The organism is Streptomyces sp. SAS_272, assembly GCF_052543235.1.
Genome location: NZ_JBMNDR010000012.1, coordinates 1 through 57,671 on the forward strand (window position 1 = coordinate 1; position 57,671 = coordinate 57,671).

The window sequence follows — 57,671 nt, forward strand, 5'->3', positions numbered from 1 at the left end:
AGTACGACGGCCTGTTCACCACCGACAAGCCGGTGATCTTCGCCTACCACGGCTACCCCTGGCTGATCCACCGCCTCGCCTACCGCCGCACCGGCCACCGGAATCTGCATGTGCGCGCCGCCACCGTACGCCAGCGGATGGCCGACGTCCGCACCCGCCACCAGGCCTGGATCCGTGAGCACGGCACCGACCTCCCCGAGGTCGCCGACTGGACCTGGAACAGCTGACCGCCCCTCACCTCGACCCTCACCGCCCGGAAGGAACTCACCGCCATGACCGTGCACGTCGGCATCAACGGCTTCGGCCGCACCTACCTGCGCGCCGCCCTCCACCGTGCCGAGGAAGGCACCCAGGAGTGTGCCGTCCGCTCTCGTGCTCGGGGTGCAGCAGCAGTCGGGTCAGCTGGTCGAGGGTGCCGCCGGCGCGGACCACGGGGCAGGCGATCGCCGCAGTGATCCGATGCCCGTGCTCGGCCGCGCCTGGCGGTCCTCGCGCAGGACCAGACTTCGACCGTCGCAGGCGAGTCGGCTGTAACTGCCGGTGGCGTAACGGCCGGTGAGGTCGCCGAGCAGGACCGGATCGGCCGCGGCCGGGGGCAGGTGGCAAAGGCCCAATGGGCCGGACGGGTGCGAGAGTTGTTGCGGGAGGTCTGCCTGACGGGTGTTGTCTGGCACGGTGGGGTCGTCTCGCAACGACATGGACGCCGCACAGGCCCGCTAAAACCACGGGTGGTGTCCGGAACCGACCTCCATCGGAACCAGTAAGGTCCCCACGGTGGCCATCCTGGAGGCCCACGTAGGCCTGGCCCCGAGCGGAGGCAGGCGTCCCCATCGCAGCTCGACCGAGGTCGAAGCAGAGCAGCGCCAGAGTCACCCAACCGTGATCCACACCGGCCAACTCGATTCCCTTAAACCAGTTTCAGAGGCTGCCGCCTCTCACTGCCCGTGAGCGACCCGGGTCGAACCGGGGTCGAATCAGAGCGATTTTCTCTGACTGCCTCCGATCGCCTCTGCGACCCGTCCTAGCAGGTCACAGCCTCGTCGCCCCACATAAGCGCAGGTCAGAAAGGTGCGCTAGATGTACCACTGGGCCTTTTCGACGTGGCCACCGATCGGGTGATGACCTTGGTGCCCGCAACGGACAGGGCTCCCGTGCCGTTGGGTGAGGTGTTCGAAGTCTCAACCTGCCGGTCCAGGCGCCCTGTTGGTTCCCCGTCCTGCCGCACTCGACCTGCCTCATGCGCTGGTCGAGTGGGTCACGATGCTTGTCGTCACCCGTGAGGGTGACCGCCGCTGCAAGCTCCCGCCGCGCCAGCGCGCCCTCGCCTACCTGCGCAAGCCCGACTCCCCAACGGACTTGGCGGCGTTGGCCGATGGTTCACTTACCGCTTCGCATGTTCCGCACTGGGCCCGGATCTTCAAGCGGGGTTCGTGGATTGGATGCGTTCAGATTGCCGGACGCGATGATCCGGCTGGTACAGCAGCAGAATTCGTAAATTTGCGAATCAAGGTGGTCGTTGCCGCGATGGGAGGAGTTCGAGGCGAAGCCGGGCCGAATTCGCCTTCCTTTCACCTCGTTGGACGGGTTGTTGCAGGCCGACAGCGTGATCAGATGTCGTGGCGCAGGGTGGCTGGGGCATCGTTCACATGGGAAGGAATCGCTGGCAGGCGGAGAGCCTGAACCAGAACGTCTTCGCACGAGACGCTGTTGCCGAGGGCATCGGTAACTGTGGTGACGTTGTCGTACGCGTGGGGGTCGACCTGGCCAGTGCGTCGGTCACCTTGACGGACGTTTCACAGCGTGGGCAAACCTTGTGTTCGGTTCCCTTGCGGGCTTGGAATCGGCGGCTTCTCTGACGGCGGCCACGACGACCGCTGCCAATCGGGCCGCTCTACGGGCCGAGGCCGCCTCCGAGCACGCGTCCGGTGATCATCTCGGACGTGATCCGTACGAACACCACTTCCCCCAGCGGCATCCAGGAGCGGGGACCGGCCTCCGACAGCCGTGCGTGCTCGGCGGGATCGGTGACCACAGCAGGCTGCCCGGTGACGACCGCGCTCCAGCCGGACCTGGTCTCGGCGTCGAGCTCGTCCGCTTCGAAGGCGATCACGGCTCCGTCGATGGCGTGTACGAGGTCCGAGTCGGGAGAGGTGCACAGCTCACGGAGGCGTTCGTGTCCAGTGGGAAGTCGATGGGGAGGACAGCGGGCGTTGTCTGTCGGGTGTAGACGACGCGGCCGACCGGCACCTTGGCCAGCAGGCGCACACACTCTTGGCGGTCGAGTGTGCGAAAACCGTCGCTCCGGATCATCCGCCCAGCGTCCCCCTGGAGCTCAGATCGGGGTAGGGCCGGCCGGCCCTACCCGCACGCGCGAGTCAGCTGGCCGTAGCCATGGCCTCACATGGGCACGCCTGCAAGCCGCTGCACTGCACGCTTTCGGGGACTGCCGGTTTTGAACCCGGGACCGTCTGTCCGGAGGCAGGGACTGATGGCCCATGCCACTGGTGAGTCCTGCTGCGGAGAGTGGTCACGGGGTGCCGTTCCGCTGGCAAGGGGCCTGTGGTGCGCATGGGATCCCTGTGGCGCAGTACCACTATGCAAAGGAAGGGCGGACGACATGGTCCAGCCGACAGAGTCGAAGAGCGGCAGCGCACCGTCGGATGTGCCGGTATCCCGGCGGGCCTGGCTGATGCTGGCCCTGGCCACCGTCGGGTTCGCGGTGAACTTCTGGGCGTGGGCGCTTCTCAGCCCGCTCGGCCCCCGGTTCAAGGACAGCCTCGATCTGTCGTCGTTCCAGCAGTCGCTGCTGGTGGCGGTGCCTGTCGTGGTCGGCTCGCTGGGCCGTATCCCGGTCGGCGCGCTGACGGACCGGTTCGGTGGCCGGGTCATGTTCCCGATCGTGTCCGCGGTCACCGTCGTGCCGGTCCTCTACCTCGGCCTGGCCGGGCACTCCTCGCTCACCGCACTGCTGGTCGGCGGCTTCTTCCTCGGTATCGGCGGCACCGCCTTCGCCGTCGGCGTGCCACTCGTCAACGCATGGTTCCCGCCCGAGCGACGCGGCCTTGCGATCGGAGTCTTCGGCGCCGGCATGGGCGGCACCGCGATCAGCGCCTTGTCCACGGTCAAGCTGGTGGACGCGAAGAGCATGTCGACCCCATTCCTGATCACCGCCGCGGTTCTTGCGGCGTACGCCCTGATCGCCGCGCTGCTGCTGCGCGACGCGCCCGGCCGTGTCGTCCCGACCGCGCCGCTGACCCGTCGGCTGGCTGCCACCGCGCGCCTCGGCATCACCTGGCAGGCATCCGCCCTGTACGCGGTGGCCTTCGGCGGCTATGTTGCGTTCTCCGTCTACCTGCCGACCTACCTCAAGACCGGTTACGGCCTCACACAGGCCGATGCCGCGAACCGGATGGCCGGGTTCGTACTTCTGGCGGTGGCGATGCGTCCGATCGGTGGCTGGCTGGCCGACCGGCTGGGGCCGGTCCGGGTCCTGGCCGGCGCGCTGGCCATGGTCGTGATCGGGGCCGTGACCCAGTCCTTCACCCCGGCGCTGGCACCGGCGGGCACCATCGCGTTCCTCGACATGGCTGCCGCGCTCGGCGCTGCGAGCGGGGCTACGTTCGCCCTGGTGGCGCTGCTGACCCCGGCCGACCAGGTCGGCTCCGTCACCGGCGTCGTCGGCGCCGCGGGCGGACTGGGAGGTTTCCTGCCGCCGCTCGTCATGGGCTCGCTGTACGGCGAGTACGGAACCTACGCAGCCGGCCTCGCCCTGCTCGCAGTGGTTGCCGCCGCGGCGCTGGTCTTCACCCTCACCCGTGTCCGCGCCGAAGTCGAGGGCGGTGAGCGCAAGCCGCGCACCGGCCCTCAGCGCGGGCACCACACCACCGCGGGCACCACCGCGTAACGGCTCGCCGACGAGACGGACAGGGACGAAAGACAGGGAGAAGAGCCGGTGTACGAGCGCTGCGGCTGCCAGTCACCAGCGACGATCGAGGAGCTGACCCGCGAGCACGATGTGGTCGCAACCCTCATCAGCCATGTGCGAGACGCTCGGCGCGACGGCTGCGTGTCCCGCATGGCCGAGCTCGCCCGCGAGATCGCCGCCGTGCTGGGCCCACAGACCCAGATGGAGGAACACGGGCTCTTCCCAGCGCCGGCCGATGACTTCCCCGAGAAGATCGCCGTCCTGGAGGCCGAGCACCGACAGGTCGAGGCGGTGCTGGCGGAGGCGAGCGGACCGTTCCTGGCCGACCCGGGGTGGCCCGACCGATTGCTCGACGTGCTCGACCTCCTGCGCGATCACATCCTCAAGGAACAGGACGGCGTCTTCCCCCCGGCTCCGGCGCTCCTGTCCACTGAGCAGTGGGAAGCCGCCGAGGCCGTACGCGTCACGGCAGGCGGCGTCTTGGCCCGACCCACCGTCTGACCGGACCGTGCGGATGCCCGTGCCCCCAAGCCCGGACCCACCGGTTCCCGAACGACGCGTCACGAGCATGTGTTGCTCGTGGCGCGGCTGTTGACCCCTGAGGGGCCAGCAGCCGTAAAGTCGGCCGTGGCCGGATTCGTTCACGACCTCGAACGGGCCCGCACGCCCGGGGGCGGAGTGCTGCGGTGACCACGGACAGCCCGGATCGGGCACGAGCAGGCATGGACGGCGAACTGGCCGAGGCGCTGGTACGCAGCCGCCGCTTCTTCACCAGGGCCGAGGTCTCCGAGGACCTGCGCACCCTGCACCGCCAGGCGGGCGGCAGGCGGACGAGTTCTATCGTGATCGCTGGTCGCACGACAAGGTGGTGCGCTCCGCCCACGGGGTGAAACTGCACCGGCTCGTGCTCGTGGAAGGTGTATGTCAGGGACGGCATCATCACCTGGGGGGCACAGCAGACCGACTACCCGTCGGTCGGCCCGGACCGTCTTGAGTACGAGCCGCAGGGCTGCCCGCGCGGGGCGGCCTTCTCCTGGTACACCTACTCGCCCACCCGGGTGCGCTACCCCTACGTGCGCGGTGTGCTGCTCCAGATGCATCGAGAGGCGAGGGCTTGCCTCGGGAAACCGGTGGCGGCTTGGGCGGACATCGTCTCCGACCCCGAGCGCGCCCGACGCTACAAGAAGGCACGCGGCAAGGGCGGCCTGCTCCGCGCGGGCTGGGACGAGGCGGTGGAGATGGTAGCCGCCGCCCATGTGCACACGATCAAGGGTACGTCTCCTTGGCACTGACCATCGTGCTGGGTCTGTCGGCCACCGTGGCCGCGAACGTCGTCGGAGGGGATACGACTACCGCGAGACCATCTCCCCCTGGTTCCGTTCCCTCTTCTACCTCCAGCCCGACCCGGACCTGATGACCGGTGCCCCGATCCTGTTCCGGCTGCAGGCGATCAGCGCCCTGCTGCAGCGCTGACCGCTCGGCCACGCCTGCTGCCGTCACGCCTGCCACCGGGGCTGTGAGCAGCACGACTACGACGGCTATGACGCCGATCGATGCTTCGAAGACGGCGGAGCGGCGCTCGAGCGGACTACGCCGGTAGCGCCACCCCCGTACCCTGCCGCCCTGTTTCGGGGTGTGGTCGATCCGTCCGCGTGCCTACTTTTTTGTCCATGCAGGTACAGCGCCTGACCGACGAAGGCAGCCGGCAGGGGTCATCAGGTTGTTGCGGCGGGGTCATCGGGCCCTGCGATGGTGGTGCTTTCGGCACGAGTGCGTGTCCGTGGGTCATGCGGCTCGTCGGGAGCCGGACGCAGGCCGGAGTCGTCCGGTGTTCGTCGCGGTGACAGCCGGTGTGGCCCGCTTGCGGTAGACCAGGTAGGGCCGGGCAAGGTAGCCGATCGGGGCGCTCCAGACGTGCACCAGCCGGGTGAACGGCCAGGCCGCGAAGAGCAGGCAGGCGGTCAGGGCGTGCAGTTGGAACAGCAGGGGTGCGTCGGCGATCGCCTCCGGTCGCGGCTGCAGGACGAAGAGGCCACGGAACCAGACGGAGACTGTTTCGCGGTAGTCGTAGCCGGGACCGAACACGTTGTGCATGGCGGTGGCGGTGATGCCCAGCAGGACGGTGGCGGACAGCAGGGGGAAGAGCAGTTTGTCGCTGCGGTCGGTGCCCAGGCGGATTCTGCGGGTCAGCAGGCGGCGGGCGCAGAGCATGCCGAGCCCTGTGACCATGGCGACGCCTGCCACCGAACCGGCCCAGACGGCCGTGGTGTGGTAAGCGTGTTCGGAGATGCCGGCCGCCTCGGTCCACGAGTCGGGGACGGCGAGTCCCACGACGTGCCCGGCGATCACCATGAAGGCGCCGAGGTGGAACAGCGGACTGCCCCAGCGCAGCCAGCGGTGTTCCAGGAGCTGGCTGGTGCGTGAGGTCCAGCCGAACTGGTCATGACGGTAGCGCCAGACGTGTCCGACCGCGAACACCGCGAGGCAGATGTAGGGGATCGCGACCCACAGGAGGAGGTCGGTGCCGCTCGTGGACCCGGCGGCCAGGGGGACGGGTGCGGCGTTCATCGGGGGCCTTCCGTACGGCTGGTCGGAGCGGGCGGCACGAGGGTCGGCGCGGCGGGCAGCGGCGGCGCGAAGGTGCCCGGCGGAGCGAACTCACCGTCTCCGTAGGTCCCGTAGGGGTCGAGGCCGACCTCCTCGTTCGGCGGACCCTCGGCGACGAGCTTCGCCACTGCCACGCGGTCCGCCTCGGTGGGCGGTGGCAGCAGGGTGAGCAGCGCGGCCAGGACGTGCCGGTAGGGGGAGTAGGCGTCGGTGAGGGCGCGGTGGATCAGTTCGAGTCCGCGCCGGTGCTGGCGCAGCGGTGCCTCGCCGCCGCCCGGCCCTGCCAGGGCAGCGAACTCCAGGACGACGGGGAGGTGGTCGGGCAGTTCACTGCCGTCGGTGTCCCAGCCGGCGGCCCGATAGCGCTGGTTCAAGGTGAGCAGAGCCATGCCCCGGCGACGGGTGTCGCCGTGCAGGTAGTAGGTGAGGTAGAGGCTGCTCTTGCGGCGCAGGTCGAACATCTCGACGTAGTGACGTTCGAGGGTGTCGGGTTCCTGGCCGGTGAGCCAGGTGGTGAAGGCCGTCAGATGCTCGGCGGGGGGCGAGGGCGGGAGCGCCTCGACGGCCGCTGCCAGTTCCGTTCGTGCGGCGGTGAGTTCGCCGTCCGGGTACTGCAGCAGGAGCGAGGACATCCGCAGCAGCAGGGTGCGGGCCTCGGTCTCCTCCGGGGTGAGCCGGGACGGACGCCGGACGGCTGCCCGGACACGGGTGCGCACAAGGGAGGGAAAGGTGGAGGGCAGTGGGCTCATGGACGGCCTCCGGCAGTGGTGTCGCGGCGCAGGGTGGGCAGGCCGAGCATCACCCGTCGGCCACCGGGCTCCGCCGGTTCGTCGGACGACTCGACCGGGCAGCGGTTCTCCATCGCTGTCAGCGCGGCCGCGTCTTCCCTGTGCGCGGCCGGAACGACGTACCGGTCCTGGTACTTGGCGACGGCGAGCAGGCGGTGCAGGTCCTCGGCCTCGCGCGGGGTGAGCCCGACGGCCTTGAGCACCGCCTCGTCACCGGCCTCGCCGAGGGTGAGTTCGCGCATGTACGAGCGCAGTGCCGTGAGTTTCATCAGCACCCCGGCGACGACCTCGCTGTCCCCCGCGGCGAACAGCTCCGCCAGATACTCCAGCGGGATGCGCAGCCGGGTGACGGCGGCGAAGACGTGGTCGGGGTCGTCCTGGTTGCCGCCCGCCGCGTCGACGGCGTCGAGGACGGGGGAGAGCGGAGGCACGTACCAGACCATCGGCACGGTCCGGTACTCCGGGTGCAGCGGCAGGGCCACCTTGTACCGCATGACCAGGTCGTACACCGGCGAGCGGCGAGCGGCGGCCAGCCAGTCCTCCGGGATGCCCGACTCCCTTGCGGCGGCGATGACCTCCGGGTCGTTCGGGTTGAGGAAGACGCCGCGCTGGGCCTCCAGCAGGTCGTGTTCGTCGGGGGTGGCGGCGGCTTCGCCGACGCGGTCGGCGTCGTAGAGGAGCAGCCCGAGGTAGCGCAGCCGGCCGACGCAGGTCTCGGAGCACACGGTCGGCTGGCCGGCCTCGACGCGCGGGAAGCAGAAGGTGCATTTCTCGGCCTTGCCGGTGGCGTGGTTGACGTACACCTTCTTGTACGGGCACGCCGTCACGCACATCCGCCAGCCGCGGCAGCGGTCCTGGTCGACGAGGACGATGCCGTCCTCGACCCGCTTGTACAGCGCGCCGGACGGACAGGCGGACACGCAGGCCGGGTTGAGGCAGTGTTCGCACAGTCGGGGCAGGTGGAAGAGAAAGGTCTGCTCGAACTCGAACTTCACCTTCTCCGCCCACTCGCCGGTCAGGTTGGGGTCGCCGCCCGCGTTCTCGGGGGCGCCGCCGAGCCCGTCCTCCCAGTTGGCGCCCCAGGTGATCGAGGTCGGTTTCCCGGTGAGGACCGAGCGGGGACGGGCGACGGGGATGTCCTGGCCGACGGGGGCGGACACGAGGTTGTCGTAGTCGTAGGTGACCGGCTCGTAGTAATCCTCGATGGCGGGCAGGTCGGGGTTGGAGAAGAGTGAGAGCAGGCGCCCCAGGCGGCCGCCGGAGCGCAGGACCAGGCGGCCCCGCTTGTCGAGCATCCAGCCGCCTTTCCAGTGCTCCTGGTCCTCGTAGCGGCGGGGGTAGCCGACACCCGGCTTGGTCTCGACGTTGTTGAACCAGGCGTACTCGACGCCGGTGCGGTTGGTCCACGTCTGCTTGCAGGTGACGGAACAGGTATGGCAGCCGATGCACTTGTCGAGGTTCATGACCATCGCGATCTGGGCCATGACGCGTCCGATGGTGGCTTCGCCACGGGGCATGTCAGTACTCCACTTCCTGGCTGCGGCGGCGGATGACGGTGACCTCGTCGCGCTGGTTGCCGGTCGGGCCGTAGTAGTTGAAGGCGTAGGTGAACTGTGCGTAGCCGCCCGCCAGATGGGTGGGTTTGACCAGCAGCCTGGTCAGGGAGTTGTGGATGCCGCCGCGCTTGCCGCTGACCTCGGTCTTGGGGACGTTCACCGTGCGGTCCTTGGCGTGGTACATGTACACCGTGCCCTCGGGCATGCGGTGGGTGACCACGGCACGGGCGGCGACGACGCCGTTGCGGTTGTAGGCCTCGATCCACTCGTTGTCCTTCACGCCGATCTTCTCGGCGTCGGCGGTCGACATCCAGATCACCGGCCCGCCGCGGGACAGGGCGAGCATGTACGCGTTGTCCTGGTACTCGGAGTGGATGGACCACTTCGAGTGCGGAGTGAGATAGCGGACGGTGACCTCGGCGCGACCGCGCTCGTGCAGCTGCTCGTCGCCGTAGTGCCGGCGCGTGTTCAACGGGGGCCGGTAGACGGGGAGCTGCTCGCCGAGCTCGGCGATCCAGTCGTGCTGCACGAAGAAGTGCTGGCGGCCGGTGAGCGTGTGCCACGGTTTCCTGTGCTCGACGTTGATGACGAACGGTGAGTAGCGGCGGCCGCCGGTCTCGCTGCCCGACCACTCGTACGACGTCATGACCGCGCGCGGCTGGGTGCGGGTGTCGGCGAAGGTGATCCGCTCCGCCTCGCGCTCGGAGGCGAGTTCCACCAGGCCCTCGCTGCCCGTCTGCTGCTCCAGTTCGCGGAAGCCTTCGGCGGCCAGCCGGCCGTTGGTGGTGCCGGACAGGGCGAGGATCGCCTCGCACATGTCGGTGGCGGTGGCCAGGGACGGCCGGCCGGCGGCCACGCCTTCACGGACCGTGCCGTTGCGGCGGCGCAGTTCGTCCAGCTCCTGGTTCGGGTGGACGGTGACGCCTTTCGTCGTGGTGCCCAGGGTGTCCAGGAGCGGGCCGACGGCGCGGATCTTCTCGGCGACGGCCGTGTAGTCCCGTTCGATCGTGACCAGCTTGGGCATGGTGCGGCCCGGGATCGGCTCGCATTCGCCGGCTTTCCAGTCCCGTACGACGCCGCCGGGCTGGGCGAGTTCGTCGGGGGTGTCGTGCAGCAGCGGCACGGCGAGAACGTCGGTACGGGTGCCGAGGTGCTCGGCGGCGAGTTCGCTGAACCTGTCGGCGATGGTGAGGAAGGCGTCGTAGTCGGTGCGGGCCTGCCAGGGCGGGGCGATGGCCGGGGTGAAGGCGTGTACGAAGGGGTGCATGTCCGTGCTGGACAGGTCGTCCTTCTCGTACCAGGTGGCGGCCGGGAGGACGACGTCGGCCAGCAGTCCGGTGGAGGTCATCCGGAAGTCCATGGTGACCAGCAGGTCGAGCTTGCCCTCGGGGGCCTCGTCCCGCCACACCACGTCCTTGGGGCGGCCCTCGGGCGGTGTCTCCTCGGAGCGGACCGCCGCGTCCGTGCCCAGCAGGTGGCGCAGGAAGTACTCGTTGCCCTTGCCGGAGGAGCCGAGCAGGTTGGCCCGCCAGACGGTCAGCACGCGAGGGAAGTTCGCCGGGTCGTCGGGGTCCTCGGCGGCGAACCGCAGCCGCCCGGACTTGAGTCCGTCCACGATGTGCTCGGCGACCGGGCGGCCCGCGGAAGCCGCCTCGTCCGTGAGGTCGAGCGGGTTGCGGTTGAAGCCGGGATGGCCCGGGGTCCAGCCGAGGCGGACCGCCTGCGCAAGACAGTCGGCGGTGGACCTGCCGGCGAAACGGCCCTCGCCCAGCGGGGACGCCAACTCGTCAGGCCCGAAAGCCTCGTAGCGCCACTGGTCGGTGTTCAGGTACCAGTAGGAGGTGCCGGCCATGTGCCGGGTGGGCCGCTGCCAGTCGAAGGCGAAGGCGAGGTGCTGCAGGCCCGTGAGCGGGCGGATCTTCTCCTGGCCGACGTAGTGGGCCCAGCCGCCGCCGTTGACGCCCTGGCAGCCGGTCATGGTGGTCAGGGCCAGGAAGGCCCGGTAGATGGTGTCGGAGTGGAACCAGTGGTTCGTGCCGGCACCCATCGCGATCATGGAACGGCCTTTGGTGCGTTCGGCGTTGCGGGCGAACTCACGGGCGATCCGGGCCGCCTGCTCGGCCGGAACGGACGTGATCGTCTCTTGCCAGGCCGGCGTGTACGGCTCTGATGCGTCGTCGTACGAGGTGGGCCAGACGCCCGGAAGCCCGGGTCGATGGATGCCGTACTGCGCCAGCATCAGGTCGAAGACCGTGGCGACCAGACGGCCGCCGATCCGGCGCACCGGCACCCCGCGCACCATGACCGAGCCGCCTTCGGTGGCGCCCTCGTCGAAGCGGGGGAGCGCGATCTCCGCCGTGTCCTCGGCCCGTTCGAGCAGGGTCAGCTCGGGCACCACATCACCCAGTTCGAGGTTCCAGCGGCCTCGCCCGGCCTCCCCCCACCGGAAGCCGAGCGAGCCGCCCGGGACCACCGGCTCGCCGGTGGCCCGGTCCAGGAGGACCGTCTTGAACTCGGCATGCTCCTCGCCATGGCCGAGATCAGCGGCGGTCAGGAACCCGTCGGGGACGAGTCCGCGATCGTGCTCGCGCAGCGTCACCAGGAACGGCGCGTCCGTGAACGTCCTCAAGTAGTCCTGGAAGTAAGGCACTTCGCGGTCGACGAGGAACTCGCGCAGGATCACGTGCCCCATGGCCATAGCCAGCGCACCGTCCGTGCCCGGGTGCGGGGCCAGCCATTCGTCGGCGTGCTTGACGTTGTCGGCGTAGTCGGGGCTGACGGCCACGATCTTGGTGCCGTTGTAGCGGGTCTCGGTGAGGAAGTGCGCGTCAGGCGTGCGGGTGACAGGGATGTTGGAGCCCCACATGATCAGGTAGCCGGCGTTCCACCAGTCCGCCGCCTCCGGTACGTCGGTCTGGTCGCCGAAGACCTGCGGGGAGGCGATCGGCAGATCGGCGTACCAGTCGTAGAACGACAGCAGGGTGCCGCCGATCAGCGACATGAAGCGGGCGCCGGCCGCGAAGGACGCCATCGACATCGCCGGGATCGGCGAGAAGCCCGCCACCCGGTCCGGGCCGTAGGTCTTCACAGTGTGCACATGGGCGGCGGCGATGAGCTCGCTGACCTCGTCCCAGTCGGCGCGCACCAGGCCGCCCTTGCCGCGCGCCCGCTTGTAGGCACGGGTCTTGGCCGGGTCGCCGGTGATCTCCGCCCAGGCCGCCACCGGGTCGCCCAGCCGCCGTCGGGCCTCACGCCACAGCTTGAGCAACGCGCCGCGCACGTAGGGGTAGCGGACCCGGCTGGGGGAATAGGTGTACCAGGAGAACGAGGCGCCCCGCGGGCAGCCGCGCGGCTCGTACTCGGGGCAGTCGGCACCGATCGACGGGTAGTCCGTGGCCTGATGCTCCCAAGTGATGATGCCGTCCTTGACGTACACCATCCACGAGCAGGAGCCCGTGCAGTTCACGCCGTGGGTGGAGCGCACGACCTTGTCGTGGGACCAGCGGTCCCGGTAGAAGCGCTCCCACCGGGGGTCGCCCTCGGCGAACACGGCGCGCCCATCGGCCGACACCTCGCGGCGGGTCAGCAACCGCCGGGCGGCCAACGGCCAGCCCTCACCGGTGTGCGACGTCCGGCGCCGTGCGTTCTGATCGTTCTCCATGGCCGGAACGGTAGGTGGCGAAGACCTCGGCCCACCCGGGGCCGAGGGGCCCTGACGGGGGGCCCTCCGGCCCCATCCGACCGGCGCCCGTAGGGCCCAATGGCCCCGGTGGTCCGAGCTGGCCGACGGCGCGGCCGGGTGCCCCGTACATGCTGGCCGCTGTTGTTCGCACCCCGCGCCCCGAATGCCTCTCCAGCCTTGGCGGGGCTCGTGAGGCGGACGCTCTCGGTCACGTCCACCTGCGGGTACTTCTCCAGCCAGGGACTGAGCGCATTGCCCGGCTCGCTCTGCGTGTCCCCTGTCATCGCTTCGGCGGTGGCGTGGTCCACGCCCCAGGGCACGCACGCGTGCAGCGGAACGCTACGGCCGTGCACGACCACCAGCGGAACCTCCCTGGCCGCGGCGGAGTGGAACGCGAATTCGAGCAGGTCGTCGCCTGAGGTGCGCAGTTTCAGAGCCACCACCACACGGCTCGCCGAGGCCGGTCCCGCCGCCTCCTCGCCGGTTCCTGCGCGGACCAGAGTCACCGGCCGCTCCGCCCGTGCCACGACCGGCAGGCTGACATCGCCCATGAAGTAGCTCTCGACGGACTCCGGTCCCCGGGAGCCGAGCACGATCATCTCGGATTCCGTCGCCGCCTGGAGCCGGGCCTTCTGGGCGTCATCGGCCACCAGGCTCCCGACGACGGACAGGGCGGGATGCCGGGCCTGGTGTTCCGCCTTTGCGGGTGGACGAGTCGCTTTGCCCAGTAGTTCTGGTCGACTTCGGTGGAGGCGTGCGCGGGTTCCGGCGCCGGCAGGGGCGACGCGTGGAGCAGTCGCAGCGTGAGCCATCGCTTCTCGGCCTCGCCTGCGGCCCAGCGGGGGGCGGCGAGACTCTCGGGTGAGCCGTCGAGGCCCACGGTGACGACTGGCTTCATGGCGACGTACTCCGCCTGGTACGAAGCTGGATGCGACGGGGAATGGCCGCCAACGAGTCCGATGGCTGGGGCGCTCCGGATGTTGCCGAGGAGCCGAGCGCGGTGCTTGCTCTCCTACGAGGAGTACCGCATTCCTTACTCCGGCGCATGTGGAGTGGAGGATCCTGGACCGCATACCGCTCCCATAGGGACCTTCGGCCCAAGGCGCGGAGCCTCTCGGCGTCGCACGGTGAGAACACGTTGTGCAGGCCCGGCCGACAAGTCACGGGAGGCCGACTCATGAGCGCACAGGGATCGCCGTACGCATCCGGTCCGCAGCCCGGGCGCGGCGGCGACACGTTCAAGGGCGCGAACTCCCTGAGACGCCCGTCCGACAGGATCGAGTGCTGGTTCCGCCGTCTCCTCATGGTCGTGCTCGTTGTCGGGATGCCGGTGGCCGCGCTCGGCGCGGGACTGACGTCCTACGAGGCGTCGATGCGCACCGGGCGAACCCAGGCGGCACAACGGCATCAGGTCACTGCTCGTCTGACGTCGGACGTGAAGGGCGGAGACTGGGCGAAGCGGGCGGCACCGGTCCGCTGGACCGACGGCGACGGCACCGTGCGGACGGGCACCGCTCTGGTGAAACCGGGCATGGCGGAAGGCGCCACCGTGCGGATATGGGTCACGCGGCAAGGAACCGTCACCACCGAACCGACGAGCGCGCTCAACGCGACGACCAGCGGATGGCTCATGGGTGCAATGGCGGCGTTCGGCGTGGCCGTCGGGTCCCACGCGGCCCGTGCCGGCATGAGCCTGGTCCTGGACCGGAGAAGGTACGCCAGATGGGCCGCCGAGTGGGAACTCGTCGAACCCCGGTGGTCCGCACGATTCCGCCGCTGACGACCCGGAGCCGGGCCGAAGAGCCGTGGTCTCCGGCCGGCGCACAACCTGTGGCCCGCCGCGTGTGGCACGTTGAATACAGCACATTCTGAGGAAGGGCGGCACCATGAGAGCTCACCTCGGCGACCAGCTCGTCATCGAAAGCACGAAGACCAGCGCCGCCAGGCGCGACGGTGAGATCGTCGGCCTCCACCACGCGGACGGAACACCCCCGTACGACGTGCGCTGGTCGGACACGGACGAAGTGACACTCGTGTTTCCCGGACCTGATGCACACGTCCACCACCTCGAACATGGACGGTCCGGGGCCGGTAACCGGCCTTCCGCACCTGTCCCCGCCGAGACGGCGGCATCGTCACACGGACCCCACCCCGGAGATATCGGCCGACGCATAGCCGTAGAACGCCGGAATCGGGACCTCAGCCTTGAGGAGACGGCGCGACGCGCCCGCATGTCCGCGGGCTACCTGGAGTATCTGGAGGAACATCCCGGCGACCCGAGTGCGGCAACTCTCGTCAAGCTGGCCGACGTGCTGGGCACCACCGTCACCGCGCTGCGTGGCGGAGGAACGGATCTGCCGCCCGGCCACGCACAGGTGCGGCTCCATCCCGAGTTGCGCGACATCGGCCCGGAGGAATGCCGCACCCTGCTCTCCACCCACGGCGTGGGGCGCATCGCGGTGTCGGCTGCCGACGGCCGCCTGGCGGTGCTTCCGGTCAACTACGACGTCGTCGACGACGCGATCGTCTTCCGGACGGCGCCGCACTCCACACCGGCGTCGGCCGTCGGCAGCGAGGTCGCCTTCGAAGTCGACCACATGGACGAGGCCCTGCGCCGGGGCTGGAGCGTCCTCGCCATCGGACCCGCGACGGTTGTGACCAAGCCCGCGCACATGCACAGGCTCACCGAACAGGCCCACACCACGCCATGGGCGGGGGGTGAGCGCGAGATGTGGGTGTCGATCCGGCCCGTAAGGCTCACGGGCCGGCGCATCACCCCGGTCGATGGCTGAGAACAGCGCCCCGTCTGGAAGGCGCCCCACGGTCCACCGGCCCCGGCCCGACCGTTCCGTCGTTGATCACTTGGATCGGTGATCGCCGGTGTCCGGTTGTTCGAGATGCGAGGCGAGGACCGCTGCCTGAACCCGGCGCTGCACGCCCAGCTTGGCGAGCAGACGGGAGATGTGGTTCTTGACGGTCTTCTCCGACAGATAGAGCTTCTTGCCGATCTCGCGGTTGGTGAGCCCGTCGCCGATCAAGGCCAGGATGTCTCGTTCGCGGGGGGAGAGGCTCGCCAGCTCGGACGGCACGGCAGGGGTGTCTGCGGGATCGGCGCGCAACGAGCGCATCAGTCGGGCCGTGGTCGCCGGGTCGAGCATGGACTGGCCCGATGCCACCGTGCGGACGGCCGAGACCAGGTCGGAGCCCCTGATCTGCTTGAGGACGTAACCGGAGGCGCCGGCCATGATCGCGTCGAGGAGCGCTTCCTCGTCGTCGAACGAGGTCAGCATCAGACAGGCCAGCTCCGGCATCTGGTTGCGCAGCTCCCGGCAGACCGAGATGCCGTCGCCGTCCGGCAGACGTACATCCAGGACGGCGACGTCGGGGCGCAGAGCCGGGCCTCGTGCAAGGGCGTGGTCGACGGTTCCGGCGTCGCCGATCACCGATATGTCAGGCTCGGCGTTGAGCAGGTCTGCCAGACCACGGCGGACGACCTCGTGGTCGTCCAGCAGAAACACCCGGATCGGGCTCTGCTCGGTGAAGACACGTGGCTCTGGCATGGCGACCCCTCGTTCCCCGGTGGAGGACAGACCTCGGGGCTGTCCCTGACGCCGATCATCACTTGCCGGGACCGAATGTACTAGGGCCGACCGGCCCCACTCACCCGAGAGGCGCCGCTGATGTGGTGATCATGAAGTGCTCCCGGGGGGCCTCGCCGGGGAGAGGCGGCGCGACCCGGTAGCCCCACCGCCGCACTTCCCGGGAGGTTCACGCACGACCGCTGCGGGTGCCGTCTGCCGGATCCTCCTCCGCATGGGCCGCCTCGCCGCGGTGCGAGACGTCGAAGTCCACGTCCACGACGCCCTCGACGGCGCGCACCAGTCGTGCCGCGACCGGCACCAGCGACATGTCCCTGATCTGTCCGACGAGCTTCACAGCACCGTCCCGCACCTCCACACGCACCTGGGAGCCCGGCTGGGGGAACAGGTAGGAGACGACCTCGCGCCGTATCTCCTCGGCCAGCTCCTCGTCGGTGCGCAGGAACACCTTGAGGAGATCGGCACGGCTGACGACGCCTTCGAGCATGCCCAGGGCATCGACGACAGGAAGCCGCTTGACTTTGGCCCTGGCCATGACCCGGGCGGCCTCGGCGAGTGTGGCGTCCGGGTGGACGGTGAGAGCGGGGGACGTCATCAGTTCGCCCGCGGTCACCGCGCCGGCCTTGGCCAGGTCGGACAGGCGGCGCAACTGGGTGTACCTGTCGGGGTCACTGTCGCGGAACTCCTCCTTGGGCAGCAGATCCGCCTCCGAGACAACGCCTACGACACGGCTCTCGCCCTCGATGACGGGCAGGGCGCTCACCTTCCAGTCCTGCATCAGCCGGACCATCTCCGTGAAGGTTGCCCCGCGGCCGACCGCGGCGACGGTGTGGGTCATCACATCGCTGACGATGTGCGGTGTGCCGTGCATGGCCACTCCTTCGTCCTTGTCCGGGGTGAGGTCAGCTGAGGCTGCCGGCGCCGTACGGGGCATACAGGTCCAGGAGACGGGTCCTGGCCGCGCGGAGACGGTGGGCGAGGACTTCGCCGACCCATCGGGCGACGGCATGGCCCAGCGCCGGATCGTCCTGGCACATCGACCGGACAGCCGTGGCGTCGAACTCGTAGGCCCGCACCGGAGTGGTCGCCTCGGCTCCCAGGTGCCAGACGTGCGGGGTGAAGAGCCAGGACCAGCCGACCAGTTCGTTGTGCCCGAGGCTCTCGATGACGGCCGCCTGGCGGCCGGGCACGCGCATGTCGAGCTCGATCGTGCCGGTGCGGATGATCCAGAAGCGGTCGGCGCGTGCGCCTTCCTCGAAGAGGCGTGTTCCCTGCGGGATGGACACCTCCCGGGCGACGCGCATGACCCGCTGGTGTTGGTCGGCGGACAGCGACCGCAGCATGCCGGGTGTGCGGGAAGAGTTCATGGCAGGCCTCCACGGCGGGATGTAAGGGCTTCCGGCACCAGCGTGTGCCGGGGTCCGCCGGCCAGGCCATGGGCCACCCGGCCCACGGATCGGTCCATTCGGTACCTAATATGAACTTTTAGGCATGGTGTTGAGAGAGGTCATCCGATGCCGGGAAGGCCGGGCCGGTGGCGAGGGCTGGACGGAGCCCAGGGTGACAACCGGGCTGAAGGGCTCAAACCGGGCGCCAACCGGTCTGCACTCATGATGAGTTGGGCTGTACGGTCCTCCGGCGCGGGGACCTTCGGCACCCCTGCGGGCCCGTGTGGCCGCTGCCCTGATCCGGTGTGGCGCAGAAACATCGTTCCTTGATCAGCCCGTACCAAGCGACTTGCACAAGGAGCACAGCCATGCCCAGAAACTCGGCGAAGGGGGAGCGAGCGGCACCCGATGCGGCTCTCGGTCTCCCGGCAGCCTCCGCGCTCGTGATCGGCACCATCATCGGCACCGGGATCTTCGCACTCCCGTCCGCTCTCGCCCCCTACGGACCTGTCTCTCTCGTCGCCTTCGGCGTCGTGACAATTGGCGCGCTGGCCCTCGCGCTGACCTTCGGGGCACTGTCGAAGCGGGTTCCGGCGAGCGGTGGGCCGTACGTCTACGCCCGGGAGGCGTTCGGCGAGTTCGCAGGGTTCCTGAACGCGTGGTCGTACTGGATCACCGCATGGGCCGGCAACGCGGCGATCGCAGTGGCCTGGGTCGGCTACGTCGAGGTGTTCATCAACACCGGTCACCGGACGTGGGTCTCCATGACCATCGCCCTCGGCGGGCTCTGGGCAGCGGCCGCGATCAACCTCACCGGCGTCCGCAACATGGGCGGGTTCCAGGTGATCACCACCGTGCTGAAGTTCGTGCCGCTCGTCTTCATGGCGACCGTCGGACTGTTCTTCATCGACCCCGGCAACTTCGGCCCCTTCAACGCCAGCGGCCGGTCGGCGGTCGGTGCGATCTCCGCCGCGGCCGCCATCGCGCTGTTCAGTTACCTCGGTCTGGAGGCAGCTTCGGTGGTCGCCGGCCGGGTGCGTGAGCCGGAACGGAACGTGCCCCGCGCCACTGTCTACGGCACCCTCCTGTGCGCCGTCATCTACATCCTGGGCACGCTCGCGGTCTTCGGAACCGTCTCGCACGGGGTACTCGGCAACACCACCGCACCGTTCACCGACGCCGCGAACAACATCGTCGGTGGCGCCTGGGCGGGAGACGTGGTGGCGCTCGCCGCGATCATCTCGGGTATCGGAGCTCTCAACGGCTGGACCATGCTGTGCGCGGAGATGCCCTACGCCGCCGCGCGCGACGGACTCTTTCCCGACGCCTTCGCCAAGTTGCGTGGGGAGAGCGGAGTTCCCGCCTTCGGCATCATCGCCTCCACCGTGCTGGCCTCGCTGATCACCGTGTTCAGCTACACGCGCTTCGAGGACGTCTTCACCAAGATCGTGCTGCTCAGTGTGCTCACCGCGGTGATCCCGTATCTGTTCTCCGCCGCAGCCCAGCTGTACTGGCTGCTGGTGCGCGGACGGGTATCCCTGAGCTCACGCCGCCTGACCCGCGACCTCACCGTGGCCGCCCTGGCGCTGGCCTTCTCCTACTGGTCCATCCAGGGCAGCGGCTACCAGACCGTCTACTACGGGCTGTTCGTGGTGCTGCTCGGGCTGCCCGTCTACATCTGGCTCAAGCAGCGCCAGGGCCGGTACGGCGACGCCGAGTCGGTGCTGCCTGCATCCCGCGCTCCGCGCGAGGAGCGTGCCCCGGAGAATCCAGCCACCCCCAAGCGACTCTCCCGGGCGCTGGGCACCAGCCGAGTCGGCGGCCCGCGCAAGCGCAACGACTACCACCACCAGGACTGACCACGACGTCATCGGGGCTGGCCGACGCCGTCACGAGTGATCGGTCCCCACCTCACGACAGAGGAAACAACGCCATGAACACGTTCCATGTCGACTCCGAAGTCGGCCGGCTGCGCCAGGTCATCCTGCACCGCCCGGGCATCGAACTCTCCCGCCTCACCCCACGCAACGTCGACGCCCTCCTCTTCGACGACATCCTCTGGGCCAAGCGCGCCCGCGAGGAGCACGACTCCTTCGCCCAGGTCCTGCGCGACCACGGCACCCGGGTGCACTACTTCGCCGAGCTGCTGGCCCAGACCCTGGACGGCGCCGAAGCCCGCAACTGGCTGCTCGACCGGGTGATCACTCCGGCGGCCGTCGGACCCGCGCTGATCGACCCGGTGCGGGCACTGTGCGCCGAGCTCGACGGGGAAACCCTCGCCGCACACCTGATCGGCGGCCTCCTCAAGAGCGACCTGCCGCTGGCCACTCCGCACAGCCTGGTCTGGAACACGCTGGACGCCGACGACTTCGCCCTCGCCCCGCTGCCCAACCACCTCTTCCCGCGCGACAACTCCTGCTGGATGTACGACCGTCTGTCGGTCAACCCGATGGCCAAGGCGGCACGACGGCGCGAGAGCCTGCATGCCGAGGCCGTCTACCGCTTCCATCCGATGTTCGCCGGCGTCGCTCCCGCACCGATCCTCGACGGCTCGGTGGGCACCCTGGAAGGCGGCGACGTCCACGTCCTGGGCAACGGCGCCGTCATGGTCGGCGTGGGGGAGCGGACCACTGCCCAGGCGGTCGAGAACCTGGCCGCCCGGCTGTTCACCGAGGGCACGGCACACCGGCTCGTCGCTGTCCGACTCCCCGCCGCCCGCGCCTACATGCATCTCGACACCGTGCTGACGATGGTCGACCACGACACCTTCGTCATCTACCCCGGGCTGTCCGACTCCCTGCGCTCCTGGACCCTCACCCCCAGCGGCTCACGCGAGTGCGGCTTCGACGTCGCCCCCAACTCCGATCTGGCCACCGCCCTCGCCGAGGCCCTCGATCTCGACAAGGTCCGGATGCTCTGCGCCCCGCAGGACATCCGCAACGCCGAGCGCGAGCAGTGGGACGACGGCAGCAACTTCCTCGCTCTCGCCCCCGGCGTGATCGTCGGCTACGAGCGCAACGTCACCACCAACACCTACCTGCGCAAGCAAGGCATCGAGATCGTGACCATCGCCGGCGCCGAACTCGGCCGTGGCCGCGGCGGTCCACGCTGCATGAGCTGCCCCGTCGAACGCGACCCGGTCGCCTGAAACCCAGGGGGAACCATCATGACAATCGACCTGCGAGGCCGCTCCTACCTGAGCGAACTCGACTTCACCGCCGCCGAGATCCACCACCTCCTCGACCTCGCCGCCACCCTCAAGGCGGCCAAGCGCAACGGCACCGAACAGCCCCGGCTGACCGGGAAGAACCTCGCGCTGCTCTTCGAGAAGACCTCCACCCGCACCCGCTGCGCCTTCGAGGTCGCCGCTGCCGACCAAGGCGCAGCGACCACCTACCTGGGCCCCGGCGACACCCACATCGGCGGCAAGGAGTCCATCGCCGACACCGCTCGCGTCCTGGGCCGCATGTTCGACGCCATCGAGTACCGCGGCTCCGCCCAGAGCCTCGTCGCCGAACTCGCCGCCCACTCCGGAGTCCCCGTCTACAACGGGCTCACCGACACCGCGCATCCCACCCAGAGCCTGTGCGACGTCCTGACCATGCGCGAGCACAGTCGCAAGCCCCTGCCTGAGATCGCATACTGCTACCTCGGCGATGCCCGCAACAACATGGGCAACTCCCTGCTGTCGATGGGCGCCCTGCTCGGCATGGACATCCGCATCGCAGCGCCGGCCCGGCTGTGGCCCGACCCTGCCCTGGTGACCACCTGCCGGGGAGCGGCCGAGCACAGCGGCGCCCGGATCACCCTCACCGAGGACGTCGAGAGCGCCGTACGCGGAGCGGACTTCCTGCACACCGACGTCTGGGTCTCCATGGGAGAGCCCGCCGACACCTGGCGGCAGCGCATCGAACTGCTGCTGCCGTACCAGGTCAACGACAAGACGCTCACCGCCACCGACAACCCCGACGTGAAGTTCATGCACTGCCTGCCGGCCCTGCACGACAGCCGCACCCGCCTCGGCCGCGAACTCCTCGACACCTACGGCCTGGACGGACTCGAAGTCACCGACGACGTCTTCTCCTCGCCCGCGTCGATCGTCTTCGACCAGGCCGAGAACCGGCTGCACACCATCAAGGCCGTACTCGTCGCCACCCTGGAGGACTGAAGCCATGCGTATCGTCGTCGCCCTCGGCGGCAACGCCCTTCTCCACCGAGGCGAACGCCCCGACGCCGCGGTCCAGCAGGCCAACATCGACCGGGTCACCACGGCCCTCGCCGCCCTGGCCCACGAGCACGAGCTCGTCCTCACCCACGGCAATGGCCCCCAGATCGGCCTCCTCGCCATGGAGAGCGCTTCGGACCCCGCCCTCAGCGCTCCCTATCCGCTGCACCTGCTCGGCGCCCAGACCCAGGGCATGATCGGATCCCTGCTGGCCTGCACGTTGCACGACGCCCTGCCCGGCCGCCGCATCGCCACCCTCGTCACCCACACCCTCGTACACGCCGACGACCCGGCGTTCGCACGGCCCACCAAGTTCGTCGGCCAGGTCTACTCCCGGGAACTCGCCCGCACCCTCGCCCGCAAGCGTGGCTGGCACATCGCGCAGGACACCACAGGCTGGCGCCGCGTCGTGCCCTCACCGGCACCCGAGCGGATCCTCGAGACCACCACCGTGCACGAGCTGCTGAACAGCGGGACCCTGGTGATCTGCGCGGGCGGTGGAGGTGTTCCCGTCACCGCCGACGACGACACCGGGGCGCTGACCGGCGTGGAAGCAGTCATCGACAAGGATCTCACCGCAGCCCTGCTCGCCGAGGACCTGAAGGCTGACTTCCTGCTCATCCTCACCGATGTCCCGTGCGTCTACGAGGGCTACGGCACCCCCGGCCAGAAGCCAGTCCTCGACGCCACGCCCGCCGAGTTGCGCCGCAGAGGTCTTCCCGAGGGCTCCATGGGGCCCAAGGCCGAGGCCGCGGCCCGGTTCGTCGAGCGGACCGGAGGGCTGGCCGCCATCGGCGCGCTGGACGCGGCGTACGAGATCGTTCACGGCAGGTCGGGCACCCTGATCCGCCCCGATCTCACCGCCGACTGAGAAGCCGGCGAGGAGTCGTGGGGCCGTCCGGCCCCGGCGACAGGGCCGGACGGGCCCGCCCACGGGCTCCGCACGGCACTCCCGCCGGCGATCACGAACGGCAAGCATCGAACCGTGGGAAATGAACCGAGGAGAGGAACGGCGATGACCGCAACCGTGACAGTCGGTGATCGAGTCACCGAGGCCTGGCGAGGGTTCGCCGGGACGAACTGGCGCGAGCAGATCGACGTACGTGCCTTCATCCAGGCCAACCTCACCCCGTACGAGGGCGACGCCGCATTCCTGGCCGGACCCACCGACCGCACGCGCGCCGTCTGGGAGAAGGTCAGCGCGCTGTTCCCCGAGGAGCGGCGCCGGGGCGTCCTCGACGTCGACACGGCCACTCCCGCCACGATCACCTCGCACGCGCCGGGCTGGATCGACCGCGACCGCGAACTGATCGTCGGCCTCCAGACCGACGCTCCGCTGAAGCGCGCGATCATGCCCAACGGCGGTCTGCGCATGGTGGAGAACGGCCTGAAGGCGTACGGATACGAGCCCGACCCGTTCGTCACCAAGGTCTTCGGGACCTACCGCAAGACCCACAACGACGGCGTCTTCGACGCGTACACGCCCGAGATGCGAGCCGCCCGCAAGGCCGGCATCATCACCGGGCTGCCCGACGCCTACGGCCGCGGCCGGATCATCGGCGACTACCGGCGCGTCGCCCTGTACGGCACCGACCGGCTGATCGAAGCGAAGCGGGCCGAGAAGGCCCTGCTCGACGGCCGGCCGTCGAGCGAGCACGTCATCCGCGACCGTGAGGAACTCGCCGAGCAGATCAAGGCGTTGGGCGAGCTGGCCCGGATGGCGGCCACCTACGGCTGTGATGTCTCCCGCCCCGCCTGCACCGCGCACGAGGCCGTGCAGTGGCTCTACCTCGGCTACCTCGCCGCCGTGAAGGAGCAGAACGGCGCCGCAATGTCGCTGGGCCGCACCTCGACCTTCCTCGACATCTACCTCCAGCGCGACCTCGATGAAGGCGTGCTCGACGAGACCCGCACCCAGGAACTCATCGACGACTTCGTCATCAAGCTGCGGATCGTACGGTTCCTGCGCACCCCCGAATACGACGCCCTGTTCTCCGGCGACCCCACCTGGGTGACCGAGTCCATCGGCGGCATCGGCGACGACGGCCGCCCGCTGGTCACCCGCACCTCCTTCCGCTTCCTGCAGACCCTCTACAACCTCGGCCCCGCCCCCGAGCCCAACCTCACCGTGCTGTGGTCGCCACGACTGCCAGGCGGGTTCAAGGAGTTCTGCGCCCAGGTGTCCATCGACACCAGCGCCGTCCAGTACGAGTCCGACGAGCTGATGCGGCCGCGCACCGGGGACGACACCGCGATCGCCTGCTGCGTCTCCGCCATGGCGGTGGGCAGGCAGATGCAGTTCTTCGGAGCACGGGTCAACCTCGCCAAGGCACTGCTGTACGCGATCAACGGCGGCGTGGACGAGATGACCGGCGAACAGATAGCCCCGGCAGCGGCTCCGCTGACCGGCGACTACCTGGACTACGAGGAACTGTCGACCGCCTACGACCGCGTCCTCGACTGGCTGGCGCGCACGTACGTCGACGCGCTGAACGTCATCCACTACATGCACGACAAGTACGCTTACGAGCGGCTCGAGATGGCCCTGCACGACTACCCGGTGCACCGCTTCATGGCCTGCGGCATCGCAGGTCTCTCGGTCGCCGCCGACAGCCTCTCCGCCGTCAAGTACGCTCAGGTGAAGGTGTTCCGGGACGCCACCGGCCTCGCCGTGGACTTCCGCACCGAAGGAGACTTCCCGGCCTACGGCAACAACGACGACCGCGCCGACAGCATCGCCGTGGGCCTCGTGGAGTCCTTCATGGCCAAGGTCCGCGAGCACCCCGCCTACCGGGACGCCGAGCACACCCAGTCGGTGCTGACCATCACCTCGAACGTCGTCTACGGCAAGCACACCGGCAACACTCCCGACGGACGCCGCTCCGGCCGGCCCTTCGCTCCGGGCGCCAACCCGATGAACGGCCGTGACCGGCACGGTGTGGCCGCTTCCGCGCTGTCGGTGGCCAAGCTTCCGTACGAGCAGGCCCGCGACGGTATCTCACTCACCACGACCATCACCCCCGAGGGGCTGGGGCACTGGCCGGGGGAGCGGGCGGGCCATCTGGTCGGCATCCTCGACGCCTACATGTCGGCCGGCGGCTTCCACATGAATGTCAACGTGCTCGACCGTGCCACCCTCGAGGACGCGATGAAGCACCCGGACAAGTACCCCGACCTCACCATCCGGGTCTCCGGATACGCCGTCAACTTCGTCCGCCTGACCCGCGAGCAGCAGCTCGACGTGATCAGCCGTACCTTCCACGGAACGCTGTGAAGACCATGACGACCGGCCGGATCCACTCCTGGGACCTGTCCACCGGCGTGGACGGTCCCGGGACCCGGTTCGTTCTCTTCACCAGCGGCTGCCCCCTGCGTTGCCTGTACTGCGCCAACCCCGACACCTGGCACATGCGCGACGGCCGTGAGACGACGGTGGACGAGGTGATGGCGGAGATCGACAAGTACCGCGCCTTCATCACTGCGGCAGGCGGCGGGGTGACGCTCACCGGCGGTGAGCCGCTGCTCCAGTCCGCCTTCACCGGAGAGGTGCTGCGCCGCTGCAAGGAGGCAGGGCTGCACACCGCCCTGGACACCTCCGGGTTCCTGGGCGTGCGGGCCAGCGACGAGCTCCTCGCCCACACCGACCTGGTGCTGCTGGACATCAAATCCTTCGACCTCGCCACCTACCGGAAACTGACCGGGGGCGAGCTCACGCCCACCCTGAACTTCGCCACGCGTCTCGACCGTCTGGGTGTCCCTCTGTGGATCCGGTACGTGCTCGTCCCAGGCTGGACCGACGACCTGGAGCGCGTGGACGACCTGGCCCGCTTCGTCGCGGGCCTCGGGACGGCCGAGCGCGTCGATGTACTGCCCTTCCACAGACTCGGCGCCCCGAAGTACGAAGCCCTCGGGATCCCCTTCCCGCTCCGCGACAATCCGGTGCCCGGCCCCGGCCTGATCGAAGACGTCCGCGCACGTTTCAGGGCACACGGCGTCGCGGCCTACTGAGCGTCGAGCCAGTTCCGGTACGCCGTCACCGCGGTCGGGAGCGTCGGGAAGATCCGATCCGCACCGATGGTGTCGACCAGGCCATAGGCCTCCAGGTCGTCCAACAGGTCCTGCTTCACCCGCGCCAGGGCGAACACGATGCCGCGGTGCGCCAGTTCGTGCCGCAGCTCGTCGACCGCGTCGAGGGCGGTGATGTCGACCTCGACGTTGGCCTCGGTGTTGAGGACGAACCAGCGGACGGGCATGCTCTCCCCGCCTACGGCGGCCAGGGCTCGGCGCCTGAAGTTCTCCGCGTTGGCGAAGAACAGAGGCGAGTCGTAGCGGTAGACCAGCAGCCCCGGGACCGTGCGGGCCTGGGGGTAGTCATCGACGTCATGCATTCCTGCCACTCCCGGAACCACCCCCTCGACGGCGTCGTGCGGGCGCGCCACCCGGGCCAGCAACTCGGCCACCGACAGACCGACGGCCACGATCACCCCGTACAGGATGTCCAGGGCCAGCACCCCGGTGAGGCAGCCAAGGGCGAGGAACAGTTCCCGGTGCCGGAAGGACGCCAGCCGGCGGAAGCCCGCGAGGTCGATCATGCGTACCGCAGCGTAGACGACGAGCCCGCCGAGCACGGCGGACGGCGTGCGCGCCAACAGCGGGCTGAGGAAGAGCAGCACGGCGAGTACCACCGCACCGGCCACCAGGGAGTACGCCTGGCTGCGGGCGCCCGCGGAGGAGGCGAGGGCGGTGCGGCTGGCGCTGCTGCTCACCGGGAAGCCCTGGAGCAGCCCGGCACCGATGTTCGCCGCTCCGAGAGCGAGGAACTCCTGGTCGGGATCGAGGCCGGGTCCTTCGTCTTCGCGGTCGGTGAACGCTCGCGCGGTGAGGATGAAGTCGGTGTAGGCGACGAGCAGGACGCCGAGCGCGGGCAGCACGAGCTGCGGCAGCCGGCCCAGATCCGGGACGGCGACACCAGGCAGGCCGGCCGGGATCTCGCCGATCACGTCGAGCCCGTAGCGGCCGTCCAGATCGAAGGCGACGACGGCGCAGGTGCCGAGGACGACCACCGTCAGCGGGCCGGGTAGGGGAGGCGCGTAGCGGGCCATGAGGAAGAGGATCGTGAGGGTGACGAGAGAGAACACGACGGTGGCCAGATGCGCGTCCGGTAGATGACGGGCGAAGGACCACAGTTGGGGGAAGAAGTCCGAGCCGGCGGTCTCCACCCCCGTGAGCCTGGTCAGCTGGTCCGCCGTCATGATGAGTGCCACACCGGCGAGATAGCCGATGAGGACCGGCCGGGAGAGCAGGTCCGCCAGAAAACCCAGACGTAAGACCCGGGCCACGAGGCAGAGCAATCCCACCGTGATGGCGAGGCTCGCCGCGAGAGACGCGTACTGCCCGTAGTCGCCCGCGGTGAGCGGCGCAACGACGGTGGCCGTCATGAGCGCGGTCGTGGACTCCGGTCCGACCGACAGCAGGCGCGAGGAGCCGAACAGCGCGTACAGCGCGAGCGCCGGGAGGATGGCCCACAGACCGGCCGCGGGCGGGAGCCCCGCCACCCCGGCATACGCCATGACCTGGGGGACGAGATAGGCGGCCACGGTCATGCCGGCGAGCAGATCGCCGGTGAGCCACGAACGCCGGTACCCCAGGAGCCGGACGAGCCCGGGCGACAGCCGACGCCAACTGGAGACCTTGCCGTCCGAGCCGTGGGACATCTGCCGCCTTCCGTTGTCTCACCCCATGATCCGCCGCAGGCCGACCGGACGCGAGACCTGTGGCGACGGCCAGCGTGTCCGGAATGTCGCACTCAAGTCCAACGGCCGCTGAACGTTGGGTCGTTCAGCCCATGAGGGTGGACCCTTCGGCATCCGTCGCCGTCCGGCTCGCAGGGCCAGAGTGAGGTGCATCAGGAACGACCGGACCGCCTCGAAGGGAAACACGATCATGGCCCTGCACGAGCACCCGCACCGGAACTCCGGCTTCCACCTGCCGTCGTTGCGCAGGAACCGGACCGCCTCCGGGTCCGAGGTGGCCGTGTCGGCGGAGACCGGCACGCACACGCACACGGCGCGGGCCTACGCCTTCGCATCCCTGCGCCTGCTCACGGGGTTCGTCTTCCTGTGGGCCTTCCTCGACAAGACCTTCGGCCTCGGCTACGCCACCCCGTCCGGCAAGGGCTGGATCGACGGCGGATCGCCGACGAAGGGCTTCCTCGGCTCGGTCGCCGTCGGGCCGATGGAGTCCACCTTCCACTCCTGGGCGGGCGACACCTGGGCGAACTGGCTGTTCATGCTCGGTCTGCTCGGGATCGGCCTCGCCCTGGTCGCCGGCGTCGCACTGCGACTCGCCGCGGTTGCCGGCACCGCGATGATGGCGCTGATGTGGCTGGCCGAGTGGCCGCCGGCCAAGCACCTCTCGGACGGCTCGCCGAGTATGTCGACCAACCCGTTCGCCGACTACCACGTCGTCTACGCGATCGCCCTGATCGTCCTGGCCGCGGCCGCCGCCGGGGACACCCTGGGCGCGGGCCGGTTCTGGGCCAAGCTGCCCTTCGTGCGAGACCACGGCTGGATGCGCTGACCACCTCGACGCGGTGGGCTCACCCGGGGCCCACCGCTTCGGCGCGCTGCGGAGGGTCGGTCGGCCCCGATCCGGGACCAGTGGCCCCTCCACAACGATCCCCCCGCACCCGATCCTGACATCGGGTGCCTCGCCCCACCAGGAGGTGGAGATCATGCCTCGCACCATCACCGTAGGTCTCGACGGCTCGCCCGAGAGCAGGGCCGCCGCGGAATGGGCGGCTCGCGAAGCGAAGCTGCGCGACCTGCCCGTGAAGATCGTCCACGTCTGGGAGCCCGTTCCGGAGCCCATGGCCCAAGCCCCCCTTCTGGGGGCCGAGACCCATCGGCACTGGACCGAACGGATCCCCCGTGAGGCGGCCGAGGGCATCAGCCTGCGCCACCCGAGCGTCGAGGTGATCAGCGAGCAGGTCTCCGGCCGCCCGGCCGAGGTTCTCGCCGAGGCGGCGAAGAGCGCCGAGCTGCTGGTTCTGGGCTCGCGTGGGATGGGCGGGATCGGCGGCTTCATGGTCGGCTCCGTCGGCCTGTCCGTCATCGCCCACGCGCAGCGCCCCGTGGTGCTCATCCGCGCACTGGAGGCGGCCGCTGACGAGCATGAACCCGACCCCGCCGGTGTTCCGTCCGCAGCTGCTCCGTTCCGGCCCGTGGTGCTCGGTCTCGACGTGGAGCATCCCGATCCGACCCTCGTCGCATTCGCTTTCGACGCGGCCGTCCGCCGGAACACCTCGCTGCGGGTCGTCCGCGGATGGAATCCGCCGCCGTACTACGCGTACGGCACGCCCGCCAACCCGGCACTGCATGAGGGGCTGGCCCTGGCCGAGGCCGAACGCCTGACCGAGGCCCTGCGCCCCTGGCGGCAGAAGTACCCGTCCGTGGAGGTCGTCGAGGAGTGCCTTTACGGCAGCGCCGGCGTCCACGTGGTCGACGCCTCCCGCGAGGCCTCGCTCGTCGTCGTGGGCCGGCGCGTCCGCCGAATGCCGTTCGGCGCCCACATCGGCCACGTCACGCACGCGGTGCTCCATCACTGCACCGTCCCCGTCGCCGTCGTCGCCCACGACTGACCCGACCCGACATTCCCGAGGAGAAGAGACCCATGAAGGCAGCGGTCGTACGAGCGTTCGGCGAACCCCTGGTCATCGAGGAGCGACCCGACCCGGAGCCGGGCCCCGGCCAGGTCCGCGTCCGGGTGGAGGCGTCAGGGCTCTGCCACACCGACATTCACGCCGCCCACGGCGACTGGCCGGTCAAGCCGAACCCGCCGTTCGTCCCGGGACACGAAGGCGTCGGCCTCGTCGAAAAGCTCGGCGAGGGCGTCACCCACCTCTCCGTCGGGCAGCGCGTCGCCGTGCCCTGGCTCGGCAAAGCCTGCGGACGCTGCGAGCACTGTCTCTCCGGCTGGGAAACGCTGTGTGAGCAGCAGATCAACACCGGCTACGGCTGCGACGGCGGCTACGCCGAGAAGATGCTCGCCTGGGCCGACTTCGCGCAGCCGGTGCCCCAGGGCATCACGGCTCTGGACGCCGCCCCGCTGACCTGCGCGGGAGTGACCACGTACAAGGCCCTGAAGGTCGCCGACGTCAAGCCTACCCAGCTCGTCGCGATCTCCGGGATCGGCGGCCTCGGACATCTGGCCGTGCAGTACGCGAAGATCGCCGGCGCCACGGTCGCCGCGATCGACGTCACCGACGAAAAGCTCGAACTCGCCACGGAACTGGGCGCCGACCTCGTGATCGACGCCCGCAAGCAGGACGTCGGCCAGGTCCTCAAACAGCACGGCGGCGCCCATGCCGCCATCGCGCTCGCCGTGAACGACGCCGCCTTCGAAGCGGTGAACGCGGGGCTGCGGCGGGGCGGCAAGCTGGTGATGGTGGCCCTGCCCGCACATGGCACCGTCCGCGTGCCCATCTTCGACACCGTGCTGAACGGCACCTCGGTGATCGGTTCGATCGTCGGCACCCGGCAGGACCTCGCCGAGGTCTTCCAGCTGCACGCGGCCGGCCGCACCGAGGTCATCTCCGAGGCCCGCCCCCTCGACTCCGTCAACGACTCCATCGACGAGGTGCTGCGCGGCGAGGTCAAGGCCCGCATCGTCTTCGACCTCTGCACAGGACGGTGACCACCATGGACCTTCCGATCGTCGTCGGTGTGGACGGCTCCGAGCCGAGCCTGCGGGCCGTCGACTGGGCGGCCGACGAGGCCGCCCTGCGTGACGCACCGCTGAGGTTGGTCTACGCCTCCCTCTGGGAGCGCTACGAGGGCGCGGCGCTCGCGCAGGACCTCGGCAAGCCGACCGGACGGGTCACAGCCGAGGACATCCTGCGGGGCGCCGAGCGACGGGCCCGTCTGCGTCAGCCGCACCTCAGCATCTCCACCGACGTGCTGCCGGAGGAACCCGAGTACGCGCTCGTTCGCGAGGGTCGCGGCGCCGCCGCCCTGGTCCTCGGCACCCGCGGTCGCAGCGGCATCGTGGAGATGCTGGTCGGATCGGTCAGTCTGACCGTCGCCGCCCACGCCGACTGCCCGGTGATCGTGCTGGGCGGCGACGCCGACAACCGGGTCCACGCCACAACGGGCGGCCGGGTCGTCGTGGGCGTCGGTGAGAAAGGGGCCGAATCCGCAGCCCTGCAGTTCGCCGTGCGGGAAGCGCGAACACGTGGCGCGACCCTCGACGCCGTACGGGCCTGGCGATGCCCGGCCCACGAGAGCACCGATCATCCTCTCCTGGCCGGTGAACCATCGCGGCTGCACGAACAGCACGCGGCGGACATCCTGGAGGAAGCGCTGAAAAGCGCGCCGGCCGACGTGGACGTCGAACGCCGCACCGTGGAGGGCCCGGCCCGACGGGTGCTCCTGGCAGCCTCGAGCGAAGCCGACCTGCTGGTGGTCGGGGCCCGCCGCAACCCCGGCTACCTCGGACTCCAGCTGGGGCGTGTCGCCCATGGCGTACTGCACCATGCCGTCTGCGCCGTCGCGGTGGTTCCCGAGCAGATGTGAGAGCGACGGCAGCGGTCAAGGACGCGTGCCGGGTCGACCGCTCTCACTCCCCTACCTCCACCAACTCCGTCCGCAGGCCGAGCAGTCACGTCTCGATCGCGTACTCGCCGGCCACGCCGCCTCCACCACCCGATGACTGTGCCGACAACTTCCGGAGTCTCACCCATGTCCAAGGTCGAACACCAGGACGTCACCGTACTTTCCGACGACGAGCTGCGCACCCTGGACGCGCACTGGCGCGCGGCCAACTACCTCGCGGCGGGCCAGATCTATCTGATGTCCAACGCGTTGCTCACGGAGCCGCTGCGGCCTGAGCACATCAAGCCCCGACTGCTCGGCCACTGGGGCACCTCGCCCGGCCTCAACCTCGTGTACACCCACCTCAACCGCGTCATCAAAGCACGCGGCCTCGACGCGCTGTGCGTGTGGGGGCCGGGGCACGGCGGGCCGTCCGTGCTGGCCAACTCCTGGCTGGAGGGCACCTACAGCGAGACCTACCCGGACGTGCCGCGAGACGGGGCCGGCATGGCCGAACTGTTCCGGCAGTTCTCCTTCCCCGGCGGCGTGCCCAGCCATGTCGCCCCGGAGACGCCCGGCTCCATCCATGAGGGCGGCGAACTCGGCTACTCCCTCTCCCACGCGTACGGCGCCGCCTTCGACAACCCGGACCTCCTCGTCGCCTGTGTGATCGGAGACGGTGAGGCGGAGACCGGCCCGCTGGCCGCCTCCTGGCACTCCGACAAGTTCCTCGACCCCGCGCACGACGGCGCCGTCCTGCCGATCCTGCACCTCAACGGCTACAAGATCGCCAATCCGACGGTGCTAGCCCGGCTTCCCGAGGCCGAACTCGACGCGCTGCTGCGCGGATACGGCCACGACCCGATCCACGTGACCGGCGACGACCCCGCCACGGTGCACCGGGCCATGGCGGCGGCACTGGACGACGCGCTCGATCGCATCGGCGTGATGCAGCGGAGCGCCCGCGAGGACGGCGTCACCGAGCGCGTGCACTGGCCGATGATCGTCCTGCGCACCCCCAAGGGATGGACCGGTCCGGCAGAGGTGGACGGCGTGCCCGTCGAGGGCACCTGGCGCGCGCATCAGGTCCCCCTGGCCGGGGTCAGGGAGAACCCCGAGCACCTGGCGCAGTTGGAGGCCTGGCTGCGCTCGTACCGGCCCGAGGAGCTCTTCGGCGCCGACGGACGGCCCGTCGCCGACGTCCTCGCCTGCGTCCCCGACGGCGCCAAGCGGCTCGGCGCAACGCTGCACGCCAACGGCGGACTGCTCGTCCGTGACCTGCCCCTGCCGGCGCTCGACGAGTTCGCCGTGCCCGTCGACAAGCCGGGCGCGACCCTGCACGAGCCCACCCGGGTTCTCGGCGACCTCCTGGCCCGGGTGATGAAGGACACCGGCGCCCGCCGTGACTTCCGGCTGGTCGGGCCCGACGAGACCGCCTCCAACCGGCTCCAGGCGGTGTTCGACGTCAGCGGAAAGGCGTGGCAGGCCCAGCACCTTCCGGTGGACGAGCACCTCGAGCATCACGGCCGGGTGATGGAGATCCTGTCCGAACACACCTGCCAGGGCTGGCTGGAGGGCTATCTGCTGACCGGCCGGCACGGACTGTTCTCCTGCTACGAGGCGTTCGTCCACATCGTCGACTCGATGGTCAACCAGCACATCAAGTGGCTCAAGACGTCACGGGAGCTGCCGTGGCGCGCGCCTATCGCCTCCCTCAACTACCTGCTCACCTCGCATGTCTGGCGGCAGGACCACAACGGCTTCTCCCACCAGGACCCCGGTTTCGTCGACCACGTCCTCAACAAGAGCCCGGACGTCGTGCGCGTCTACCTGCCGCCGGACGCCAACACCCTGCTGTCGGTGGCCGACCACGTCCTGCGCAGCCGTGACTACGTCAACGTGATCGTGGCCGGCAAGCAGCCGTGCTTCGACTGGCTGTCCATGGACGACGCCCGCGCGCACTGCGCCCGCGGCGCGGGGATCTGGGAGTGGGCCGGCACCGAGAACGGCGGCGAACCCGACGTGGTCCTGGCCTGCGCCGGTGACGTGCCCACCCAGGAGGTGCTCGCCGCCGCCCAACTGCTGCGCCGACACCTCCCGGACCTCGCCGTCCGCGTGGTCAACGTGGTCGACATGACCCGGCTCATGCCGCGTGAGGAACACCCGCACGGCATGAGCGACTTCGAGTACGACGGCCTGTTCACCACCGACAAGCCGGTGATCTTCGCCTACCACGGCTACCCCTGGCTGATCCACCGCCTCGCCTACCGCCGCACCGGCCACCGGAATCTGCATGTGCGCGGCTACAAGGAGTCCGGCACCACGACCACGCCCTTCGACATGGTCGTGCGCAACGACCTCGACCGCTACCGGCTCGTCATGGACGTCATCGACCGCGTCCCCGGCCTCGCCGTGCGCGCCGCCGCCGTACGCCAGCAGATGGCCGACGTCCGCACCCGCCACCAGGCCTGGATCCGCGAGCACGGCACCGACCTCCCCGAGGTCGCCGAATGGACCTGGAACTCCTGAACGCCCCTGAGCCCCGGAAGGAACTCACCGCCATGACCGTACGCGTCGGCATCAACGGCTTCGGCCGGATCGGCCGCACCTATCTGCGCGCAGCCCTGGACCGTGCCGAAGAGGGCACCCAGGACGTCGAGGTCGTCGCCGTCAACGACATCTCCGCACCCGCCACCCTGGCCCACCTGCTGGAGTACGACTCGACGTTCGGGCGCATCGGGCGCGACGTCCGGCACGACGACAGCTCCCTCACGATCGACGGGCGGCGCATAGCCGTCACCGCCGAACGCGACCCGGCCGCCCTGCGCTGGTCCGACTACGGCGCCGACATCGTCATCGAGTCCACCGGCCGCTTCCGGGACCGGGACGCCGCGGCGCTGCACCTCAAGGGCGGGGCCCACACCGTGCTGCTGTCGGCGCCCGGCAAGGGCGTGGATGCCACCATCGTGATGGGCGTCAACGACCAGACCTACGACCGGCACCGCGACCGGATCGTCTCCGCTGCCTCCTGCACCACCAACTGCGTCGCCCCCATGGTCAAGGTGCTCGACGAGGCCTTCGGTATCGAGCGCGGTGTCATGACCACCATCCACGGCTACACCAACGACCAGTCCCTGCTCGACAGTCCGCACAAGGACCTGCGCCGGGCCCGCTCCGCCGCCCTCAGCATCATCCCCACCAGCACCGGAGCGGCCCGTGCCGTGGGTCTGGTGCTGCCGGAGCTGGCCGGCGCCCTGGACGGGATCGCCGTCCGGGTACCGGTGGAGGACGGCTCGCTCACCGATCTCGCCCTCGTCCTCACCCGCGAGGCGAGCGCGGACGATGTCAACGCCGCGTTCGAGGCCGCCGCGGACGGCCCGCTGAACGGCATCCTGCGTGTCTCCAAGGCTCCGATCGTCTCGCGTGACGTGATCGGGGACCCCTCGTCCTGCGTCTTCGACCCCGCCCTGACCCAGGCCAACGGCACTCTGGCCAAGGTTTTCGGCTGGTACGACAACGAGTGGGGCTACACCAACCGTCTCCTGGACCTGACGGCTCTCGTCGCGGACGACTGACCCGGACGCACAAGGTCCTGTGCCGAGGGGCGGGCCGGTCGGCCGCAACGGGAGGGCCGACCGGCCCCGACCCGCCCCCCGTACAGCCCATGGGATCGCCGCCCGCTCCGCAGGACGATCGAAGTGACGACATCCACGGAGGAGAGACCTGCGATGACGGACGACGTGGTCAGCCGCCCCTCGGTCCATGCCCTGCTCGCGGACGGCACCACCGTGTGCATACGCCCGGTGCTGCCGAGCGACCACGGCCGGCTGCGAGGGCTCTACGAGGAGATGTCGCCGGAGAATCTCCGCCTGCGGTTCTTCGCCGCGAGCCGACGCTCGGCCGACACGGCCGCCGACCGGGCCTGCGCCCCGGCCCGCCCGGGCTACCGGGCCCTGCTGGCGGAGGTGGACGGTCGGGTGATCGGCCTCGCCGAGTACGACACCGGCGGCGGGGCGGACGGCGCGCAGAAGCAGACGGCGGAGATCTCCATCGCCGTCGCCGACGGCCTGCACCACCGGGGTGTCGGCACGTTGCTCGTCGAACACCTGGTCTCGGCGGCGCGAGCGGAGGACATCACCGCCTTCACGGCCGACGCGCTCAGCGAGAACCACGAAGTGCTCCGCCTCTTCGCCGACCTGGGCCTGCGCACCTCCCGCCACTTCGAGGGACCGGAGGTGCGCTGCACGGTCCGCCTGGACCAGGACGACACCTATCTGTCGGCCGTCGAGGCCCGGGGCCGCGCCGCCGACGTGGCCAGCCTCGTGCCCCTGCTGCGCCCGGACGCCGTCGCCGTGGTCGGAGCGGGACGCACGCCCGGCTCGGTCGGCCGGGCGATCCTCCACCACCTGCACACGGGCGGCTTCACGCGACGGCTGTTCGCCGTCAACCCGAGTGTCACGTCGATCCTCGGCGTGCCGTCCCACCCCTCCGTCGCGGCCCTCCCCAGGACCCCCGACCTCGTGATCGTCGCCGTACCCGCCGCGGCGGTCCCGGCAGTCGCCGACGAGTGCGGCCGGGCCGGAGTACGCGCGCTCGTCGTCGTCACCGCCGGACTCGACCACGCCCGGACCGAGGCGCTGCTGGCGGCCTGCCGCACCTACGGCATGCGGCTCGTCGGACCCAACTGCCTCGGCGTCTCCAACACCGACCCGGAGCTGAGGCTCGACGCGACCTTCGCCGCCGAGCACCCCCGCCCCGGAACCGCCGGTGTCGCCGTGCAGTCCGGCGGCGTCGGCATCGCGCTGCTCGACGGACTGTCCCGGCTGGGCATCGGCGTCTCCTCCTTCGTCTCCCTCGGGGACAAGTACGACGTCAGCGGCAACGACATGCTCCAGTGGTGGGAGAGCGACCACCGCACCGGTCTCGCCCTGCTGCACCTGGAATCCTTCGGCAATCCGCGTGCCTTCTCCCGTACCGCCCGGCGCGTCACGCGCCGTATCCCGGTGCTGACCGTCGACGCCGGCCGTACCGACGCGGGGCGCAAGGCCGCCGCCTCGCACACCGCGGCCGCCGCCACCCGCACCATGACCCGCGGGGCGCTGTTCACCCAGGCCGGCATCACCGCGACCCGCTCGGTCGGCGAACTCCTCGAAACGGCAGCCCTGTTCCACTCTCAGCCGCTGCCGGAAGGCAGCCGCGTCGCGATCGTCACCAACGCGGGAGGCGCCGGGGTGCTGGCCGCCGACGCCTGCGCGGAGGCGGGACTCGCCCTGCCCCCGTTCACGCCCGCCACGGCCGACGAACTGCTCGCCGTACTCCCGGACGGTGCCGCCGTCGGCAACCCGGTCGACGCCACCGCCGCCGTTTCGGAGGACCAGCTCACGGAGTGCGTCGACCGCCTGAGCCGGTGCTCCGGCATCGACGCCGTCATCGTGGCCCTCGTGCCCACCGCCGTCGCCGCGGCCACCGGGGACGACCTGGTGCGGGCCGTCACCACCGCTCCCGGCCGACGGGCACGACCCGTGCTCGCCGTACGCCTGGAGCAGGATGTGCCGGTCCGGCTGCTGCCCGCCGCCGGGGGCGGCGCGATTCCGTCCTACGCCGAACCGCAGGCCGCGGCCCGCGCGCTGGCGCACGCCGCCCACCGGACCGCTTGGCTCGCCCGCCCCGCCGGCGTCGTCCCCGACCTCGACGACATCGAGACCGGGCGGGCCCGTACGGTCGTGGCGGACCACCTCGCGGAACACCCCGACGGAGGCTGGCTCGACCCACACACCTGCGCTGAGCTCCTGTCCTGCTACAGAGTCCGGCAGATCCCGTGGACCTGGGCGGAGACCGAGGACGAGGCCGTCGCCGCCGCCGACCGGCTGCGTGGGTTCGGTGGCCGTGTGGTCATGAAGGCACACTGGCCCGGGCTCGTGCACAAGACCCGGCACCAGGCCGTCCGCCTCGACCTCCGTGGCGACGCCCAGGTGCGGACCGCCTTCCGGGATCTGAAGACCCGCTTCGCGGGCCTCATGACCGGTGTGGTTCTCCAGCCCCTCGCGCCACGCGGCACCGAGCTGCTGGCCGGCGTCGTGCAGGACGAGGTCTTCGGCCCGCTCGTGCTGTTCGGGCTCGGCGGCACGGCGACCGAGGTACTGGCCGATCACGCGGCCCGCCTCGCCCCGCTCACCGACCGCGACGTGCACGACCTGATCACCACGACGCGGTGCGCCCCGCTGTTGCTGGGCGCGGACGGAAACACCCCCGTCGACCTCGAAGCCCTGGAACACCTGCTCCTGCGGCTGTCCCGGATGGCTGCGGACCTCCCGCAGCTCGCCGAGGCCGACTTCAACCCCGTCCTGGCGGCACCGGGCGGCGTCACCGTGCTCGACGCGAGGGTGCGGCTGCTGCCGCGCCGCCCCCAGGACCCGTATCTGCGCAGGCTGCGCTGAGGAGGAAACGGCCATGAGGCACAACAAGGTCGGCTCCGTGATGACCGCGGACGTCGTCCGCGCCGAATACGGCACGTCGTTCAAGGAGGTGGCCCGCCTGCTTGCCGCTCACCGGATCAGCGGGCTGCCGGTGGTCGACGAGGACGACAAGGTCATCGGAGTCCTGTCCGAAACGGACCTGATGATGCACCAGGCGACCAGCCCCGACCCGTACGAACCGAAGCACCGCACGAGGCTGGCCGAGCTGGCCCCCGGCGCCAGGCGCCAGGCCGCGAAGGGCAGGGCCCGCACCGCCGGCCGGCTGATGACCGCACCGCCCGTGACCGTGCACGCCGAAGACACCATCGTCCAGGCCGCCCGCGTCATGGCCCAGCGGAAGGTGGAACGGCTGCCCGCCCTCGACGAGGAGGAGCGACTCGTCGGCATCGTCACGCGCCACGACCTCCTCCAGGTCTTCCTGCGGCCCGACAGGGAGATCCACAACGAGGTGATCGACGAAGTCCTGGTGCATGCCCTGGGGCTGCCGCCGCGCAGCGTCGACGTCTCCGTCACCGAGGGCGTCGTCACGCTGGCCGGACATATGGAACGCAAGAGCGAGACCCGGATCGCCCTGTCCATGACGCGCCGCATCGACGGTGTGGTGGACGTGGTCGACCAGCTTGCCTACCGCCTCGACGACGCACGCGTCCGTGTCGAGGAACAAGCCCTGCACGGCGTGGCCGACGACTGGCTGCGCCGGCTGTGAGCCCACAAAAGAAGGAGGCGAACCGTCATGACCGACAGTGTGTTGGTCACCTACGGAACGACGAACGGAGCGACGGAGGGGATCGCCGAAGCCGTCGCGGACGTGCTGCGCAAGGACGGCCTGAACGTCGACCTGCTGCCGGCCCGGTCCGTGACGCGCGTGGCGTCGTACGACGCCGTGGTGGTCGGCGGCGGGCTCTACGCGGGACGCTGGCACAAGGACGCGCGGCGGCTTGTCCGCCGGCTCCGCGCCGAACTCGCGGAGCGCCCGGTGTGGTTCTTCAGCAGCGGACCGCTCGACGCCTCCGCCTCCGAGCGGAGCATCCCGCCGGTGCGCGGCGTGCAGCGGGCCATGAACCGCCTGGACGTTCGGGACCATGTCACCTTCGGCGGGTGCCTGGAAGCGGGTGCCAAGGGACGAGTGGCCGGGATGATTCTCCGCTCCGGCAAGGGCGGCGACTTCCGGGACTTCGGAGCGATCGAGAAGTGGGCCGAAGGCGTTGCCGAAACCCTGACGCACACCTAGAGAGCGTGGTGTCCAGCTCTCGGTGACGGACCCTGGCACCCGGGCCCGCGCCGGGCGTCGGGGCCCGTCACCGTGGCGGCGCACCCGTCGGTACCACGGCGACGGGGCACGCGGCCTCGCGCAGGAGGGTCTGCACGACCGCACCCCACTCCGTACAGGATCTGTGACCCACCACGACCAGGGCCGTGCTCCCCGAGTGGTGCAGCAAGGCTTGCGCGGGAGGGAACAGCAGCACGTCCTCCCACACCGGTATGTCCGGGTACTTCTCGCGCCATGGGCGCAGCGCGTCCGCCAGGAGTTGTACTTCGTGGTCCTCCCAGGTCGCACGTTCCTTCTCCGGCACGCCGAAAGGCCATGCGGCAGCCCGGGAAGGAAGCGACCAGGCATGCACGGCGTGCAGACCCGCCCCGCGTGCCCGGGCGCACCCGAAGGCGAACGCGATGACGCCGTCGGACGGGTCTCGGGCGTCCACTCCGACGACGACCCTGCCGGAGTGGTCTGCGGACGTGGATCCGTCGGGAACGAGCACCACCGGACGTCCGCCCGAGGGGTCGACGGTCTCCGGACGAAGGGGACCGGAAGGGCAGTCCGTGACGGCGGCTTCCCGGGATACACCGCACACGATCATTTTCGCCTGGCCCGGCTCCTTCGGGGGGCCGAGGACCACACGCAGGGGCAAGCCGTGCAGCCGGCCTTCCGTGCGGCCCAGTCGATCGCCGAACGGCTGCGTGCCGACGGTTCGGTGCAGGCAAGAATCACGTCTTCCATCGGAGTCCGCCCCTTCGGCGCAGCGGCGCACGTATGCCCGCGGTCCAGAGTGTCGCGCGTCCCCTCGCTGTCGGGCAGGGGCCGAACGGCCCCGGATCCCTGAGAGTCCGGGGCCGTTCGCGCAGGGGAGATGCAAGGAACTCCGGGCCGCGCGTGCGGCCCGGAGCTCGCAGTCAGCGGCGCGATCAGCCGGTCTTGTGACTCCACAGCGGTCCCACCACGTCCCATTCCCGGTTCCATCCGTCGATGCGGCGCTGGTCGAGCCGCCAGCGGGCGATCGCTGCGACGCCGATCACCAAGCCGGCCAGCGCGGCTGCGGCACCGGTGCCCAGGAAGCCCGATTCGATTGACGCCTCCGTGGACCCCGTGGGCGCGGGGGTGAGCCGGCCCTGCCCGTCCTGCCAGACCGTCACCTGGGAGCCGGCTTCGCGGCCCGTCTCCACCAGGGTCCGTCCCGTGCGGGTGGAGCCGTCGGGAGTCGTCCAGCGTACCGACGCCGTCCGGCGATCGGTGGTGCCGCCGACCGCGGTGGCGCCGAGCGGGACGTCGTTCAGCAGGACGGCCCGGACGGACCGGCGCTCGGCTCGTTGCTGTGCGAACACGTCGCTCGCGGAGTGGGCTGTCACGAGGCCGGCAACGGTGCCGCCCACGGCGACGACCGTCCACATGACGAGCACGATCCAGGCCTCGACGATGTCGTCGTGCCGCCGCAGCGGGTTGTTCCGCCACCGCCACAGCCGCTTCTTCGCGTATGTGCTTCTGCGCATCGGTCCGCACCTCCTCGTCGTGGTCCTGATGACAGATGGAAACGTGACAGCTGCGGCGCCGCCTCGACATGGGCCGGCCAGGTGTCGTCACGGGGCCGCTCGGCACCGACTTCGGCGCCCCGCGGGGGCCGTTCAGCCCGGAGCTCACCTGGTCCGCCCGGACCTCTGTGCAGGTCGGTCGACCTCTGCCGACGCAGGGGCCGGGCGCTCATGCTCATAGGGACAGTACGAACCGTCCGCCGCACGCGTGCGGGTGGGAGGGCATCATGGGTGACGACGACCCGTCTGCTGCGGCTGACCGCCGAGGCCGAGCGGCGCAACCGCTGCGACGCGGACCGGGCGGCCGAGGACCGCCACCGGGTCCATCGCGATCTGGAACCGGCGCCAGCCACGGGCCTGCCACGATCTGCCCTGGGCCCGCAGGACGCCCGGGAGAGGCTTCCGCTGCGCGACTTCACCGCACAGCGGCATCCCGAACGGCTCACCGCACGGCCCTTCGAGGCGGATCCGGTCATGGCCCTGCTGAGCACCGACCACGATCGCCGCCTCGATTGGCTGCGCGCGGGACAGGCGCTGGAGCACGGCTGGCTCGTCGCCACGGCGTACGGACTACGGGCGTCCCTGCTGCATCAGGCGGTCGAGTGGGCGGATCTGCGGGACGCCCTGCCCGTCGCCTCCGGCGGTGCCCCGCATCCCCAGCTGATCATGCGCTTCGGCTATGGCCCGGAAGGTCCCGCCACCCTCGACGTGCAGCGAGTCAGGTCCTGCGACAGGTCACCCGGCCAGGACTCCGTCACCGTGCTGACTCAGCCGGCCTCCGCGAAGGCGGGGCTGCGACCGACGGGTCGGCCGGGTCGTCGGGCCACCGAGAACGGATGTCGAAGACACCGGCCAGCCCGGTGCAGCGCAGAAGCCGCAGAAAGCAAGTACTCACGGTGACCAGCCGAAGCCGGCCTTGACCGGAGCGCGCCCGGTTGCGTGCCCGGCACAGCACGCCGAGCCCGGCGCAGTCGACACCGGACGCAGGTCGAGCACCAGATCGGGGCGCCGGCCGGCGGTGAGTGTGTCCAGGTGCGCTGCCAGCGCAGGCGCGGCCACCACGTCGATCTCGCCTTGCAGAGTCACGATGATCGTGCCGCCGACGCCGTGATGCGTGCGGTACGGCATGGACCTCGTGTGGTTCTCGGCCATAGGGAAAGGAAAGCGGGGCCGACAGGGGGCGGGGAAGGGCCGTTCGATCCCTTCCGGGCGGGGCCGACGGGACCTGCGTGCCCTTTCCGCCGGCTCGGGGCCGCAAGGACCCGTCCAGCCCGAGGGCGGGGCCGGAAGGCCCAAGCGGATCGGGTGAATACAGGACAAGCTGGTTGACAGGGAACCTCCGGACTCGAGCGAAGAGCGGTGATGATCATCATGAAAGGCTTCGTCTTCCACGGTCCCGGGCAGTCTGCCTGGGAGGACGTACCGGACCCTGCCGTCAAGGAGCCCACCGACGCCGTCGTGCGGGTCGGCGCTGTCACCATCTGTGGCACGGACCTGCACATCCTCAAGGGCGACGTACCCGAGGTGCGCCCGGGTACCGTCCTGGGTCACGAGGCCGTCGGCGAGATCGTGGAGATCGGCAGCGACGTACGGACCGTCCGTCCCGGCGACCGCGTGCTCGTCTCCTGCATCAGCGCCTGCGGCCGCTGCCGCTACTGCCGCGAGGCCGCCTACGGCCAGTGTCGCGGCGGCGGGGGCTGGATCCTCGGCCATCTGATCGACGGGACCCAGGCCGAGTACGTCCGTGTTCCCCATGCCGACCTGTCCGTGCACGCTTTGCCCGCTGCGTTGGAGAGCAAGGACGCCGTCCTGCTGGCGGACATCTTCCCGACCTCCTACGAGGTGGGCGTCCTCAATGGACACGTGCGCCCCGGCGACACCGTGGCCGTCGTCGGAGCCGGCCCGATCGGCCTCGCCGCGATCGCCACGGCCCGTCTGTTCGCCCCCGAGCGGATCGTCGCGGTCGATTTGGCCGCTTCACGCCTGGAGGCCGCCCGGCAGCTCGGAGCCGATGCCGTGGCCGACGCCCGTGAGGATCCCGGGCAACTGGTCGCCGATCTCACGGACGGGCTCGGCGCAGATGTGGTCATCGAGGCCGTCGGCGTGCCGGTGGTGCGGCCCGGCGGCCACGTGGCCAACGTCGGTGTTCACGGCAGGCCCGCGACGCTGCACCTGGAAGACCTGTGGATCAAGAACATCACCATCACCACGGGCCTGGTGGACACGCATTCCACGCCCACCCTGCTGCGGATGGCGGCGGCCGGCCGACTGCCCACCGCACAGCTGGTCGCCCACACCTTCCCGCTGGACGGCATGGAGGAGGCCTACGACGTCTTCGCCCGGGCCGCCGACACCGGCGCCCTCAAGGTGGTGCTCGGCGGACATCCGCACGACGAGGTAGCCGTCCCGGCGGCTTGAGGAGAGGAGGCGGGGGTTCATGTCCGGACCATCACAGGGGGACGTCACACACCGCCTGCACGCGGGTGACCTGGGCCGCCGGATCACGGCACGCCGTGTCCGGCTCGGGCTGACGCGGGAGGAGACGGCCACGCGCGCGGAGATGGCGCCCACCTATCTGGCATACCTGGAGCAGTATGCCGACGCCGCGCCGAACCAGGGTGTTCTGCTCAAGCTGGCCGAAGCGCTCCGGACGACCGTTTCGGCGCTCACCGGAGGGGACGTGGATCTGCCTCCCGGCCCCGGACAGGCCGGGTACGCGCCCCGGTTCACGCAGCTGAGCAGGACCGAGTGCGGCGACCTGCTCTCGACGCACGGCGTGGGAAGGCTGGCGGTGTCCACGACGCACGGGCCGTTGATCGTCCCGGTCAATTACACCGTCATCGACGGCACGATCGTCTTCCGGACCGCTCGGGGCGCGACGCCGTCGCTGGCGCCGGGCACTCCGGTGGCCTTCGAGGTCGACCGCATCGACGACGCGTTCAGCCAGGGCTGGAGCGTGCTGGTGCGGGGTCGCGCGCGCCTGGTGACGGACGTGGCCGAGGCTCAACGGCTTGCGCAGCAGGCCCGCAGCAGGCCCTGGGCCGGCGGTCGACGCGATCTGTGGGTGCGCATCGAGCCCTATGCGGTGACGGGGCGCAGGATCGCGGTCTGAAGCGGGTCCTTCTCCGGACGGCCAGGGACCGATGGTCCCTGGCCGCAGGTTCGTCACCGCTTGAGGGTGGATCAGCGAAACACCGGTTTGCCAGGTGAGAGACGAGAAGGCCGATGTATGCCAACGACGGATTCCGTGAGCTCGACCGGCAGGAGTGTCTTCGCCTGCTGGCCAAGGTGCCGGTGGGGCGCGTCGTGTTCACGCGGAAGGCATTGCCCGCCGTCCTGCCGGTCAACTTCTGCCTGGACCGCGACGGCGCGGTGCTGCTGCGTACCTCGGCCTTCTCGCGAATGGCGAGCGCGATCGACGGGGCGGTGGTCGCGTTCGAAGCCGACCAGGTCGACGCCGCCGCCCACGCCGGCTGGAGCGTGGTGGTGACCGGCGCGGCCACTGTGGTGACCGACCCCGCAGAGCACGCGCGACTCCTGCTGGCCGGCCCGCTCTCCTGGGCCCCGGCGCCACAAGAGGTCTTCGTGCGCATCGATGCGGACTTGGTCACCGGGCGCGAACTCGTGGGCGGGTGAAGTCCGTACGGCGTGCCGTTCACGACCTGAGACCCGAACGGCCCCTGGGAAAGGGGCCGTTCGGCGTGTCCGGGATCCCTCTCGGCTCCTGTCCGAGGCCTGGCCACGGGACGAGCATCGTCAGAGGAGGTCGGCGCCCCGACGGGCGGCGCCTCCATCGGACGATCGCTCACAGAAGGGGAGGCACGGCGATGACCCTCCATCGCGTAGTCGTCGGAGTGGACGGCTCCTTGGTTTCCGTCCGGGCGCTGGACTGGGCCGCGGCAGAGGCCGTACGCCGCGGTGCCGTGCTGCGCGTGGTGTACGCGGTTCGGGACCGGGACGAGGCCGCACCGGTCCTGGGATGCTCCGCGGCGCGTCTGCGCCGGCGGTATCCGGATCTGCCGGTGGCGACCGTCGCCGTGGAAGGCGGCGCGGTGCACGCCCTGGCCCGCGAAAGCGCGGAAGCGGACCTGACGGTCGTGGGGACACGCGGCTTCGGTGCGCTGACGGGCTCGGCGTTCGGCTCGGTCGGTCTCAAGCTGGCTGCGCTCGCCCAGGGTCCGCTCCTGGTCGTACGGGGAGACCACCCCTGCGACGACGGGCGTCATGTGCTGCTCGGCCTGGAGGACGACCGGGACGGACAGGCGGCGGCCTTCGCGTTCCAGGAGGCCGACCGGCGCGGGGTGAGGCTGCGGATCCTGCACTCCTGGAGCCATCGGTACGTCACCCCCGAACTTCCCTCCCTGGTGCCGGCGCGCAGCGTGGGCCGGGAACGCTTGGCTCGCGACGCGCGGGCGGAGGACGCCGTACCGCGCTACGCCCTCACCCGCCTCGAGGACCAGTACGCGGATGTCGTGGTGGAGACCGACACGGTCCGCACCGCTCCCGCCCGCGTGCTGCTGGAGGCGACACGGGAGGCTGCCCTGGTCGTCATCGGCGCGCACCGCCGGACAAGCGTGCTGGGACCACGTCTGGGCCCGGTCACGCACACACTGCTGCACCGTGCGCACTGCCCCGTGGTCCTCGTGCCGCGCGGACGGCCGTCGGTCACGCCGTAGTGGACGGATCGTGGGCGATCAGGCGGACCCCGGTGACCAGAACGGGGTGGATGCGGACGGCGTGATCCATCCTCTGCGCGGTCCAGGGACGCAACAACGCCCGGTAGCGGGCGAGTTCCTGCGGGTCGGTGACCAGCCGCGCATAGCCCGTGACGACCACGCTCCAGCCGAGGTGGGTGTCGGGGTCGATGTCGTCGGCCTCGTAGGCGACGACGGCCCCCTCACCCCCGGTCTGCCGGGTGTACCGGGTCAGCGCGGCGTCACCATGGGTGCGGATGACGAGATCGCCGTCGACCAGGACGTGATTGACCGGGCGGACGGTCGGCAGCGCGTGCCGGGTGAAGACGATTCGTCCCAGGGACACACTGCCCAGGAGTCGCAGCGCCTCCACGCCGTCCAGCTCGACGCTCGTGTGCGCTCCCGAGGGGTTCGATGGGTCGTCGTCACCGGACATGGCAGCATTCCGTCTCGTCGGGTTACTCACAGGTCTTCGGTCTTCGTCTCCAGCCGCGACGCGCGGGCCTGACCAGGCCATTCGAGCTGTGCCGGAGTCTCTCGCGCCAGGGCCGTTCGGCCCCGGTCGGCGGCCGGTGGTCCCTACCGGGCCGGGACGGTCACCTGACGACGTGGGCGGAGCGACACCGCGGGGGATCGGTGCCGCTCCTGCCTCCACTGTCCCTCGAACCACACTGTTGCCGTGAGTGCCGATCGTCCCCGGCCATGGGGCCGGACGTCCCGACCCCATGAGGACTATCGGCGGTGCATGGTCTCCAGAGCGGCCGCCAGGACGTGGGGATCGTGGTGGCCCTTGTATACCTCCGGCGGCTGCTTCTCCAGCCTCAGGAGCCGCGCCACCGCCGTCCAGGCGGTCCGCACGGAGTACTCGACGGTGAAGACGACATCGTCGGGCACCTCGGTGAACTGTCCGATGAAGGCGAGGTTGACCGATCCCTTCGGGACGACCTCGGGCCGGTCGCCGCGGCGGCGAGCCAGGAACTGGCTGGTGATGTACGGCATCAGGCAGGGCACCACGGTGGAGGTCTCCCGGATCCGGGCCGCTGTCCGCTCGTCGAACGGCAGATGGTGCAGGACCTCTTCGAGGATCTCGCGGCCGGCGCACATCCTCATCGGCTTGGGCGTGTGGTTGCCGGCCCGGTCCGGGAAGAGACCGTACCCCCACCAGACCCCGACATCCTCGGGCTGGTCGCGATAGACGGGCTGCCGGTTGGCGACGATCGTGAGCAGCCAGTTGGACTCCGTGAAGGTCATCAGGCCACCTCTGCCGACCGGCCGGCCGCTGAACTCGGCCAGCGCGTCGAGGAATGCGGGGTCCTTCGTGGTGACCGTGAAGGATTCCCACTGTGACTCCTTCACGCGTTTGTCGAAGGCTCCCGGGTTGCCGAACTCCTCGCGTCCACGGGCCAGCCGGTGCCACAGCAGCCAGGCGTCCGAGCGCTGCGGGACAGGCGGCGGTGCGGAGGTGTGCGAGCCGAGACGAGAGGCGTCGGTCATGGAGCCGTTGGTGACGAGGACCAGGTCCTCGGGAGTGATGGCGATCTTCTCGGTGAGGCCGTTCCGGCTCAGGTGGATGGTCTCCACCGTGCCGCTCCGGACGCCCGGGGCGAACCCGAGGTCGGTCACGCGGCAGTCGGTGTGGACGGTGACGTCTCGCTCCCGCAGCCATGTCGTCAGCGGCCGCACGATGGAGTCGTACTGGTTGTAGCGGGTGCGGTGGATGCCCGACATGGAGGCGAACTCGGGGAACAGGTGGATGAAGCGCCTCAGATAGCGGCGGAACTCGATCGCGCTGTGCCAGGGCTGGAAGGCGAACGTCGTGCACCACATGAACCAGAAGGTGGTGGTGAAGAAGTGCTCGCCGAAACAGTCCGTGATCCGCTTGCCGTCCAGGTGTCCCTCCAAGGAGGCCAGGCAGCGGACCAGCTCCAGCCGGTCGCGCTCGGAGAACCCCATCGAGGTCGTGTCGACGATCTTGCCGTCCCCGTCGACGAGCCGGGCGATGTCGTCCCAGGCGAATTCCTCGTGTCCGGCCCGGATCTCCTCGGTCACCGAGACGGTGGGGTCGTCGAGGGTAGGGATGCCGGAGAGCAGGTCGTAGGTGCAACGGAACTCGGCCTCGAACATCCGGCCGCCGCGCATGGTGTAGCCGGCGTCCGGCGTGCCGCCCGCGTCCAGGCTGCCGCCGACGGTCCGCTGTTCTTCGAAGAGGTGGATGTCGCACCCCTCGAAGCCGCCGTCGCGGATCAGGAACGTGGCCGCGGACAGTGCCGCGACTCCGCTGCCCACCAGATATGCCTTCGCCATTGCACAACTCCTCGTACTCGCCGCTCGATCCGGAACGTGGGGCGTCGGTCACTCGGGGAGCCGGGACGGGCCCGGCTCCCTCCGGGGATTCACGCCGTGCGGAAATCCGCTCCGGCGCTGCCGGGTCCCTCGGCGGTCTGTGACGGACCCTCTCCGCCGCGCCACGGCGGGGCCGTCGTCCGGCGGCCTCTGATCCCGGCCTGGGCGGCCTTGTCGATCTGGCGGCGCAGCCGGTCCTGGAGCCGGTCCACGGCTTCCGTGCCCGTCGCTTCCTCGGCGAGGACGACCACCTGCCGGCCGCCGACGTAGAGGTCGGCCGAGGCCGACCAGGGGCTCTTGTCGTGGTGAGAGGCGGCTCGCGCGAGGCGTACCTGGCCGGTGACGGCGGGCAGGCCCGGACCGCTCACGACGGCGTCGATCTTCGCGCGGGCGTACGCCAGGGTCTCCTGGTCCACGGCGCCCTCGAAGCGCAGCCGGACCGTGGGTGTCGACTGGGCGTCGTCGCTGGTCATATCTGGTTCTCCCGGTGGATGGCGGATGGTTCGGTGCGGCTCAGGCTGCTGTGCCGCCGGGCAGCCACAGGTCGGGTCCGAAGACCTCGTAGCGGATGCGCCGGGCGGGAACACCGGCACGCAGCAGTTGTCCGCGTGCGTCTCGCATGAAGGGGAGCGAGCCGCAGAGGAACACCGCCGCCCCGTCCGGGAGTTCGGTGCCGCTGAGGTCCATCAGGCCGATGTGTGCGTCGGGTTCCTCCGGTCCGGGGCGCTCGTACCAGAAGTCGGCGCTCGCTCCCGGCAGTTGCCCGACGAGGTCGCGGGTCTCCGCGCGCAGGGCGTGGTCGGCGGGAGAGCGGTCGGCGTGCAGGACCAGCACCGGACGGATCGATCCGAGGGCGGCGAGGTGGGCCAGGATGCCGGTCATGGGAGTGCAGCCGATGCCCGCCGAGACCAGCACGAGCGGGGAGGTCGCGTCGATCGGATCGTCGAGAAAAACGTCGCCGAACGGCGCGGACAGCAGCAGTTCGTCCCCCTCACCGACGTGGTCGAGCAGCAGGGTGGAGACCTCGCCGGCGGGCCCCTCGGCGTCCCCGGTGACCCGCGTCACCGTGATCCGCCGCAGTCGGCCGCCAGGGTCCGAGGACAAGCTGTACTGACGCAGCTGGTGCACCCCGTCGGGCATGCGCACGCGGACGCTCACATACTGACCGGCCCGCGCCCGTGGAGCCGGTTCGCCGTCCGCCGGGCGGAGGAGGAACGACACGACGTCGGGTGTCTCGGTGCGGCGTTCGACGACCGTCCACGGCCGCCAGATCCCGCCGGGCTGGACACCAGCGTCCTGGTAGAGCAGGGCCTCCCGGCTGATCAGGGCACCGGCCATCAGCCAGTAGACCTCGTCCCACGCGGCGGCCACCTCCGGCGTGACCGCGTCGCCGAGTACCTCGGCTATCGCGGCGAACAGGTACTTGTGGACGATCGTGTACTGGTCGTCGGTGACGCCGACGGCCGCGTGCTTGTGCGCGATCCGGGACAGCAGCGCGTCGGGCCGTGCGCCGGGGTTCTCCAGCAGCGCGCCGGCGAATCCGGCGATCGAGGCCGCCAATGCCCGGCGCTGGGCGCCGCTGGCCTGGTTGCCGCGGTTGAACATCCCGTCGAGCAGCTCGGGCCGGTCGTGGAACATCGTGGCGTAGAAGCGGGTGGTGATCTCGTCGAGCGCTCCGGCCACGGCGGGCAGGGTGGCCCGTACGAGGGCGGCGGATTCCGCGGACAGCATGGAACCTCCCGGAAAGGGCGAATGAAGGAGGAAAGGGAAAGTGGAAGGGAGCCGCATCGGAGTCGCTCCGGAGCGGCTGACCTCTGTCTAGCAGTCACCGGACCGTGTATCGGCCCGGTCGAGCGGCCGAGGGCCGAAGAGGGGCCGAAGGGCCCCGTCACCCGGGGCGGGTCGGCCCCGCCGGGGCCCGTCGACGGGGGCCGGACGGCGCCGGGGCTGTGCCCCCTCGGCCCCCTGCCACGGGCTACGGCCGCTCGGCGGGCTCAGCGTCCGGGCGGCTCTCCTCGCGGCCGTAGTAGGCGGCCCGCATGAGTTCCTGCATGTCATCGAGCATGGGCATGCGCGGGTTGGCGGGCGCGCACTGGTCCTCGTAGGCGTTGAGGGCCTGCTGGGGCAGTGAGCGGAGGAAGACGTGCTCGTCCACGCCGAGTGACCTGAACGTCGGCTCGATGCCCACGGCCTCGCGCAGCCGCTCCACCGCCGAGGCGAGCGACTCGACACCCTCGGCCGGGGTGGCGGCGGGCAGACCGAGAGAGCGGGCGATGTCCTGGAAGCGTTCCGGGGCGCGGTAGCTCTCGTACTTGGGCCAGCCGGTGAGCTTCGTGGGGACGGTGCCGTTGTAGCGGATGACGTGCGGCAGCAGTACGGCGTTCGTGCGGCCGTGCGCGATGTGGAAGGTCGCGCCGAGGGTGTGGGACATGGCGTGGACGATGCCGAGGAAGGCGTTTCCGAAGGCCATGCCCGCGATGGTGCCGGCGTTGTGCATCTTCTCCCGGGCCTGCGGCCGTTCGGCGCGGTCGTTCACCGCCGCCTCGATGTTGTCGAAGATCAGCCGGATCGCGTGCAGGGCGAGGCCGTCGGTGAAGTCGTTGGCGTAGACGGACACGTACGCCTCGATGGCGTGGGTCAGGGCGTCGAAGCCGCTGTCGGCGGCCAGCGCCGGGGGCAGTGCGGTGGTGAGCAGCGGGTCGACGATGGCCACGCTGGGGGTGAGCGCGTAGTCGGCCAGCGGATACTTCTTGCCGGTGGCGGGGTCGGAGATGACGGCGAAGGGCGTCACTTCGGCACCGGTGCCGGAGGTGGTCGGGACACACACCAGACGGGCCAGCTTGCCCAGCGTCGGGAAGCGGAAGGCGCGCTTTCGGATGTCGGAGAACTTGTGCCGCATGTCGGCGAAGTCGATGTCCTTGCCCTGCGCCTGCTGCTCGTAGAGCAGCCACATCACCTTGGCCGCGTCCATGGGGGACCCGCCGCCGAGGGCGATGATGGTGTCCGGGCGGAAGTCGCCCATGAGGCGGGCGCCGCGCCGGACGGAGTCGATGCTGGGCTCGGGTTCCACGTTGTCGATGACCTGGATGGTGACGGGCTCGTGGCGCCGCCGCAGCACGCGTTCGACCCGGTCGACGAGGCCGAGGCGGGTCATGGTCGCGTCGGTGACGACGGTGACGCGGTGGACGTCCGGCATCGAGGTCAGGTAGCGGATGGACTGGGGCTCGAAGTAGATCTTCGGCGGGACCTTGAACCATTGGAGGTTGTTACGGCGCGCCGAGACGCGCTTGACGTTCAGCAGCTGGGCGGCGGAGACGTTGTTGGACACCGAGGTGCTGCCCCACGAGCCGCAACCCAGCGTCAGCGACGGCAGCAGGCTGTTGTAGATGCCGCCGATCGCGCCTTGCGAGGAAGGGGCGTTGACGATGATCCGCACGGCCTTGATGCACCGTCCGTAGGCCTCGGCCAGCGAGAGATCTCCGGTGTGGATGACGGCGCTGTGCCCCTGCCCGTGGAAGGCCACCATGTCGGCGGCCAGGTCGAATCCCTGCCGCGCGGAGTCGGCGCGGAGCACGGCGAGGACTGGGCAGAGCTTCTCGCGGGTGAGCGGCTCGTCCGGGCCGACCCGGGCGGTCTCGACCAGGATGAGCGACGTGTCCTGCGGCACGGAGAACCCGGCCTGCTCGGCGATCCAGACCGCGCTCTGCCCCACGGCAGCCGAGTTGACCTTGGGCTCACAGCCCGTGCCCGTGGCGTTTGCCCGGCTCGCGGGGAACAGGAAGGTCTCCAGCTTCGCCTTCTCCTCGGCCGTGGCCAGGTGAGCGTGCAGGGTGCGGAATTCGGCGAGAACCGCGTCGTAGATCTCCCTGTCCAGAATGACGGCCTGCTCGGAGGCGCAGATCATGCCGTTGTCGAACGACTTGGACAGCACCAGGTCGTTGACGGCCCGGCGCACATCGGTGCTGCGGTGGACGTAGGCGGGAACGTTGCCGGCGCCCACGCCGAGAGCGGGTTTGCCGGCCGAGTAGGCGGCCTTGACCATGGCGTTGCCGCCGGTGGCGAGGATCAGCGAGATACCCGGGTGCCGCATCAGCGTGCCGGTCGCCTCGACGGACGGGCTCTCGATCCATTGCACGCAGTGCTCCGGAGCGCCGGCGGCGACCGCTGCGTCGCGCACGATGCGGGCAGCCTGGGTGCTGCAACGCTGGGCGGAGGGGTGGAAGGCGAACACGACCGGGTTGCGGGTCTTCAGCGCCATGAGCGCCTTGAAGACGGTGGTGGACGTCGGGTTGGTGACCGGTGTGACCGCGCACAGGACGCCGACCGGCTCGGCGACCTCGGTCATGTCGTCGATGTCGTCGCGGGCGATGACGCCGACGGTCTTCATCCGTCCCATGCTGTGCGTGACGTACTCGCACGCGAACATGTTCTTCGCGGCCTTGTCCTCGAAGACACCGCGTCCGGTTTCCTCGACCGCGAGCCGGGCGAGGGCGGTGTGCTGGTCGAGGGCTGCGACCGACGCCTTCTTCACGATGTGGTCGACCTGTTCCTGATCGAGCGCCTCATAGTCGGCGAGTGCCTTGAGCCCGTTCGCGACCAGCTGGTCCACCGCGATGGCGATGTCGGACGGTGCGGCGGCGAGGCCGGCGGCCGCACCTGGTTCGTCGTGGCGGGTCATGGAAGCGGGCCTCCGTCGTCGGAAGGGGCCACCGCGGGGGGCGGGGGCGAGGGAGGGGAGCGGCAACGCGAGGGATCGGTACCGCTCCCACCAGCAGCGTCTCTCCTCAGCGGGGCTCTTCCCCAGGCCCCGATGGTCCCTTCGAGGGACTGACCGGCCCCGATTCACCGCGGACGTTCAGCCCGTTGACGACGCCGACCACCCCGTCCACCCGGTAGGTCGACCGGAGCGCGAGCGGAATGTCGCCGCGGTGCCGCAGGGTCCCCTCCAGGGTGACCATGCCGTCCCGGACGGAGACGACCACGCCGTCTGCCGACATCCCGAGGGCGCGGGTCACCTCCTCGCCGACCTCACGGCGGATCTCGTCGTCCGTCAGCAGGAAGACGCGGAGCAGGTCGCGTCGGGTGGCGATGCCGATCAGCCGGTCCTCCTCGTCCACGACGGGGAGGCGTTCGACGCCGTGACGCTCCATCACCCGCGCTGCTTCCGCGATCCGCTGCTCCGGATGCACGGTGACGGCAGGCGTCGACATCAACTGCTGCGCGGTGGTGGCGCGGCCCACGGCCGCGGTGCGACGTGCGCCGCGGCTCAGCGGGGGCAATCGGACCAGCCGCGTCCTGCCGTCCGCCGTCCGGGCGGCCTGCCGGCGGATCAGGTCGGTCTCGGAGATCACTCCCACCACCTTGTCGTCGTCGTCCACGACGGGCAGCCCACTGATGCGGTGCTGGTCCAGCAGTCGTACGACGTCCTTGAACGGGGTCTCTCGGTAGGCCTCGACGACGTCGTGCGTCATCACCTCACCGACGATGCGGGCCATGCCGGCCACCTTCCTTCACCTGCTGTCGCTTGTTTCCGCGCCGGGGAGCGCGGCTCGTCCGGCTTCCAGACGCGCGACCGGGACGCGGAACGGCGAGCAGGAGACGTAGTCCAGTCCGGCGGCGTGGAAGAAGTGGACGGACTCCGGATCCCCGCCGTGCTCCCCGCAGACGCCGATCTTCAGACCGGGTCGCGCGGCGCGGCCCTCGTCGACCGCGATCCGGACCAGTCGGCCCACTCCGTCGCGGTCCAGGGTCTCGAAGGGGGAGGTGGCGAAGATCCCCTTGTCGAGGTAGGCGGAGAAGAACGCCGCCTCGACGTCGTCCCGGGAGAAGCCCCACGTGGTCTGGGTGAGGTCGTTGGTGCCGAAGGAGAAGAACTCCGCCTCCTCGGCGATCCGGCCGGCCGTGAGCGCGGCCCGGGGCAGCTCGATCATGGTGCCGACCGGGCAGTGCACGGGGACGCCGGACTCCTCGGAGACCTCGGCGAGGACCCGCTCCACCTCCTCGCGTTCGATGCGCAGTTCCTCGACGGCGCCGACCAGCGGCACCATGATCTCCGCCCGGGGGAAGCCCCCGGCCTCCGTCCGTGCCACGACCGCCTCGGCGATCGCCCGCACCTGCATGGCGACCAGTCCCGGGACCACCAGGCCCAACCGCACCCCGCGCAGACCGAGCATCGGGTTCTCCTCGTGCATCCGGCTGACGGCGTCGAGCAGGTCGGTGTCGTGCGGGTCGGGCGCCGCGCCCCGGGCCTCGGCGGTGGCGAGGCGGACGGCCAGGTCGGTGCGGTCCGGGAGGAACTCGTGCAGGGGCGGGTCGATGAGCCGGATCGTGACCGGCAGCCCGTCCATCGCCTCCAGGATGCCGACGAAGTCCTGCCGCTGGAGCGGCAGCAGCGCGTCCAGAGCCTTCTCGCGCTCGGCCTCGTCACGGGCCAGGATCATCGCCTCGACCAGCTTGCGGCGCTCGCCGAGGAACATGTGCTCGGTGCGGCACAGTCCGACGCCCTGCGCGCCGAACCGCCGGGCGCGGGCCGCGTCCTCTGGGGTGTCGGCGTTCGCCCGCACCTCCAGCCGCCGGGCCCCGTCGGCCCGTTCCATCGCGCGGGCGACGGCCTCGACCAGTCCGGCCGACCGTTCGCCCTGCTCGAAGTAGCGCATCACCGCGGAGTCGACGAGCGGCGCGGCGCCCAGGTACACGGCTCCCCCCGAGCCGTCGACGGACACGACCGTGCCCTCCTCGACGACGGTGTCGCCCACGGTGAAGCGACGCCCGGCGGTGTCGACGGTGATCTCCTCGGCACCGCACACGCACACCGTCCCCATGCCCCGGGCGACCACGGCCGCGTGGCTGGTCTTCCCGCCGCGGCTGGTCAGCACGGCCTGCGCGGCGATCATGCCCGGCAGGTCGTCCGGGGTGGTCTCCTGACGCACCAGGACGACCTTCTCACCCGCGCCCGCCCGGCGCACCGCTTCGGCGGAGTCGAACACCGCCGCGCCGACGGCCGCGCCCGGTGAGGCGGGCAGTCCGTGCGCGAGCGCCTCGCCGACGGCGGAGGTGTCGAACCGGGGGAACATCAGCCGGGAGAGGCCGTCCCCGTCCACCCGGGCCAGACCCTCGTCAGCGCTGATCAGCTTCTCGTCGACGAGTTCGGCCGCGATCGCGAACGCGGCCTCCGCGGTGCGCTTGCCGACGCGGGTCTGGAGCATCCACAGCCGGCCGCGTTCGATGGTGAACTCGATGTCGCACAGATCCCGGTAGTGCCTCTCCAGAGCCTCCATGTGCGTGCGCAGCCGGCCGTACGAGACCGGGTCCAGGTCCTTCAGCGCGGTCAGCGGAACGGTGTTGCGGATACCGGCGACGACGTCCTCGCCCTGCGCGTTCGCCAGGTAGTCGCCGTACAGGCCGGGCCGCCCGGTGGCCGGGTCGCGGGTGAAGGCGACACCGCTTCCCGAGTCGGACCCGAGATTGCCGAAGACCATGGTCTGCACGTTGACCGCGGTACCCAGGTCGTCGGCGATGTGCTCGCGGCGGCGGTACAGCCGCGCGCGCTCGCCGTTCCAGGACTCGAAGACGGCGAGAACCGCCCGGCGCAGCTGCTCCGCCGGGGACCGGGGGAAGTCCTCGCCGGTCTCCCGCCGGATCAGCTCCTGGTACGTGCGCACCAGCCCGGCCAGATCCGCCGCGCTCAGCCCCAGGTCGTTCTTCGCCCCCCGGGACCGCTTGAGCGTGGTCATCGCGTCCTCGAACAGGGAGCCGTCGACACCCATCACTGTGCTGCCGAACATCTGCACCAGGCGGCGGTAGGAGTCCCAGGCGAAGCGTTCGTTCCCGGAGACCTTTGCCAGCCCGAGCACGGAATCATCGTTCAGACCGATGTCGAGGATCGTCTCCATCATGCCGGGCATGGAGAAGCGGGCTCCGGAGCGGACGGACAGCAGCAGCGGGTCGTCGGGCTGACCGAGCCGCCGTCCCGCGGACCGCTCCAGCGCGCCGAGGTGCTCGGAGATCTCGCGGGCCAGGGTGTCCGGCTCGGCGCCGGTGGCCAGGAAGGCCCGGCAGGCCTCGGTGGTCACGGTGAAGCCGGATGGGACGGGCAGGCCCAGGCGGGTCATCTCGGCCAGGTTCGCGCCCTTGCCGCCGAGCAGGTCGGCCAGGTCACGGCCGCCTTCCGCGAAGTCGTACACGTAACGCGCCATGACACCGGTCTCCTCGGTCGGACGGCTGACTGAATACCTCACCAGCGTCCTGCCGCCGGGACCGGAGGCGGCAGGTGCCGTCGGTCCCCTCCACCGGGCCGGTCGGCCCAGGCAATGTCGTCCCCCGGCACGGCCGCGCCCCTGACGGCCCGGCGCGGCACGAGCGCCGAACGACAGCGGCCAGGGTCCGGGCCGGACCCGCCGACCGGCGGGAGAGGCCCCGAAGCGGAGTCCCGGGCGCGCGTCTGGATCTACTACCGCGCGCCCTTGCCGACCACTACCGTGAGTCATGACCGGGCCGGTGGATGTCCGTGCGTCGAGGGGACCTGGAGGAGTACCGGTGGGAAGCCCCGAGGAGGCTCGCGTACGGCTGCCGCAGTTGCGGCTGGACGAACTGTTGGAGGAGCTGCAAGCGCGTCTGGACGCGGCTCGCGGCACGCGTGACCGGGTCCACAGCCTTCTGGAGGCGGTGCTTTCGGTCGGCCGAGAGCTGGACCTGGAGCAGGCCCTGCACCGCATCGTGGAGGCGGCCGCGATACTGGTCGACGCTGAGTACGCGGCGCTGGGCGTGATCGGCCCGGACGGCAGGCGTCTTTCGGCCTTCCACACGGTCGGGGTGAGCAAGGAGCAGATCGCCGCTATCGGCCCGTACCCGGAGGGCCACGGAATCCTGGGGGAACTGATCCGGCACCCCGAGCCGCTGCGGCTGGCGAAGATCTCCGACCACCCGGCCTCGTACGGCTTCCCCGCGCACCACCCGCCGATGAACACCTTCCTCGGCGTCCCGATCCGGGTGCGCGAGCAGGTCTTCGGCCACCTGTACCTGACCGAGAAGCGGGGCGGGGCCCAGTTCGACGAGGAGGACGTCTCGGTCACCCTCACGCTGGCGGTGGCGGCCGGCGTCGCCATCGACAACGCGCGTCTGTACGAGGAGTCCCGGCTGCGGGAACGCTGGCTGCGGGCGAACGCCGAGATCACGCACAGCCTGATGTCCGGGAGCGACCCGGCCGAGGTTCTCGCCCTGATCGCCGAGCGGGCCGGCGAGATCACCGGGTCCGCCCTGGCGGCGGTCGCGCTGCCCATGGAGGACACCGCGTCACTCGCCGTGGAGATCGCCGTCGGTGTGGACTCCGAGGCGCACCGGGGGCTTGTGCTGCCGATGGACAGGAGCCTGATGGGGCTGGCCTTCGCCGGCGAGGCCCCGGTCACCAGCGAGGACGTCGCCCACGACGAGCGCATCTCGCTGGAACCGCCGCGATTCGGCGGACTCGGCCCCGCTGTCGCCGTGCCCATCGGCACCGGCGAGGCGGGCGCGCGAGGCGTCGTGCTGCTGGCGCGTGAAGCCGGCCGGCCGGGGTTCACGGTGACGGAGACCGAGACGCTGCAGAGCTTCGCCGCGCAGGCCGCCATCGCGATGGAGCTGGCGGAACGCCGCCAGGACGCGGCGGCGGTCGCGGTGCTCATGGATCGTGACCGGATCGCTCGTGACCTGCACGACCTGGCCATCCAGCGGCTCTTCGCCACCGGCATGACGCTCCAGAGCGCCGGCCGTTTGATCGAGCACGAGGAGGCCGCCGAGCGCGTGGTGCGCGCGGTCGACGACCTGGACGAGACCATCAAGATCATCAGGTCGACGATCTTCGGCCTGCGCACCCGCGAGGGCGCGGGGGAGGCCGGCCTTCGCGCTCGTGCCGTACGGGTGGTCGGGGAGGCGGCGCCGGTGCTGGGCTTCGCCCCCAGCGTCAGGATGGAAGGCCTGCTGGACACCGACGTGCCCAGGGAGATCGCCGATCATCTG

Annotated in this window: 44 protein-coding genes and 8 pseudogenes (1 of these 52 running past the window's edge); 30 read left to right on the forward strand and 22 right to left on the reverse strand. The window is 70.4% G+C overall.

The window, feature by feature from the left end; translation table 11 throughout:
• On the forward strand, positions 1-227 hold a 227-nt coding region (locus ACN6LD_RS10440), incomplete at its 5' end, for a phosphoketolase family protein (protein WP_445042962.1).
• A 976-nt stretch (positions 228-1,203) separates the two neighbouring features.
• Positions 1,204-1,377, forward strand: a pseudogene (locus ACN6LD_RS10445) (IS5/IS1182 family transposase); the annotation flags it as partial.
• A gap of 514 nt (positions 1,378-1,891) precedes the next feature.
• On the opposite strand, the pseudogene ACN6LD_RS10450 reads toward ACN6LD_RS10445, so the two are convergent.
• A pseudogene (locus ACN6LD_RS10450) lies at positions 1,892-2,265 on the reverse strand (pyridoxamine 5'-phosphate oxidase family protein).
• Here ACN6LD_RS10450 and ACN6LD_RS10455 point away from each other — a divergent pair.
• From ACN6LD_RS10455 to ACN6LD_RS10475, 5 genes and pseudogenes are all read left to right on the forward strand, one after another.
• A pseudogene (locus tag ACN6LD_RS10455) lies at positions 2,249-2,320 on the forward strand (hypothetical protein); the annotation flags it as partial. The pseudogenes ACN6LD_RS10450 and ACN6LD_RS10455 sit on opposite strands and share 17 nt — an antisense overlap.
• Before the next feature lie 297 nt (positions 2,321-2,617).
• A complete protein-coding gene (locus tag ACN6LD_RS10460; RefSeq protein WP_415924831.1) occupies positions 2,618-3,904 on the forward strand; it encodes an MFS transporter in 1,287 nt (428 codons plus the stop codon).
• 48 nt (positions 3,905-3,952) lie between these two features.
• A complete protein-coding gene (locus ACN6LD_RS10465) occupies positions 3,953-4,426 on the forward strand; it encodes a hemerythrin domain-containing protein (RefSeq protein WP_319187988.1) in 474 nt (157 codons plus the stop codon).
• A 221-nt stretch (positions 4,427-4,647) separates the two neighbouring features.
• Positions 4,648-5,208, forward strand: a pseudogene (locus ACN6LD_RS10470) (nitrate reductase subunit alpha); the annotation flags it as partial.
• Positions 5,180-5,398 carry a respiratory nitrate reductase subunit gamma gene (locus tag ACN6LD_RS10475; protein WP_415924830.1) on the forward strand — a complete coding sequence of 73 codons (219 nt, stop codon included), beginning with the start codon at positions 5,180-5,182 and terminating at the stop codon, positions 5,396-5,398. The pseudogene ACN6LD_RS10470 and the gene ACN6LD_RS10475, both read left to right, overlap by 29 nt.
• Before the next feature lie 312 nt (positions 5,399-5,710).
• Here ACN6LD_RS10475 and narI read toward each other — a convergent pair whose 3' ends face one another.
• The 5 genes and pseudogenes from narI to ACN6LD_RS10500 form a co-directional block, all read right to left on the reverse strand.
• Positions 5,711-6,493: a respiratory nitrate reductase subunit gamma gene (narI, locus tag ACN6LD_RS10480; RefSeq protein ID WP_319187986.1), complete on the reverse strand. Its 783-nt coding sequence runs from the start codon at positions 6,491-6,493 to the stop codon at positions 5,711-5,713.
• Complete coding sequence (gene narJ / locus ACN6LD_RS10485; protein ID WP_319187985.1) at positions 6,490-7,281, reverse strand: nitrate reductase molybdenum cofactor assembly chaperone; 792 nt, start codon at positions 7,279-7,281, stop codon at positions 6,490-6,492. The genes narI and narJ overlap by 4 nt, the downstream gene beginning before the upstream one ends.
• On the reverse strand, positions 7,278-8,837 hold the full coding sequence (gene narH, locus ACN6LD_RS10490; RefSeq protein ID WP_445042963.1) for a nitrate reductase subunit beta: 1,560 nt from the start codon (positions 8,835-8,837) through the stop codon (positions 7,278-7,280). Before narH ends, narJ begins: the two co-directional genes overlap by 4 nt.
• Before the next feature lies 1 nt (position 8,838).
• Complete coding sequence (locus tag ACN6LD_RS10495) at positions 8,839-12,537, reverse strand: nitrate reductase subunit alpha (RefSeq protein WP_445042964.1); 3,699 nt, start codon at positions 12,535-12,537, stop codon at positions 8,839-8,841.
• Between the two features lie 194 nt (positions 12,538-12,731).
• A pseudogene (locus ACN6LD_RS10500) lies at positions 12,732-13,456 on the reverse strand (universal stress protein); the annotation flags it as partial.
• A 279-nt stretch (positions 13,457-13,735) separates the two neighbouring features.
• On the opposite strand from ACN6LD_RS10500, the gene ACN6LD_RS10505 reads away from it, so the two are divergent.
• Both ACN6LD_RS10505 and ACN6LD_RS10510 read left to right on the forward strand, forming a co-directional pair.
• Positions 13,736-14,338, forward strand: coding sequence for an Rv1733c family protein (locus ACN6LD_RS10505; RefSeq protein WP_319187981.1), 603 nt, complete (start codon positions 13,736-13,738; stop codon positions 14,336-14,338).
• Between the two features lie 106 nt (positions 14,339-14,444).
• Entirely contained in the window at positions 14,445-15,350 is a 906-nt protein-coding gene (locus tag ACN6LD_RS10510; protein WP_319187979.1) for a DUF1918 domain-containing protein, read from the forward strand.
• Positions 15,351-15,416: 66 nt separating this feature from the next.
• Here ACN6LD_RS10510 and ACN6LD_RS10515 read toward each other — a convergent pair whose 3' ends face one another.
• The 5 genes and pseudogenes from ACN6LD_RS10515 to ACN6LD_RS10535 all read right to left on the reverse strand — a co-directional run bounded on the left by ACN6LD_RS10515 (position 15,417) and on the right by ACN6LD_RS10535 (position 17,524).
• Positions 15,417-16,118, reverse strand: coding sequence for a response regulator transcription factor (locus ACN6LD_RS10515; RefSeq protein WP_319187977.1), 702 nt, complete (start codon positions 16,116-16,118; stop codon positions 15,417-15,419).
• A gap of 208 nt (positions 16,119-16,326) precedes the next feature.
• On the reverse strand, positions 16,327-16,569 hold the full coding sequence (locus ACN6LD_RS10520; protein ID WP_445043018.1) for a BON domain-containing protein: 243 nt from the start codon (positions 16,567-16,569) through the stop codon (positions 16,327-16,329).
• A pseudogene (locus ACN6LD_RS10525) lies at positions 16,549-16,647 on the reverse strand (CBS domain-containing protein); the annotation flags it as partial. The gene ACN6LD_RS10520 and the pseudogene ACN6LD_RS10525, both read right to left, overlap by 21 nt.
• A 12-nt stretch (positions 16,648-16,659) precedes the next feature.
• Positions 16,660-17,166, reverse strand: a pseudogene (locus ACN6LD_RS10530) (CBS domain-containing protein); the annotation flags it as partial.
• Complete coding sequence (locus ACN6LD_RS10535) at positions 17,060-17,524, reverse strand: cyclic nucleotide-binding domain-containing protein (protein ID WP_319187974.1); 465 nt, start codon at positions 17,522-17,524, stop codon at positions 17,060-17,062. The pseudogene ACN6LD_RS10530 and the gene ACN6LD_RS10535, both read right to left, overlap by 107 nt.
• Before the next feature lie 389 nt (positions 17,525-17,913).
• On the opposite strand from ACN6LD_RS10535, the gene ACN6LD_RS10540 reads away from it, so the two are divergent.
• The 6 genes from ACN6LD_RS10540 to pflA all read left to right on the forward strand — a co-directional run bounded on the left by ACN6LD_RS10540 (position 17,914) and on the right by pflA (position 25,778).
• Positions 17,914-19,404: an APC family permease gene (locus ACN6LD_RS10540; RefSeq protein ID WP_319187972.1), complete on the forward strand. Its 1,491-nt coding sequence runs from the start codon at positions 17,914-17,916 to the stop codon at positions 19,402-19,404.
• Between the two features lie 74 nt (positions 19,405-19,478).
• Positions 19,479-20,693, forward strand: a complete 1,215-nt coding sequence (locus ACN6LD_RS10545) for an arginine deiminase (protein WP_319187970.1) — start codon at positions 19,479-19,481, stop codon at positions 20,691-20,693.
• An 18-nt stretch (positions 20,694-20,711) separates the two neighbouring features.
• Positions 20,712-21,713: an ornithine carbamoyltransferase gene (argF, locus tag ACN6LD_RS10550; RefSeq protein WP_319187968.1), complete on the forward strand. Its 1,002-nt coding sequence runs from the start codon at positions 20,712-20,714 to the stop codon at positions 21,711-21,713.
• Positions 21,714-21,717: 4 nt separating this feature from the next.
• On the forward strand, positions 21,718-22,641 hold the full coding sequence (locus ACN6LD_RS10555; protein ID WP_319187965.1) for a carbamate kinase: 924 nt from the start codon (positions 21,718-21,720) through the stop codon (positions 22,639-22,641).
• Between the two features lie 144 nt (positions 22,642-22,785).
• Entirely contained in the window at positions 22,786-25,044 is a 2,259-nt protein-coding gene (gene pflB / locus ACN6LD_RS10560; protein WP_319187963.1) for a formate C-acetyltransferase, read from the forward strand.
• 5 nt (positions 25,045-25,049) lie between these two features.
• Positions 25,050-25,778, forward strand: a complete 729-nt coding sequence (pflA, locus tag ACN6LD_RS10565; RefSeq protein WP_319188022.1) for a pyruvate formate-lyase-activating protein — start codon at positions 25,050-25,052, stop codon at positions 25,776-25,778.
• Here pflA and ACN6LD_RS10570 read toward each other — a convergent pair.
• Positions 25,772-27,484: a SulP family inorganic anion transporter gene (locus tag ACN6LD_RS10570; protein ID WP_445042965.1), complete on the reverse strand. Its 1,713-nt coding sequence runs from the start codon at positions 27,482-27,484 to the stop codon at positions 25,772-25,774. The genes pflA and ACN6LD_RS10570 overlap by 7 nt on opposite strands.
• A gap of 229 nt (positions 27,485-27,713) precedes the next feature.
• Between ACN6LD_RS10570 and ACN6LD_RS10575 the strand changes: the two genes are divergently transcribed.
• The 9 genes from ACN6LD_RS10575 to ACN6LD_RS10615 all read left to right on the forward strand — a co-directional run bounded on the left by ACN6LD_RS10575 (position 27,714) and on the right by ACN6LD_RS10615 (position 39,067).
• Positions 27,714-28,349 carry a hypothetical protein gene (locus ACN6LD_RS10575; protein ID WP_445042966.1) on the forward strand — a complete coding sequence of 212 codons (636 nt, stop codon included), beginning with the start codon at positions 27,714-27,716 and terminating at the stop codon, positions 28,347-28,349.
• A 154-nt stretch (positions 28,350-28,503) separates the two neighbouring features.
• On the forward strand, positions 28,504-29,409 hold the full coding sequence (locus ACN6LD_RS10580; protein ID WP_445042967.1) for a universal stress protein: 906 nt from the start codon (positions 28,504-28,506) through the stop codon (positions 29,407-29,409).
• 32 nt (positions 29,410-29,441) lie between these two features.
• Positions 29,442-30,464, forward strand: a complete 1,023-nt coding sequence (gene adhP, locus ACN6LD_RS10585; protein WP_445042968.1) for an alcohol dehydrogenase AdhP — start codon at positions 29,442-29,444, stop codon at positions 30,462-30,464.
• Between the two features lie 5 nt (positions 30,465-30,469).
• The gene (locus ACN6LD_RS10590; RefSeq protein WP_319187955.1) at positions 30,470-31,342 is read left to right on the forward strand and encodes a universal stress protein; all 873 of its coding nucleotides are present in this window, start codon (positions 30,470-30,472) and stop codon (positions 31,340-31,342) included.
• Positions 31,343-31,507: 165 nt separating this feature from the next.
• On the forward strand, positions 31,508-33,889 hold the full coding sequence (locus ACN6LD_RS10595; protein WP_445042969.1) for a phosphoketolase family protein: 2,382 nt from the start codon (positions 31,508-31,510) through the stop codon (positions 33,887-33,889).
• A 32-nt stretch (positions 33,890-33,921) separates the two neighbouring features.
• Positions 33,922-34,935 carry a type I glyceraldehyde-3-phosphate dehydrogenase gene (gap, locus tag ACN6LD_RS10600; RefSeq protein WP_319187951.1) on the forward strand — a complete coding sequence of 338 codons (1,014 nt, stop codon included), beginning with the start codon at positions 33,922-33,924 and terminating at the stop codon, positions 34,933-34,935.
• A gap of 153 nt (positions 34,936-35,088) precedes the next feature.
• Positions 35,089-37,797 carry a bifunctional acetate--CoA ligase family protein/GNAT family N-acetyltransferase gene (locus ACN6LD_RS10605; RefSeq protein ID WP_445042970.1) on the forward strand — a complete coding sequence of 903 codons (2,709 nt, stop codon included), beginning with the start codon at positions 35,089-35,091 and terminating at the stop codon, positions 37,795-37,797.
• Positions 37,798-37,810: 13 nt separating this feature from the next.
• Positions 37,811-38,542 carry a CBS domain-containing protein gene (locus ACN6LD_RS10610; RefSeq protein WP_445042971.1) on the forward strand — a complete coding sequence of 244 codons (732 nt, stop codon included), beginning with the start codon at positions 37,811-37,813 and terminating at the stop codon, positions 38,540-38,542.
• Positions 38,543-38,569: 27 nt separating this feature from the next.
• Complete coding sequence (locus tag ACN6LD_RS10615; protein ID WP_445042972.1) at positions 38,570-39,067, forward strand: flavodoxin domain-containing protein; 498 nt, start codon at positions 38,570-38,572, stop codon at positions 39,065-39,067.
• Between the two features lie 67 nt (positions 39,068-39,134).
• Here ACN6LD_RS10615 and ACN6LD_RS10620 read toward each other — a convergent pair whose 3' ends face one another.
• Entirely contained in the window at positions 39,135-39,599 is a 465-nt protein-coding gene (locus tag ACN6LD_RS10620) for a universal stress protein (protein ID WP_445042973.1), read from the reverse strand.
• 421 nt (positions 39,600-40,020) lie between these two features.
• A complete protein-coding gene (locus ACN6LD_RS10625) occupies positions 40,021-40,602 on the reverse strand; it encodes an Rv1733c family protein (protein WP_445042974.1) in 582 nt (193 codons plus the stop codon).
• Positions 40,603-40,872: 270 nt separating this feature from the next.
• Between ACN6LD_RS10625 and ACN6LD_RS10630 the strand changes: the two genes are divergently transcribed.
• A complete protein-coding gene (locus tag ACN6LD_RS10630; protein WP_445042975.1) occupies positions 40,873-41,541 on the forward strand; it encodes a hypothetical protein in 669 nt (222 codons plus the stop codon).
• Here ACN6LD_RS10630 and ACN6LD_RS10635 read toward each other — a convergent pair.
• Positions 41,533-41,793, reverse strand: coding sequence for an STAS domain-containing protein (locus ACN6LD_RS10635; protein ID WP_445042976.1), 261 nt, complete (start codon positions 41,791-41,793; stop codon positions 41,533-41,535). The two genes, ACN6LD_RS10630 and ACN6LD_RS10635, sit on opposite strands and share 9 nt — an antisense overlap.
• 219 nt (positions 41,794-42,012) lie before the next feature.
• Here ACN6LD_RS10635 and ACN6LD_RS10640 point away from each other — a divergent pair, with 219 nt between their 5' ends.
• From ACN6LD_RS10640 to ACN6LD_RS10655, 4 genes are all read left to right on the forward strand, one after another.
• Entirely contained in the window at positions 42,013-43,059 is a 1,047-nt protein-coding gene (locus tag ACN6LD_RS10640; protein WP_445043019.1) for a zinc-dependent alcohol dehydrogenase family protein, read from the forward strand.
• 19 nt (positions 43,060-43,078) lie between these two features.
• A complete protein-coding gene (locus tag ACN6LD_RS10645) occupies positions 43,079-43,753 on the forward strand; it encodes a helix-turn-helix domain-containing protein (RefSeq protein ID WP_445042977.1) in 675 nt (224 codons plus the stop codon).
• 113 nt (positions 43,754-43,866) lie between these two features.
• Entirely contained in the window at positions 43,867-44,277 is a 411-nt protein-coding gene (locus ACN6LD_RS10650; protein ID WP_319196354.1) for a pyridoxamine 5'-phosphate oxidase family protein, read from the forward strand.
• Between the two features lie 191 nt (positions 44,278-44,468).
• Positions 44,469-45,317 (forward strand): universal stress protein, encoded by an 849-nt coding sequence (locus ACN6LD_RS10655; RefSeq protein ID WP_445042978.1) that lies wholly within the window; start codon positions 44,469-44,471, stop codon positions 45,315-45,317.
• On the opposite strand, the gene ACN6LD_RS10660 is transcribed toward ACN6LD_RS10655, so the two are convergent.
• From ACN6LD_RS10660 to ppdK, 7 genes and pseudogenes are all read right to left on the reverse strand, one after another.
• On the reverse strand, positions 45,307-45,771 hold the full coding sequence (locus ACN6LD_RS10660; protein WP_445042979.1) for a pyridoxamine 5'-phosphate oxidase family protein: 465 nt from the start codon (positions 45,769-45,771) through the stop codon (positions 45,307-45,309). The genes ACN6LD_RS10655 and ACN6LD_RS10660 overlap by 11 nt on opposite strands.
• Positions 45,772-46,067: 296 nt before the next feature.
• Positions 46,068-47,657, reverse strand: a pseudogene (locus ACN6LD_RS10665) (oleate hydratase); the annotation flags it as partial.
• Positions 47,658-47,728: 71 nt separating this feature from the next.
• Positions 47,729-48,151 carry a hypothetical protein gene (locus ACN6LD_RS10670; protein ID WP_319196360.1) on the reverse strand — a complete coding sequence of 141 codons (423 nt, stop codon included), beginning with the start codon at positions 48,149-48,151 and terminating at the stop codon, positions 47,729-47,731.
• A gap of 40 nt (positions 48,152-48,191) precedes the next feature.
• Complete coding sequence (locus ACN6LD_RS10675; protein WP_445042980.1) at positions 48,192-49,409, reverse strand: globin domain-containing protein; 1,218 nt, start codon at positions 49,407-49,409, stop codon at positions 48,192-48,194.
• Positions 49,410-49,653: 244 nt separating this feature from the next.
• The gene (adhE, locus tag ACN6LD_RS10680; protein WP_445042981.1) at positions 49,654-52,356 is read right to left on the reverse strand and encodes a bifunctional acetaldehyde-CoA/alcohol dehydrogenase; all 2,703 of its coding nucleotides are present in this window, start codon (positions 52,354-52,356) and stop codon (positions 49,654-49,656) included.
• Positions 52,357-52,462: 106 nt separating this feature from the next.
• Positions 52,463-53,173 (reverse strand): CBS domain-containing protein, encoded by a 711-nt coding sequence (locus tag ACN6LD_RS10685; protein ID WP_319196947.1) that lies wholly within the window; start codon positions 53,171-53,173, stop codon positions 52,463-52,465.
• Positions 53,174-53,188: 15 nt separating this feature from the next.
• Positions 53,189-55,873 carry a pyruvate, phosphate dikinase gene (gene ppdK / locus ACN6LD_RS10690; protein WP_445042982.1) on the reverse strand — a complete coding sequence of 895 codons (2,685 nt, stop codon included), beginning with the start codon at positions 55,871-55,873 and terminating at the stop codon, positions 53,189-53,191.
• Positions 55,874-56,213: 340 nt separating this feature from the next.
• Here ppdK and ACN6LD_RS10695 point away from each other — a divergent pair, with 340 nt between their 5' ends.
• Positions 56,214-57,671, forward strand: the 5' portion of a protein-coding gene (locus tag ACN6LD_RS10695) for a sensor histidine kinase (protein WP_319196951.1). It continues 261 nt past the right edge of the window; only the first 1,458 of its 1,719 coding nucleotides appear in the window; it begins with the start codon at positions 56,214-56,216; its stop codon lies off the right edge, out of view.

Coding starts and splice junctions, on each gene's coding strand:
- ACN6LD_RS10590 (WP_319187955.1), top strand. CDS start 30,470: ATGGACCTTCCGATCGTCGTCGGTGTGGACGGCTCCGAGCCGAGCCTG.
- ACN6LD_RS10675 (WP_445042980.1), bottom strand. CDS start 49,409: ATGCTGTCCGCGGAATCCGCCGCCCTCGTACGGGCCACCCTGCCCGCC.
- pflB (WP_319187963.1), top strand. CDS start 22,786: ATGACCGCAACCGTGACAGTCGGTGATCGAGTCACCGAGGCCTGGCGA.
- pflA (WP_319188022.1), top strand. CDS start 25,050: ATGACGACCGGCCGGATCCACTCCTGGGACCTGTCCACCGGCGTGGAC.
- gap (WP_319187951.1), top strand. CDS start 33,922: ATGACCGTACGCGTCGGCATCAACGGCTTCGGCCGGATCGGCCGCACC.
- ACN6LD_RS10555 (WP_319187965.1), top strand. CDS start 21,718: ATGCGTATCGTCGTCGCCCTCGGCGGCAACGCCCTTCTCCACCGAGGC.
- adhP (WP_445042968.1), top strand. CDS start 29,442: ATGAAGGCAGCGGTCGTACGAGCGTTCGGCGAACCCCTGGTCATCGAG.
- narJ (WP_319187985.1), bottom strand. CDS start 7,281: ATGAGCCCACTGCCCTCCACCTTTCCCTCCCTTGTGCGCACCCGTGTC.
- ACN6LD_RS10570 (WP_445042965.1), bottom strand. CDS start 27,484: ATGTCCCACGGCTCGGACGGCAAGGTCTCCAGTTGGCGTCGGCTGTCG.
- ACN6LD_RS10625 (WP_445042974.1), bottom strand. CDS start 40,602: ATGCGCAGAAGCACATACGCGAAGAAGCGGCTGTGGCGGTGGCGGAAC.
- narH (WP_445042963.1), bottom strand. CDS start 8,837: ATGCCCCGTGGCGAAGCCACCATCGGACGCGTCATGGCCCAGATCGCG.
- ACN6LD_RS10510 (WP_319187979.1), top strand. CDS start 14,445: ATGAGAGCTCACCTCGGCGACCAGCTCGTCATCGAAAGCACGAAGACC.
- ppdK (WP_445042982.1), bottom strand. CDS start 55,873: ATGGCGCGTTACGTGTACGACTTCGCGGAAGGCGGCCGTGACCTGGCC.
- ACN6LD_RS10610 (WP_445042971.1), top strand. CDS start 37,811: ATGAGGCACAACAAGGTCGGCTCCGTGATGACCGCGGACGTCGTCCGC.
- ACN6LD_RS10575 (WP_445042966.1), top strand. CDS start 27,714: ATGGCCCTGCACGAGCACCCGCACCGGAACTCCGGCTTCCACCTGCCG.
- ACN6LD_RS10515 (WP_319187977.1), bottom strand. CDS start 16,118: ATGCCAGAGCCACGTGTCTTCACCGAGCAGAGCCCGATCCGGGTGTTT.
- ACN6LD_RS10505 (WP_319187981.1), top strand. CDS start 13,736: ATGAGCGCACAGGGATCGCCGTACGCATCCGGTCCGCAGCCCGGGCGC.
- ACN6LD_RS10475 (WP_415924830.1), top strand. CDS start 5,180: ATGTGCACACGATCAAGGGTACGTCTCCTTGGCACTGACCATCGTGCT.
- ACN6LD_RS10645 (WP_445042977.1), top strand. CDS start 43,079: ATGTCCGGACCATCACAGGGGGACGTCACACACCGCCTGCACGCGGGT.
- ACN6LD_RS10640 (WP_445043019.1), top strand. CDS start 42,013: ATGAAAGGCTTCGTCTTCCACGGTCCCGGGCAGTCTGCCTGGGAGGAC.
- ACN6LD_RS10540 (WP_319187972.1), top strand. CDS start 17,914: ATGCCCAGAAACTCGGCGAAGGGGGAGCGAGCGGCACCCGATGCGGCT.
- ACN6LD_RS10535 (WP_319187974.1), bottom strand. CDS start 17,524: ATGAACTCTTCCCGCACACCCGGCATGCTGCGGTCGCTGTCCGCCGAC.
- ACN6LD_RS10580 (WP_445042967.1), top strand. CDS start 28,504: ATGCCTCGCACCATCACCGTAGGTCTCGACGGCTCGCCCGAGAGCAGG.
- narI (WP_319187986.1), bottom strand. CDS start 6,493: ATGAACGCCGCACCCGTCCCCCTGGCCGCCGGGTCCACGAGCGGCACC.
- ACN6LD_RS10615 (WP_445042972.1), top strand. CDS start 38,570: ATGACCGACAGTGTGTTGGTCACCTACGGAACGACGAACGGAGCGACG.
- ACN6LD_RS10595 (WP_445042969.1), top strand. CDS start 31,508: ATGTCCAAGGTCGAACACCAGGACGTCACCGTACTTTCCGACGACGAG.
- ACN6LD_RS10660 (WP_445042979.1), bottom strand. CDS start 45,771: ATGTCCGGTGACGACGACCCATCGAACCCCTCGGGAGCGCACACGAGC.
- adhE (WP_445042981.1), bottom strand. CDS start 52,356: ATGACCCGCCACGACGAACCAGGTGCGGCCGCCGGCCTCGCCGCCGCA.
- ACN6LD_RS10685 (WP_319196947.1), bottom strand. CDS start 53,173: ATGGCCCGCATCGTCGGTGAGGTGATGACGCACGACGTCGTCGAGGCC.
- ACN6LD_RS10670 (WP_319196360.1), bottom strand. CDS start 48,151: ATGACCAGCGACGACGCCCAGTCGACACCCACGGTCCGGCTGCGCTTC.
- ACN6LD_RS10460 (WP_415924831.1), top strand. CDS start 2,618: ATGGTCCAGCCGACAGAGTCGAAGAGCGGCAGCGCACCGTCGGATGTG.
- argF (WP_319187968.1), top strand. CDS start 20,712: ATGACAATCGACCTGCGAGGCCGCTCCTACCTGAGCGAACTCGACTTC.
- ACN6LD_RS10605 (WP_445042970.1), top strand. CDS start 35,089: ATGACGGACGACGTGGTCAGCCGCCCCTCGGTCCATGCCCTGCTCGCG.
- ACN6LD_RS10495 (WP_445042964.1), bottom strand. CDS start 12,537: ATGGAGAACGATCAGAACGCACGGCGCCGGACGTCGCACACCGGTGAG.
- ACN6LD_RS10655 (WP_445042978.1), top strand. CDS start 44,469: ATGACCCTCCATCGCGTAGTCGTCGGAGTGGACGGCTCCTTGGTTTCC.
- ACN6LD_RS10545 (WP_319187970.1), top strand. CDS start 19,479: ATGAACACGTTCCATGTCGACTCCGAAGTCGGCCGGCTGCGCCAGGTC.
- ACN6LD_RS10650 (WP_319196354.1), top strand. CDS start 43,867: ATGTATGCCAACGACGGATTCCGTGAGCTCGACCGGCAGGAGTGTCTT.
- ACN6LD_RS10635 (WP_445042976.1), bottom strand. CDS start 41,793: ATGGCCGAGAACCACACGAGGTCCATGCCGTACCGCACGCATCACGGC.